Here is a 57671-nt window from a genome sequence, read left to right as displayed (position 1 = left end):
AATGGCTATGGCTTTAGTATTTACTACTGTTATTGGTGTAGGTTTCTTTATTCACTGGATCTGGCCTGATTTACCAATGCCAGCTGCCTTTGCTATTGCAGCAATTCTATGCCCAACAGATGCTGTTGCAGTATCTGCAATCACAAAAGGGAAGATTTTACCTAAAGGATCCATGTCCATTCTTGAAGGTGAATCCCTTTTAAATGATGCTGCCGGTATTATTTCATTTAAAATTGCCGTTACAGCTTTAGTTACAGGTGCATTTTCAGCTGTAAATGCGATAGAGCAATTTATCGTATCTACGATTATTGGTATTTTAATTGGAATTATTGTAGGCTCAGTTGTTGTCAGATTACGTATTTATCTGACTGCTAATAAAGGTATGAAAGATAATAATACGTTAACTTTCATTCAATTACTCACTCCATTTGCTGTTTACTTTATTGCAGAGTTGTTCCATGCATCTGGCATTATCGCAGTAGTTGTTGCAGGTCTTATTCATGGTTGGGAGCGCGACCGACTCATTCGTGCACAGACTGAACTTCAAATGAGCTTCTCACAAATTTGGAATACGTTGAGTTATGCCTTAAACGGATTCGTATTCGTAGTATTAGGGTTCATCGTTCCTGAAGTGGTCATCCAAATCATCAAAGTGGAACCAGATAATATTAAATTCTTAATATTAATTAGTTTGCTCATTGCATTAGCTATTTATGTTGTTCGATTTATCTGGGTGTTCTTATTATACAAAGATTTCTATTATCCAAATCACTTACAACGTTATTTGGAAGACACGGATATTGCAGAAGAACAGCCACCAAGTCGTATACGTTATGCATTTATTATGACTATGTGTGGTATACACGGAACGATTTCTTTATCAATGGCTTTAACATTGCCAACGATTATCAATAATCACCAAACCTTCGAGTATCGTAATGATTTATTATTTATAGCTTCATTGATGGTACTCATCAGTTTAATATTGGCACAAGTGGTATTACCTTTTATTACTGAATCTGAACAATTAACAGATGACGAAGGTATGACCTATCAATCAGCAAAAATTTTCATTATGCAAGCAGTTATAACTCGTCTTAAAGAACTATCTGAAAAGAATAAAGACATTGATTATAGACCTGTTTTGACACAATATTACGGGGAAATGTCATTCTTAATTAATGCAGAGCCAGATAATCAAAATACTAAAGAATTACATCGTTTAGCAGAAATTGCTGAAGAAGAAGAAACAGCTACATTAGAAAGACTTATCAATAAAGGTAAGATCAATTCGCAAGAGTTGAATAACTATAGAAATGTTAAAGAACTTACTAATTCGTATAAAGAAGCTTCATTTGTAAAGAAAATTTCCCGCTTCTTTAGAATGTTCTACCTTCGTTTCAAAGCAAGAAAGAATTTACGCAAACAAGAGTATGATCGATTTAAAAAGGAACATGCTTATAAAGATCATGTATCAACTAGCAAATCAAACCAAACTGAAGAAGCACAACTTGACCGTGCAGAAATGTTAAAAGTTTATCAAAATGATTTGAAAAAGGTGCAACAAATTTTACGTATCGTTAATCACCACATTATTTTACGTATGCAAAAAGAGCAGAATCCTTCAAACGTATTAGAAGTAAGTTTAGTCATTGATCAATATCACAACTTATCTCGTGCCTTACGTAACCGACGTAAAGGTAATAGAAATAAAGATAAATCAAATCAAAATGCTAAAGAATTAACAACTGAAGCGCAGCAAAATATCCACCTTCAAGCCATTTACGCTGAACGTGAATATTTAGATGCTTTAATTAAACGTAATCAACTATCGCCTAAAGTAGCAAGTCAATTACGTGAAAATATCAACTACAATGAAATTGTATTTGCAGAAAAATATTAGTTATATACCTTAAACTAAAAAGCCGTCACACTCATCTATCTTTAATGAGTGCGACGGCTTTTCAATTTATTTTTTAAGTTTAAATGGAATAGTACATAGTATCACGTTCTTTTGATAAATTAAATGCATTTTTAATCGTAAACTTGTTTGGTTGTGTAATAAATGATGCCAAGGCTTCTTAGGAATAAATTCTGGAACAACCACCGTGATTAAATAATTTTGATCTTCGGCTTTGCGATGAATTTTATCAATAAATCGTGATATCGGTCTGATAATACTTCTATATTCTGAATGTAAAATAATGAGTCTTACATCAGGAAAGTGTTGCTTCCATTTTTCTTGGAATCCTTTTTCGTCTTCATCACCAAATGATACGTGCACTGCAATCACGTCATTATTCGCTAACATCTGTGCATAATAAATTGATTTATCAACGACAGTCGTAATACTCATAATCGGTACAATAGCTAAACTACGATCTACTACTGGTACGTCATGCACGTCTAAATCAGAACGTAATTGCTCTGCAACATTACGATAATGAATTTTAATTCTTACAAATACAGATACAAAGAATGGTAAGAATAATAAAATTGGCCAAACATGACTGAATTTAGTAATCAAGAATATCATAAATACCACAAATGTAATCGTACCACCTAATGTATTTACTGCTAATTTAGCCTGCCAACCTTTTGGTCGTTCTCTATACCATTTTAATACCATACCAAATTGCGCTAAAGTAAATGGAATGAAAACACCTACTGCATATAATGGTATTAAATTTTCAGTTTTACCTTTAAACAAGATAATTAATATAATCGCAAAAATACCTAACACAAGAATTGAGTTAGAATAACCTAATCTGTCACCTCTAACCGTAAACATTCTAGGCATGTATTTATCTTTAGACATAGATGCCGCTAACATTGGAAATGCTGTAAAACCAGTATTTGCTGCTAATACTAATATCAATACTGTTGTAGCTTGTACAAAATAGAATGCAACGTTGTCACCAAAGATTTGTGTTGCTAACTGTGATAGAACCGTAGTCTCAGTCTGTGGCATAATGCCATATACATAAGCCAATCCTACAATACCTACTAATAGAAATGCTAAAATACTACCCATTGTGACTAACGTTTTTACTGCATTTTTAGGTGCCGGGTCTTTAAAGTTAGTCACCGCATTGGATATAGCCTCTACCCCTGTTAAAGAAGAAGCCCCTGAAGAAAATGCTTTTAATAGTAAAAAGAGTGTCACACCGTGTACTGCTGTCCCTACTGAAGATTGCATATGTGGTTGAATGTCACCAGTTGCAACACGCCATGTTCCCACTACAATTAATGCAACCAATCCAATGATGAATAAGTACACTGGATAAGATAACACAGTTGCCGATTCAGTTAGACCTCTTAAATTTAATATCAAAATGACTAATACTAATAAGCATGCTATGAGTACTTTGTAATCATATAAATTTGGAAATGCAGCTACAAACGCATCTGCACCGGAGGATATACTAACTGCAACGGTTAAAATATAATCGACCAATAACGAACCACCAGCAAGAAGTCCCCACTTCTCTCCTAAGTTCGTTTTCGATACCATATATGCCCCGCCTCCTTTAGGGTAAGCATATATCACTTGGCGATATGATAATATAAGTGCAGCTAATAAAATCAGAACGCCTGCAGCAATAGGTAATGTATACCAAGACGCAACTGCACCTACAACAGATAATGTAATTAATATCTGTTCTGGACCATAAGCTACTGAGGATAATGCATCTGAAGATAAAATTGCTAACGCTTTAAATTTAGTAATTTTTTCGTTTTTCAAGTCCCTATTCTTTTTGGGACGCCCAATTAAAAGTCTTTTAATTTGATTAAACATAACACTACTACCTCTTTGTATGTTGATGGATAAACTATACTCCCAACATTCAAAATTGTATATATTAACACCATATCTTTTTACTAACTAATCACTCTTTTAGAGTATTATAACACTTTTTATTCATTTCTCTTTCTAATCATTTATTATTCATAAAATAAATCCTTTAATTCGCTAAAATATTTCGAAAACTGCTATAATAAATTACACACAATTAACAACGACACATTATTAAATATTAGAGGATTAGAATCATGAAAAAGAAACCATTTATTATCACTATCATAATGGTAATTGCCATACTCATTGCTGTGATCATTACGAAACATTTTTGGGCATATAATAAAAATGAAACATTACTCACTCAATCTTCACAGAATTATATCGACACAATCGTGAAATCAGATATGAAATCTGGCGATATACCTGGCGCTTCGATATTAATCATAAAAGATAACAAAGTCTTTTTAAATAAAGGTTATGGTTATGCAAATGTCGAGAAGAAAATTAAAGCAAAGCCTACAACAAGATACGAAATTGCATCAAATACTAAAGCATTTACAGGATATGCCATTTTAGAATTAGCTAAAAATGGCAAACTAAGCCTTAATGATCATATATCTAAATACATTCCAGGCTTTTACATGAAATATGATGATAAAAAACAAGATATCACGATTAAACAATTACTTGGTCAGAAAAGTGTTATACCCGCAGATATTACAAGCGAGGATCAAACTGAAGTATACGGCGACTCTATTAAAAATTTAGTTCAAAGTATCAAAGGCAAGGAACTGAATCATAAACCTGGAGACACATTTGAATATTCCAATATGAATTACGATATATTAGGTCTCATTATCCAAAACGTATCTAAAGAATCTTATAACACGTATATCAAAGATCATATTTTAGAGCCACTAGATATGGAACACACAACATTTAAAAAGACCAACTCTAAAAATAAGCACGAAGCCGTTGGTTATGAACAATCAGGTGGCGCAATTAAAAAAAGTGCACCTTCATTTAATATTGGAGATACACCTTCAGCCTTTTTAATGTCTAATACGAGAGATTTAGAGCACTGGGTTAAAATGCAATTAGCACCATCATCTAAAACAAAAGATATTGTTAAAGCATCTCAAAAAACAATTAATGAATCACAGGGTGAAGATGATGCTAATGGTTATGCTGCTGGATGGTTTACTAATGCTCACGCAGATTATATATATCATACAGGAACACTTGATAACTATTCCTCTGTTATATTGCTCAATCCGAAGAAATCTTATGGTATCGTCGTATTAGCAAATATGAATTCTAATAAAGTGACGCAACTCGCAGACCATTTAAATGCTCAAGTCATGAACCACAAACACTATACGACAATCGAGACCAAAATTGATCAAGCTCACAATATAAACGTGATTATCTCTATCATTTCTATGATAGGCGTTGTTATCAGTCTCTACTTTATCTTACGTCGCTTATTTGCCATCAAACACGGTAAATATAAGGTACAAAGAAGCAAAGCTTCACTATATGCCTTTATTTTGGTCATGGTAGCATTTGTTTTAATTAGTGTCGCTATGTATTTATTACCATACTTCGTCTTAGGCAATAATAGTTGGTCATTTGTAATGACCTGGTTACCATCACATGCTAAATGGGCTTTATTTAGCTTTTATAGTTGTATCATCTTAATTACCATATTACTTGTAATCATCATTTTAAGTCAGAAACGCACACTTCATTCTAACTAACGGTTACGTTAAAAAAATAAACAGTTAAGAATAAGTGTCATAACTATGTACTAAGTTTGTTATATTAGATTAAAATTGTATGTGATGATTGATTTCATACCTTAAAACAAAGATATTTCATATGAAAAGGAAGTCAATAATGGCCAAACGAATTTCTCTATTACTAATCACTGTTTTATGTTTATCAGGATGTGATTATTCAAAATCTGATAATCGTACAGGATTATTTTATAATACATTTGTGCAACCTATGGATCGGTTATTACATTTATTTGGCCGATTGTTTAATGATAACTACGGATTAGCTATAATAGCTATTGTCTTAATTGTACGTTTTATTTTATTACCATTTATGCTTATTCAAGTAAAAAATATGCATATTATGCGCGAAAAAACGAAAGTCGTTCAACCACAAATTGATAAAATTAGAGAGAAGATTAAAGAAGCAGATTCTCAAGAGGAACGAAACGCAGCAAATCAACTATTGATGAATAAATATAAGCAATATGGTATCAATCCATTTAAAAATATCATCGGTTGTTTACCTGTCATCATACAAATACCTATCCTTATGGGTTTATATATGAGTTTAAAATATCCAAGTAGTGATGGTATTACAAAATATCCACGTTTTTTATGGTTTAATTTAACCGAACCGAATATTATGATGACGCTAATAGCAGCACTCATGTATTTTATTCAACCTTTAGTGAATTCAATTCATTATCCTAAAGATGAACGTAAAACGTATTATGTCATGATGATTTTATCACCTATCTTCATCACTTATGCATCTTTACATTCCGCTTCAGCTTTAGGCCTTTATTGGTCGGTTAGCGCCGCATTTCTAATCATCCAAATGCATTTTGCACATCGACACTATGCCAAAGTTGGCCGATCAGAAGCCCAACAACTAAGACAATCACTAGAGCAACATAAAGAACAACGTTAAAACTCATTCATAGTAAAAAGCACGACTTAAACCATTAGGCTAAGTCGTGCTTTTTCATATACGCTATTTAATTGGGTTCATACCATCTTTCCAAGTTGAATAAATTAATTGACCACCTTGTGCTTTGAACTTATCGTTAGTAATACCACGTTCAAATGGTTGTGCAGGTTGAATATTTATTTCTGGATCAACATTTAATTGTTGTTTATACCATTCTGCAAAATCTGAACCTTTAACAGGCTCGTCATCTGCTACATTATAAATACCATTATCAAAGTTTAAAGCTTGAATTGACGTTTCGACTGCATCATCTAGATGTATAAATGATGTAACGCCATCTGATAATGTAACCTTACCGTCTACAAATTGATTGTAAATCATACCATCTTTGCCGTACCAAGTACCAGGTCCGTATAACCAACCAAATCTTAATACAACATATTCATCCATACGAGATGTTTCTTCTTCAAGTCCAATAACACCATCAACCGTTACTTTACGGTCACCACTTGAATCTAAATCTAATGGTGTTTCTTCTGTAGCAAGGCCTTCCCCTGCTTCGTACATAAAGCCAATACTTTGTGCGATGACTTTTTTAACATTGTATTTTTGAGCTGCATCGATTAAGTTTTTAGAACCTTCGACACGTACTTTAGTATTTGCTGCCATATCTACATTTTTTAAATCTGTAATTTGATTAATAATGATTTCTGGTTGGAAATCTGCAATAGCTGCTTCAATCGTATCGTATTTTAAAATATCTCCGATATATGCTTTTACATTAGCTGATTCTAATTTATTTTTACCATTTTCAGATGTTGTAAAGCCAGCTACATCGTGACCTTCTTCTAATAATCTTTTTGTTAATTTGGTGCCGATTAAACCAGTTGCACCAGTTACAAATATTTTACTCATTATCTCACCTTTTCTCTATTTATATATGGGGAATTATTTACTTGCTAGACGAGTGTACAAAATCTATCGTATTCATCCAAATAATATGCCCAAGTAATTCTGAAAATCTTTCTTCTTTAGGTAAATCTTCTACTTTAGGTGTTAATGCTAAATGAGGAAGTAAGTATTCATGAAAGGCAATATTTACTAAGACACCAAAAGCACTTCCTCTTAATACTTTTACTTGCGGAAATTTTTCTGCAAGTAGTGCATAACCGAATGCATTTGCTATAGAAAATCCATAATGAACACCCATAATTGTGAGTGGAATCTTATTACCATTATAATGATAACGCGCATGTTTAACATTTTCAGGTAAACCTAATTGATTAAGCATCGTCATTGGTGGTGGTTCTTCATCACATTCTGGCGTTCTAGGTGGCAATAATGCTTCCCACCCCATTTTAACGGCGCCACCTAAGAAGCCACCAACCAAACCAGTCATAATCACTTTCTTGTATGATACAGACATACAAACATCTCCTTAAACTTATCTTTCCTTTTATCATTACCCTTTCAAATTAGCATAAGACACATTTTATAAATCCTTTTTGAGTATTTTCATATCTATGAGTAATTTTCCGTTATCATAAATAGGCTGTTCATATTGGCTAATAAAGAAGTTTTGTCTAATATCATAGTTTTTAAATCCTAATCGATAATAAAATTTGAGCGTGCTTTCAGTGTCACTAGTACCAACATACATCGTCATGTTTTGATACTTAGCAAAAAGCCATGTCATTAGGTAAGTACCCAGTCCTTTTCTGCGATATAAAGGATGAACGGCTATGTTCTTCAACTCTACCTCCGTATCAGATAATGTTTCTACTGCTGCTATAGCTAGGGATTGGGATTGATGTTCATCACTTAGTAAATAGACATGACATTGATTAATATATTGTTCTATTGCCTGTTTTTCTGGATCTGCTAATAATAGCAAATTCATATATTGTTTGACGACTGCTTTTTCTAGTTCATTAACAATCATATACTCACCTCAAATATTAGAATGTCGCACGTCATTTTTCAGTTTAAAAAAGCTTATAAGCAATTCGTGGGTTTTGCTTATAAGCTTAATAAAAGGTTTCTTATATTTATTGTGCATCTAATTGTTGTTCTTTAGCATGAATCATATTAGCTACGAAATGATTGACTGGTGCGTCAATATGATGTTCCGCGCCTAAGCGAGCAACCGCACCATTGATATAGTCAATTTCAGTTTTACGATGATTATTAATTAAATCTTGGTACATCGAAGGATAATGTGGACCTACTTTATCATTTAAGTCGATGAGGTACTCAAACACTTCATCTAAATTCAGATGCACATCATCAATCGTTGCTACATGCACAATTTCCTGGGTTATTTTATAAATAAGATTTTTAGCATCATCGCTTTGATTTAATGTTGCTAAATTACACTCTAAAATCGTACATAATGCATTGGCTGTCCCATTCACACAAATTTTCTTCCATATAGATTGATGTAAATCATTACTCAATACACCATTTAGCTCTGCTCGATTCAAAATGTCTACGACTGTTTTTACATTAGCAGTACCATCTGTGACCAATGCACCTACCTCAACCGGTCCACTACCCATTAGATGCGTACAACCAGGACTTTCAATTCCTGCAGTCCATGTTGTCACACCTCTCACAATTTGTGGTAATTCGACATATTGCTCAATCAAACGCTCATGTTTTAGACCATTCATCGTACATACTACGATAGTTGATTGAGTTATATGTGGTTGTATATAATCTAACACCTCTTTAAGTTGCATTGATTTAGGAAATAAAAATACAACATCATATAATACATCTTCAGGTATTTCTCTAGAATCATACATTGGTATTTCTAAATGACAATGTTCACCATTAATATCTATGTGTAATCCATTCGTTTGAATTGCCTTAACATGCGATTCCCAACTGTCTATTAGCGTTACATCATATCCATTTTGGAATAATTTAGCACCAAATCCACTTCCTAATGCACCTGAACCTGCAATAGCTATCTTCATTCCAATCCCTCATTCCTCGGTAAAGTTACCTTTAAAATACTATTTAAGACTAACATCGTCAATGAACATAACTTAATTTTCGTAATTTTCTAACATTTAAAATTAATGCTATAAAAAAGGCCGAAACTTTTTCGTTTCGACCTTTCACTAGTAATTATAAATTTCTTGCTTTCTTTGGAACTAATAATAAAATGGCGAAGAATGCAATGATGGCAATGACCGCGTTTAAGATTACACCCATAAAACCACCCAACTCCATATTCATTTGTGATGCAAACACACCATATATCGTTCCAGAAATAGCGACACCAAATGCATTACCTAAAGATGATGCCATTTTATAAACACCTGAAGCAACACCCACTTTTTCGTCAGGTGCTTGTGCTACAGCTGTATCCGTAGATGGTGTAGCATAGATACCTAAACCAGTACCAAACAATAAATAACCAATAACACTAGATGTAATGTACCAAGGTTCTGGTAAAAACGTTAAAGACAATAATATTAAACCAAGTGCAGTAATACCGCTACCCATTAATAGCGGACGTTTCGGACCAAGTGCTTGTAGTATCTTTTCACCTACACGAATCATAATTAATACTGCTATCAAATAAGTTAATGAAATCATACCTGTTTGTGATTCATTAAAATCTAATTGTTGTTGGTAGTAGGTATTAACAACAATGAGTGTCCCACCTGCAACACCGTTCAACATAAAGTTTGAAACCGTTGCACCACTATATCCTTTATTTGAAAACAAACTAAAATCTACTAAAGGATATTTAATTTTATTTTCATACATAATAAAGCCGATAAGTGAAACAATGAATACCACGATGAGACTTAAAATAATGGGTGAGAATAATCCTAGTTTAGATGTTTGCGTAATAATCACGTTGATACTTAACATACAAATAATCAAGATCATTAAGCCAACAATATCGAATTTCTTTTTCTCACCATTTTCAGTAATAATTGGTTCAGCTTTTGTTTCAGGTGTATGTTTAATTAAATACATTGATAATAATGTTAATACAATAGAAACGATGAAGATGGTTCTCCAACCAAAGTGCGTTGACATTAAGCCACCAAAGAGTGTACAAATACCACTACCACCCCATGATCCAATTGACCAATAACTTAGCGCTCTTTGTCTCGCTGTACCTATATAATATTGATTAATAATGGCTAATGTTGCTGGCATAATACACGCAGCAGACAATCCTTGAAATATTCTTCCAGCAATTAAAAACGGTGTTAATGGTGTGATAATGATTAACAAAGAACCAATAATATTTAATACCAGTCCTATGTATGTGACTTTCACACGACCAAATTTATCTGCAAAGTCACCGGCACCTACAATAAATAATCCTGACATTAAAGCGGTAAGACTGACTGCGATGTTAATCGTCCCGATATCACTTTGATATGTAGATTGCAAAGGTACAACTAAATTCACAAGTGATTGTGCAAATAACCAAAAGGTGATCACACCTAAAATGATACCTAGAAGGAGCCTATTATCTCCTTCAAATTCTCTTGAAGCTTTGTTCATAAAATATCAATTCCTCCTACAAAAACACTTTCCAACTTTTACTTACTTGGTTTTAAATCGACTGAAAACTACAACCTTTGATTTACTAACAATTGCTATCCTTCTATTTGTCTAAATTTTAATCTGTACTTTTAAATCGATTTAATACTTCTTTACCTTTACCCTTTAATTTCTTTTAATATTTAGAATATTTGTATATATAAATCTATATTTTACACCAATTACTTTTATTTTTCCATAACGTCTTGAACTATACAAATGATAGTATTATCGTTAAAAATAGGTAAGCGTTTTCGATTTGATAATACGAGGATTTGTTAAATTGATAACGATGATCCCTATTAATTATTTTGAAAATTGTCACTGAAATGACGAATTCAATATGCAAAATAATATGAAATATATTGTATAATCACTTGTGAATTACTTCACAAAAGATTCGTTTGAAATTTGCAATTTAAGCATTATTTATTTTTTTAAAACCTAATAACAAGTCAGTCGCTTTTTTTGTTTTAAATGAGTAAGTGAGTCGTATTTTTGAAAAATCCAAACGTTCTTACCAAATCATTTTACACAAATAGAACAGGAGGAATGTATGTTATGGCTAACTCACCTTCTCAAAGTGAACGAGTTCAACATACATCTGGAAGAGTGTATCATTTCTTCCAACAGGCTTTAACACTTGCAGTTATTTTATTTATTTCCAAAATCATTGAAGCAATCATGCCTATCCCAATGCCCGCTTCAGTAATCGGTTTAGTTTTATTATTTATAGCTTTATGTACTGGCATTGTTAAATTGGAACAAGTTGAATCCGTAGGAACTGCTTTAACGAATAACATCAGTTTCTTATTCGTACCAGCTGGGATTTCAGTTATCAATTCATTACCGATTTTAAGTAAAAGTCCAATACTGATTATCTTACTTATTATTATTTCAACTATTTTCTTATTAGTTTGTACTGGTTATGCATCTCAATTACTTGTGACTAAATCACTATTCCCAAGTAAAGAGAAAAATGAAGAAACTAGTCGTATAGGAGGTTAATCATGGCGGACTATTTAGGTATTAATACACCCTATTTCGGTATTTTACTATCATTAATCCCATTTGTTATAGCTACATATTTCTATAAAAAAACAAATGGCTTTTTCTTACTTGCACCTTTATTTGTAAGTATGGTTGTAGGTATTGTTTTCTTAAAATTAACAGGTATTAGCTATCAAAGTTATAAAATCGGTGGCGACATCATATACTTCTTCTTAGAGCCAGCGACAATCAGTTTTGCTATACCTTTATATAAAAAACGTGATGTATTAAAAAAATATTGGTTACAAATATTCGGTGGTATCGCATTAGGTACAGTTGTAGCCTTAATATTAATTTACTTAGTTGCTTCATTATTCCAATTTGGTAATCAAATTGTTGCATCTATGTTACCTCAAGCTGCTACAACAGCGATTGCCTTACCAGTTTCTGAAGGTATCGGTGGTGTCAAAGAGTTAACATCATTAGCTGTTATACTTAATGCTGTAGTTATCTCTGCACTTGGTACTAAAATCGTACAATGGTTTAAAATTACCAATCCAATTGCACGTGGTTTAGCGTTAGGTTCTAGTGGTCATACACTAGGTGTTGCAGCCGCAAAAGATTTAGGTGAAACTGAGGAATCAATGGGTAGTATTGCCGTTGTTATCGTCGGTGTCATCGTCGTCGCAATTGTCCCAATATTAGCACCTATTTTATTAGGTTAAATCATTTAATATAAGATAAGAGGCCTGAACAAAAATCATAGTTCAGACCTCTTTTTTATATTTTATTTGATTTGTTGTGGTTGATGTTCAAATTTCTTTTTATTTTTACGTGTAGGATCTAATCGTTTTTCTAAAAATCTTAAACCTAAATCAATTAAAATGGCTATTAATGCAATAGGGATTGCCCCTGCAAGTATAAAAGTTGTACCGTCTGTTGAATTGGTACCTCGGATGATAATATCACCAAGCGTTGGCGCACCGATAAATGAACCAATTGCCACAATTCCAATTGCTACAACGAGCGCAATACGTATACCACCAATGATGACTGAAAGAGATAGTGGTAATTCAATCATACGTAAAACTTGGTTTCTCGTCATACCCATGCCTTTACCAGCATCTTTAATATTCTCATCTACATCTACAATGCCCGTGTACGTATTCTTAATAATTGGTAATAATGAATATAAGAATACAGTAACAACTACTGTCGTTGGGCCAAGTCCCATCGCTAACATTAAAATGGCTAACATGGCAATAGCTGGAACAGTTTGAATGATATTAGCAATCGTGATGATTGGCCATGCTAATTTTTTATATCGTGCAATGACAATGCCAATCGGTATCCCAATGATACATGCAAAGAGCACACCATATACTGACATAAGTAAATGTTTAAAAAATAATTCCATTAGGTAGCCAAAGTTTAATGAGTAATATTCAATAATAGATTGGAATAAATTACCTTTCATGATTATTGACCACCTTTCTTACTATTTTTGTCGTTTTCGAAATAGTTATGTTTTTTCAAGTATTCTTCAGCAATGATAGCTGGTTCTTTACCTTTACCATCTGCTTCGTAATTTAATTTCTGCATTTCTTTAGTTGACACTTTACCTTCTAACTTTTTCAAGGCTGTATCTATTTTCGGATTATCTTTAATCACTTTTTCAGTCGCTAGTGGACTACCATCATACGGTGGGAAGAATTTACGATCGTCTTTTAAGATTTTTAAATCATATGCTGCAATACGACCATCAGTAGAATATCCTACAGCAACATCTAATTTTTTATTTTTCAGTGCATCATATACTAGTCCAATTTGCATTGGTCGTGCACTGGCAAATTTGAATCCATAATCTTTAACGAATGCTGGATAGCCATCGCCTGCTCTATTCATCCATTGTGTATCCATACCTAATCGTAATTCATCTTTATGTTTTTCTAAGTCTGATACTTTTTCTAAGTGATATTTCTTAGCTGTTTCTTTTGTCACCATAAACGCATACGTATTCGCAAAACCTAATGAATCATAATACTTTTGATCATATTTTTTCTTAAATAGTCTTTGTGATTCTGCCATGGCTTTTTTAGGATCTTTCGTCGGTTTGGCATTCAATACACTTGTTAATTCGGTACCTGTGTATCTAACCGCAGACATATTAACGTCACCGCGCTGTAATGCGTTATGTTGAATAATACTAGAACCTAAGTTACCTATAATTGTAGGTTTAATTTTGCCTTTAGTTTCATGTTCAATCATTAATTTTTCCATATTAGCAATGATTTTAGTTTCACTCGTCTCAGTTGTTGTAATTTTTACATCATTCTTTGAATTGCCGTCCCCTAAACCTGGCAAACTACACCCAGATAATACTAAGAGGGACAACGCAATAAGAATCACTGTATATTTGATATGTTTCTTCATATTGATAAATCCTCCCTTTTCTTATCTAGATACTTTTAAACCTTTAGGTACTGCCCATTTTTCAACTAATGATAGTAAAAAGTCGACAATTAGCGCTAGTAACGTAACTAATATTGCTGCACTAATAATCATTGGTGGTTGATATAAATTCAATCCGTTAAATACTAAATCACCAAGACCACCTGCGCCGACATAACTCGCTAATGTAGCCCAACTAATAACGTATACACTTGAAAGGCGTATACCACTAATAATCATAGGTAACGCTAATGGCATTTGAACATCTTTCATTAATTGAAATTGTGTCATTCCCATACTTTGTCCAGCTTGTATTACGTTTTTATCGATGTTTTTCACGCCGAGTACCGTATTATTTAATATTGGTAATAACACATAGATAAATAACGCTACGATCGCTGGTGTCTTTCCTACGCCAAAGATAGGTATCATAATGGCTAATACTGCTAATGTTGGAATAGTTTGTAAAACACCCGCAATGGTTAGAACCACATTGGCCGTTTTCGTTGTTCTAGACAATAAGATACCTAGCGGAACGGCTACGACGATTGCAATCAGTAAAGCAATGATAGAAATATAGAAATGTTCAATCGTCTTAGATACGAGCTGACTTCCATATTCATTCAAGAATGCTTTCATTATCGCTCATCTCCCGTTTCATGCTTATTCGCCTCTTCTGTAACACTAGCATCATCTTGTTGATGAGCTTGATGTTCTGAATTCGCTATATCACTTTCAACAGATTTGTCAGAAGGTTGCGCTAACTGTGTGTCACTTGATTCACCCCAAATAGAGTCATAAACGATATCAACTAAGTTAGCACGTGTAATTAAACCTATAAGGATATTGTCATCATCAACAACTGGAATATTTCTAACATTACGTTTTAAAATCGTACGCACTGAGTCTTGTAATTTCGAATCGATATGTACTTTATAAATATCACGCTGCATTGTATCAATCAGTTCTTTTCTTGCACGGAGTCCTTGATTGATATCCTCTATGTCTAAAAATCCTAATAATTTGTGATGATTATTTACAACAAATATTGTATCTACACGTTTCTCTCTCATGATATTGACCGCATCGTTAAGTGAATCATCTGCGTGTACTGTGATCGGTTTAATCATTGCGCCTTCAACCGTTTTCATATTTGGTCTATCTTGAATCAATCGATTCTGACCAATAAAGTCTTTTACAAAGTCATTGGCAGGATTTCTTAAAATATTGTCAGGTGTATCGAATTGTACAACTTTACCTTTCGACATAATACAGATTTTATCCGCCAATTTAATGGCTTCGTCCATATCATGTGTCACAAAAATAAATGTTTTACCTAATTTTTGTTGAAGTTCTTTCACTAAATCTTGCAGTGTATCTCGTGTAATTGGATCAAGTGCACCAAATGGTTCATCCATTAAGATAATATCTTGTTCAGCAGCAAGGGCTCTTACTACACCAATACGTTGCTGTTGACCACCAGATAGTTCTGCCGGATAACGGTCTAAATATTCTACTGGTAGGTCTACAAGTTTAATGAGTTCTTCCGCCTTTTGATCTTTCTTTTCTTTCGACCATTTTAGTAATTTTGGTACAAGTACAATATTTTCTCTAATAGTCATATGAGGCATCAAACCGATTTGTTGAATGACGTAACCAATACTTCTTCTTAATTCAACTGGGTTCATATTACGTACATCTTTGCCATTCATTTGAATTTGGCCATCTGTGGCTTCAATCATTCGGTTAATCATTCTTAAAGCAGTGGTTTTACCACTACCACTCGTCCCAATAAAGGCGATAAATTCACCTGATTCAATATCAAGCGTTAAATTATCTACTGCCTTTTTATTCCCAGAGTAAATCTTGGTTAAATTTTTAATGCTTAACATGATTGTTTTCCCCTTCCATATTGTAAAAATGACGAATTAATGCAATGACAATTAAAAAGGCCCACAGAGCAGTTGTTAACAAAATAAAAATATTAGTTGAACAAGAGCACGAAGGCCTTTGCTTTTAAAAATTATAAACTCAAATAATGCGAATCACGCTTCATAAATGTTGTGCTCCCACCACATCATGATTTTTAATTGCTCGCATATTCGACAACGATATAAATATATACCCTATATAATTTTAGTAAACCTATTGCATTTTTACAAAATTAAACTATTCACCCTTAACATTTTTATATAGTTCTTTTTACATTTGATTAATTATATAAAAGGATAAATATGCTTAGTATTTTATAACCTTATGAATTATGAAAATTATTTTAAGAAATATTGACAATACATTGAATTATACTTTTATGTTACACATTTATAATTTTTTATTTCTTTTTTGTGCTATGTTGACCTTGTAATCAAAATATATACAAAGAAGGGTTTTATATGAGTCAAGAAAGCAAAGTAGCAGTTGTAACAGGTGGTGCACAAGGCATTGGGTATCAAATCGTTAAACGTTTATTTGATGATGGATTCAAAGTAGCCATTGTGGATTTCAACGGAGAAGGCGCAATTCAAGCGGCACAATCTTTAACACAAGATGACTCAAAAGTTTTAGCAATTAAAGCTGACGTAGCCAATCGTGATGATGTATTTAATGCTTTAAATCAAACAGTTGAACATTTTGGTGATTTTCACGTTTTAGTGAGCAATGCTGGTTTAGGACCAATGACACCCATTGATTCTATTACACCAGAAGACTTCGACAAAGTATATGGCGTCAATGTCAAAGGTGTTTTATGGGGCATTCAAGCCGCACATGCACAATTCAAACAATTAGGTCATGGCGGAAAAATTATTAATGCTACGTCTCAAGCTGGCGTAGAAGGTAATGCAGGCTTATCACTTTATAGTAGTAGTAAATTTGCTGTGCGAGGTTTAACTCAAGTTGCTGCACGTGATCTAGCACATGAATCTATTACAGTAAATGCATTTGCGCCTGGTATTGTTCAAACACCAATGATGGAAGGTATTGCTAAGAAAACTGCTGAAGAAGCTGGACAACCTGAATCTTGGGGTTGGAAACAATTTACTGATCAAATTGCCTTAGGTAAACTTTCACAACCTGAAGATGTATCAAATGTTGTTAGTTTCTTAGCTGGCAAAGATTCAGATTATATTACTGGCCAAACGATTATTGTTGATGGTGGAATGAGATTCCATTAATCCTCTTTATTAAATGCTTAAACACTCATAAAAATAAGAAGAGGGACAGAAATATATATTTCAAGTTACATTCATATTTAGGCAGTAGTCGACTGTAAAGTCATTCTATTTCTTTAGAAATTAGTATTTCTTATGCATGAGTTTCACTCATGCATTCCTAGTTTAAAGTACACATTAGCTGTGGCTAATGCGTAAGAACCACTACATCATAAATGATTAGTGGTTCTTTATTATTTCTGTCCACTCCCTCTTGCTATTTATCATGCATACCTTTTCCTTCTAAGATGTGATTAATATATTTGTCCACTCTTTTTTGTCTGGTATCTGCACGTTTGGCATCACCAATATGATGCAAGTATTGACGTTGTCTTCCAGGTGTTAATTGATCGAACGCTTTTTTTAATTCTGGCATCGCATCGAATTGTTGTTGTAATTCCTCTGGCACCTCAAAATCTTCTGTTTTCTTTAATTCAACTTGTTTACCAGACTTTTCAATGTCAATAGCTTGTGTCACATAATCAACAATTTCTGCTTTACGTGATTGAATTTCCTCTAAAGTTGTAAATCGTAGCTGTCTTGCAGCTTGTACATTTTTAGTTTGTCTAATTAAAGTATTTTTAGAATCTTCAATAAGTGCACCTTTAAAGAATAAAAGTGCTACATACGTTTTAAAACCATGAATAAGAACCACATTTTTATTATTAATCGTGTAACAAGGGTGCATCCATTTATAATCTTCGTCCAACTCGTCAAAATCCACTATAAGTTCTCTTAAATAATTATATTCTTCTTTCCATTGGCTATCTTTTTTCAAAAATTTTTCTACTTCCAAATTGTTATTTTTCTCTACCATGTCATTGCCCTACTTTCTACTGATTCTGCCATTTATCCACTATTATAAACTAAAATATTAAAAAAACTAATTTTATACATTTAAATAAAAATTACAATATACACATTTGACTAATATTTTAACTAGCGTATAATAATGGCGTAGTATTTTCAGAATATAAAAGAATGAGGAGTCAATATGGCAAATAAAAATGAAACAGAATCGAATAACAGTAAGATTAATCTGCCCCAGTTAGTGTTACTCGGATTAGGGTCATTAATTGGTTCAGGCTGGTTATTTGGTGCTTGGGAAGCATCGTCAATTGCAGGACCAGCAGCTATCATTTCTTGGATTATTGGATTCGTCGTTATAGGAACCATCGCCTATAACTACATTGAAATTGGAACTATGTTCCCACAATCTGGTGGTATGAGTAACTATGCTCAATATACACATGGTTCATTACTCGGATTCATAGCCGCTTGGGCAAACTGGGTATCACTCGTAACAATTATACCTATTGAAGCAGTTTCAGCTGTTCAATATATGAGTTCTTGGCCTTGGGATTGGGCTAAACCGATGGGTAGTTTAATGAAAGATGGTTCAATCAGTACAACAGGTTTAATCGCCGTTTATGCTATTATTATTATCTTCTCTTTATTAAATTACTGGTCAGTTAAATTATTAACTTCATTTACTAGTTTAATTTCTTTCTTCAAACTTGGTGTTCCATTATTAACAATTATTATGTTAATGGTTTCAGGATTTGATACAGGAAATTATGGTCACTCAACTGGCACATTCATGCCGTACGGTAGTGCACCAATCTTCGCAGCAACAACAATGTCAGGTATTATTTTCTCATTTAATGCATTCCAAACAATCATTAATATGGGATCAGAAATTAAAAGCCCTGAAAAGAACATTGCGCGTGGTATTGCTATTTCACTTACAATTAGTGCTGTACTTTATATCGTGTTACAAAGTACATTCATCACTTCTATGCCACAGTCAATGATTCATGAACATGGTTGGAGCGGTATTAACTTCAACTCACCATTTGCTGACATGGCCATTTTATTAGGTTTAAATTGGTTAGCTATTTTACTTTATATTGAAGCCGTAGTGTCACCATTTGGTACTGGTGTATCATTTGTTGCTGTAACTGGTCGTGTATTACGCGCCATGGAAAAAAATGGGCACATTCCTAAATTCTTAGGTAAAATGAATGAAAAATATAAAATTCCTCGTGTTGCAATTGTGTTTAACGCAATCATCAGTATGGTAATGGTTACACTATTCCGTGACTGGGGTACGTTAGCAGCAGTTATTTCAACTGCAACATTAGTTGCTTATCTAACTGGTCCAACTACAGTTATTGCATTACGTAAAATGGGTCCTAAGATGACACGTCCATTTAGAGCTAAAATTTTAAAATTCATGGCCCCATTATCATTCGTTCTTGCGTCACTAGCTATTTATTGGGCAATGTGGCCAACAACAGCAGAAGTTATATTAATCATCATTTTAGGTTTACCAATTTACTTCTTCTATGAATATAAAATGAATTGGAAAAACACTAAAAAACAAATCGGCGGAAGCTTATGGATTATTGTTTATCTCGTCGTACTTTCATTCCTATCATTTATTGGTAGTAAAGAATTCAAAGGTTTAAACTGGATACATTATCCATGGGATTTCTTAGTTATCATCATTGTTGCCCTTATTTTCTATCAATTAGGTGCAATTAGTTCATTCGAAAGTGTCTACTTCAGACGTGCTAAGAAAATGAATAGCAATATGGGTGATAAACTTAAGAAACGTAAACGTCGTGAGAAGCGCGAAAAAATTGCTGAAAAACGACAAGAACAACAAGATAAAGAAGAAAAACGCCAAAACAAAGAACACTAAACTCATAAATCAAATTAAAACTGCTAACGATTATAAACATCGTTAGCAGTTTTTTTATACATATAGCTGACTTTAATCATTTATTATATAGTGTTATTAAAGATGACTTTGAAAGGACGAATGACTATGGTGGTTAACATAACTTTAAATAACCGTATCGTTAAAGGTATTTATAGTAATGAAAATGATATTGACGCATTCCTTGGTATTCGCTATGCCCATCTCATGCATGGTCGATTTAAACATTCTGAATTGATTACTTCATTGCCTAAATCAATTGACGCAACCTTTATCAATCATATCCCCCCACAACCGTATAACCAACTTGAAGATTTTTTCTCAAGTGATGTTTCCTTTCATTTCAATCAATTTACACAAGATGAAGACTGTCTATATTTAAATATATGGCGACGTCATCACTCTCAGAATAAACACCGACCTGTCATCATCTATTTTTATGGTGGCGGATTTGTCAATGGTCATGGTAGCGCTGAACTATATCAACCTCAATCTGTAGTTAAACAGGAAGATGTGATTGTTGTCACATTTAACTATCGATTAGGCGCTTGGGGATTTTTAGATTGGTCCTTTTTTAAATCAAATTATGATTGTAATAATGGGCTCTCCGATCAAATCAATGCTATCAAATGGGTACACCAACATATTAAAGATTTCGGTGGCGATCCTAATAACATTACACTAATGGGTCAATCTGCAGGGAGTATGAGTATCATGGCTTTGATGCAATTACCAGAGACAGAACCCTATTTCCATAAAGTGATGTTACTAAGTGGTACATTGCGCTTAGACAATCAGAAAATAGGTCATGAAAAAGCGCAAAGATTTAGTGAAATCATAGCGGAACAATATCCTAACTCAACCATAACATCGTTAACTACAGAAAATATCAAGGATATCATGAATTTAGACCAATCCTCTCGTGGTAAGTCCAAAGGTTTAGAATTAATTTATGCACCTATTCAAACATCATCAATGACTATGGATAATCCCAATTTCTCAAAGTCAATCTTTGTTTCTTATACGCAACATGAAGGTGACATTTATATAAAAAATGAATCTCGAAAATTATCACCTGAGCGCTTTGTTAAAGCTATGGCTTTTAATGGTGTAGAAATAGAAGTCAGTGATGCCATTAGTGCGCAACAACAATCTAAATGTATCACTGACTATATATTTCAACAACCCGCACATAATTTTTTGAAAAGCATCAGTCATAATCCCAACAGATGGCTAGCTTCCTTTCAATGGCACCAACCAAACAGTACCAATTATCACTCTGCTTATCACATTTTAGATATGATCTTTTGGTTCGGTCATTTGTACATTTTAAAAGCTAATGGTTTAGATGTCACGACTCACGAACGTGAATTAAGTATGGAAATGATTCACGACCTTGCATACTTTGCAAGATTTAGTAGGATGCCATGGCTGCCATATCAAGTGGGTCATACAACACCACATATTTATGAATAAAAAAGGGAGTGGGACAACGAAATCAATTTTAAGAAAATGTTATTTCTGTCCCACTCCCTTTCATTATGCTTCTTTTTTAGCAAAGTGAATATTCTTTAATGTAAGGGTAACGACTAATCCTAGAAAGCCAATCAATGCACTTGTGTAAGTCACTGCATGTACTGATAGGTGTGATACAACTAAACCACCGATTATGCCACCCATTCCGATCCCTGCGTTTAAGCTAGACATATTCCAACTCATCACCTGGCTTGTATCTCCTTCAACATGTTCAATGAGACCACTCTGTACTGCTGGATTCGTACTCCATTGCATAATATTCCAAACAAATAATCCAATTAATAGCATGATAGTACCGGATAATATGAAATTTAAAACAAGCATCATAACAATAAATATCGTAATAGAGATAATTAACCAACGCTTACTTGTCCATTTATCTGCAAAGATACCTCCCAATGATGTACCTATCACACCTGCAACACCATTAATTAATAGCGCTAGTGATACAAATGACATTTCATGTCCGTTTGATAGTATCAGTGGATTAATATATACAAATGTGACTGAGTTCGCTACTAAAATTAAAAATGTAATTATAATAAATTTAGCTACTTCAGCTGGACGTAACACTTTAGATGTAACCTGATTAGAATGGTCAGCATCTGCATGATTTGCATGACTCAATTCATGTTCTTTAGGTAAATACATTATCATTAGTATACCTACAATGACACTGACAGCGACAATAAATATAAAAGTAAAACGCCAACCTACCCAATCGCCTATTAATGTTCCAATAGGTACACCAAACACGTTGGCACCACTAAATCCTGAATAGACAACACCAATCATCTTACCTCGATTCTTAGGTGAAGTTAACATGGCAGTCAACGCAAGTACCTTAACAATAATGAGTGATGCTGCTGCAGATGACAAAATACGTCCTATCACTAAAATAGTGAAATTAGGCGCTATTGCTATAATTAAATTCCCTATAATAAAAGTTACTAATGTCCAAAGTAATACCGATTTAGCTTTAAAACGTTGCGTCACTTTAACCAGAATCGGTCCACAAATGGCAAATGTTAAAGCATATAACGTAACAAGTTGGCCAATGACGGCTTCAGATACATGTAAATCTTGGCTCATTAAATTCATAATACCTGCTACCATCATCTCGACCATACCAACGATAAACACATTAAAAATGAAAGTAACGATACGCATCATCGACATTTTTCATATCCCCCTTTCATAAATTTTTCAATGTTTATAGCATAAAAAAACAGCTACAAACCCATTTAACTAAGATAAGTAACTGTTTCATTATATAATATTTTTTCATTATTTTGTTTGTCAGGAAATCAAAAGTTTAAAACTTTTCTTCATTAATCACATGGTTAATAAACTCAAGTGCAATGATAATAATAATTGCTCCAAAGACACCCCCATTTACAAAATATGAATTATGTAAGAGTGTCTCCATCCCAAAATCAACATTTAATGTATTTTCTATTAATACCATAATAAATCTAAATATGTTGTATATAAATAATATTAACAATATAAAGGATAGTATATATCCTATAACTTTCATTTCTGACACCCTCTACTATAATTTATTTTGGTATCCTTCTTTTTCTTTCTTTCTTCTACAAAATATAATAATGTAGCACACGTCGAACCACCTAAGATTGTGCTAGGATATTCTAAAATCATACTTAAGAAAGCTATTTGATTGTATATTGCTATACTACGCACAGTATATAAAAATAATGTAGCGATGATAAAAAAGCATGACATTTTAAATACTAATTTCATCAAACCATCTCCTTAACTTATATCTAACTTTATTTTATTTAGTCATCATAAATCAGTATTTATTTATAGTTTAAATTTTCCTTAAATCTTAAAAAGATAATAGTTTAACTATTTAAAAAGGATTAAAATGAATCCAAGAGGTGTAAAAAATGAGTAGCCAAATTTTGATTATTGAAGATGATAAAGATATACAAGAATTAATTAAATTATCTTTAACAACTAAAGGACTATCATCTATAGACACTGCAGATGATATAAATGAAGGACAGCGTCTTATTAACCAAAATCATTACCATGTCATACTATTAGATTTAAACTTAAAATCGGAAGATGGTTACGAATTAATGAAATTTGTGGACCTATCACAAACATCCGTTATTGTGGTGACTGCTAAAGAAGAAAATTTAGAGTTATACAGAGGTTTTGAAAAAGGCGTTGTAGATTATATCAAAAAACCTTTCGATCCCATGGAACTATACTATAGAGTATCTCTTCATTTAAAAGACGACTCAAATGATTTTTATCAACTTGGAAATCTAAAGGTCAATTTTAAAAGCGGAGACGTTTTTGTTAATCATAAACCAGTTTCACTTACGGCTAGAGAACTAGATTTACTATATTTTTTTATTAGTAACAAAAATCAAATTCTATCTAAAGAACAAATTTATTCAAAAGTATGGGGCTATGAAACATTCGTAGATGATAATACATTAATGGTTCACATTAGAACATTACGACGTAAAATTGAAGAAAATCCTAATCAACCAAAGTTTATCAAAACAATGCGTGGCAAAGGTTACATATTTAAGGGTGAGAATCATGAATAGACGATTTTTACTAAAATTCTTCAAATATTTAGCTGTATACTTATCTTTGACAATCATCATTGCAATGATAACAGTTACAGCAATAATAAATGTAACGATTAAAGACATTTATAATGATCTAAATAGTATTGAACCAGATTTTTTTATTTTTAACGAACCCATAGATAAACCATCACAACATATCAAAGACTTAGCTAAAAAAGACCATGCCAATATATATTACACGGATAAATATGGTCATATTTTATATCCAAATAAGCTAAAACATAAAAATATTAAACCTATTATCTTAGACAATATTAACTATGCTAATGCTGTCCCAACATATAAAGATGAAAGAACCTATTTCGTTTTTATTTATAAAAATCACAGTAGTATAAATATAGCAAATAAGAATCAAATCCAATCACGCAAACTACTACAAAGTGTGACCACCCATGATTATAATAAGTATGATTACAATTATCATAATAATAAATTAAGTTTTCGACTAAACCATAATAAGCGTCCTATTTTAAATAAAGATCAAATCAATGATGATCCAACAGATAATTTAAAAGAAGTTCCCTTAATACTATTAATCACTATAATTATAGATGTCTTTTTAGCACTGATTACATCTTATTTAGTATCAAAGCGTTTAACAAAACCATTAAGTTATTATATTGACTGGATTAGTAATTTGTCTCACGAAAAATTGCACCAACCAACAACTAAAGGTAATATCAAAAAATATAGTAAGACTTTCCCAGAATTACACACATCTCTATCTACGTTAAATCAACAATTGTTGCAAGATAAAATCTATCAAAATCAGATTCATTATTATAAATCAAAATGGATTTCTCAAATATCTCATGATTTAAAATCTCCACTGACATCTATTTATGGTTATTCTAAAATTATTGAGGTCAATCAATCAAATCAGAAATATGTAGCGCTTATATCTGAAAAAGCTAAGTATATGGAAGAATTAATACAATCATTAAACAAAGACTTTGATAATGAAACAAATCAAATGAAAAATGATAAAGAGAGTTTTCCAATTCAAAGTACTGTTGAAAAATTTGTACAAACACTTGGTTATGAAAACATTGATTTAACCTTCCTATTTGATTATGACGAATTATTTTATGGTAATAAATTATACTTTGAAAGAACTTTGATTAATCTTATTGAAAATAGTATTGAACATAATAATCGTAATCCAAAAATAGATATATTATTCGATAAAATTGAAAATACCCTTTTAATCGACTATAAAGATGATGGTAAAGGCATTTCAAATATTAATGATGATATATTCAAATCAGGTTATAGTACAAAAGAAACTCAAACAGAAAATCATGGTTTAGGATTAACTATAGTTAAAGAAGCTGTTGAATATCATAATGGAACAATTCATATTATTCCTTCTCAAAACGGTGTACACTTTAAAATCAAATTTATTTCCACGATATAAAAATAGCCAATCAATGAAAAGTCGTCTTATCATTGATTGGCTATTTATTTTGTATGTTTCATTAACTTGTCTTGATGTCTGTATTTCTTGCGATTAATTGGTGTCTCGCATTGAAGAATTGGCCGTAACTCATGTATGTGGCAATGAGTGCTGACATAATCGTAGCTGTTGTATGGATGAATACCACTAACAATTGGAATTTAATAGCTTGTAATGGCAGCACCCCACCAATAATCAATCCTGTCATCATACCTGGTATAGAGACAAGCCCATATGTTTTAACGGAATCAATTGTTGGCACGATAGCTAATCTAATACTTTCTCTAATTGATGATTTAGACGCAAGTTTGGGTGTTGCAGCTAACGTTAATTTAGATTCTATTTCGGAAACATCTTGTACAAATGCACGATCTAAATTTTGATAGGCTAAATTAATCGCAATTAAACCATTATTGGCTAACATCCCACCTATTGGTATCACTTCATTAGCTGTAAAATCAATGGCCCCTGTTGCAATCGTACCTGCTAATGGTAATGCCGTACCTACAAATATTGCAACAAATGAAATCCAAAACACATGATGCATTACTGGGGATGCACGTTGAATGGTATTCCAAGATGCATTGATGATAATCACTAACACGCATAAGATGAGTAACCATTTATCATTTATTTTAAAAATATAATGCAGTAAGAAGCCAAGAATGAGCAATTGAATGGTCGCTCTTATCGTTGCTACCACTAAATCTTTAATAATATGTAAGCCTTCCTTATAAGAGATGAGGATAGGGATAAACAATAACAACGCTGTTAAACATAATGCTATATTACTCATGTTGATTCAACTCCTCAATCTTATCAATTTCACCATCAATAATCGTCATTCTCTTTTGAAAATGTCTCATACTTTGGTCATCACTATGTGTAATCCATAAAATGGCAATGCCTTCTTTTGCCATTTTAAAAATAATATCTTCTACGCGTTCTTTATTATGTGTATCTAAAGCACTTGTCGATTCATCTAGTAATAAGACTTCGGGGTCAAACATTAATTGTCGTGCAATCGTGATGCGTTGTTTTTCTCCTCCTGACATATGTTCAGTTTCTGCAGATAAATCATAGTCACCTAGCCCTACTTTTTTTAAAAGGTTAAGGGCTTTATCTTTATCAAATACTTGGTCTCTCGCTTCTGAAGGAAACTTCATATTATCTTCAATCGTTGTACCTATCATCTCACTTTGTTGCATTAAGTAACTTACTTTCATACGAATACTTTCAGGTGCGTAATCATGATAAGGTTTACCGTTTAAATACAATGTGCCCGATGTAGGTTCAATCAAATGATTAAGTTGCTTTAAAAGTGTGCTCTTTCCACTTCCGGAAGGTCCAATAATCGCTATAGTGTCACCTTTATCCACCTTGAAATTAATATCCTTTAAAATTGTTCGGTGATCCGCTTCATAAGTTAAATGTTCAATTTCTAATAACATGTTACACGCTCCTTTAAATCCCATTACACTACTCATTCCCATTTTACTACGTTAAATAACAATATAATTAATTTTTATGATAATTTAAATTACAAAAAAAGAGAATGTGCTTTTATACACATCCTCTCACTATTTATTTTTAACAATTTATAGAGTAAATAAAATCACTATAAAAGAAATCGCGTTGTTAATCATATGAAGGGCAATCGAAGCTGCTAAATTACGTTTCGTAAGGTGATAAGCAGCCACAAAACCACTTGCCATAATTACATAAGGTCCTAATTCAAATGAAGATTGTGCTTCTGTCACATGTACCCCTGCAAACAATAGAATTGAAACCACATACATCAGGCCATATGTTAGTTTCTTACCTAACTCGTGAATCAATAAATGCCTGAACAATAGTTCCTCTACTATAGGTGTCACAATGACAATATCTAGAAACAGTACCGGCCACATCCATGCAGAAGTAAACATTTTTTCTAACATTTTATTATTTTCTGTATCACTAAACTGATATTTCTCTGGTAAAAATTCAACCATTATACCATACAACATATTCAATAAGTACATGATAACGATAATAATAATTAAAGTTACAATGTATTTTTTAAGGTCCTTCACTCTTTGGATAGCTAGTGGAATGAGTGTCTTTTGATGCATTAAATAAAATAATAATAGGACTAAGCACATACCAACGAAACCAAATACAGTAGCAAAATTAATACCAATCTCATTAACCCTACTATCAGATTTGATTTCCAGTGATATCGCAACGATGGCACCAATCATCATACCAATCATTGGAAATACGAATTGTCCCACAATAAGGTAAGCCACTATCAGCCAAAAATCTCTTTTAACTATCTTCTTAGATGCAAATTCATTTTGTTGTTGATGCGAATCTATGGGTTGTTGTGTAGATTGGTTTTCCATAAATGACTCCTTTTCACTCTAAAATTAGTTTTACATGATTAACATTTTGAATACCATGATGATAAATAACACGCATTGTATACCTGCTTGATAAAGATATGCCGCAGCTAAATTCATACCTGATTTAATATAAATCACTGTTGAACCTAATGCCATTATTAAAAATGGCAACATTTCCCACACACTCATCATATCGTACACATGAACCATAGTCTCAATCATAATAGAAAGTATGATTGTTACAGCGGTAGGCCATTTCTTACTTAATTCATGTATGATGATGTGTTTATAAATAATAACCTCAACCATCGGACGTAAGATAACCATTGATATCATGGTAAAACATAGTGCTGATGGATAATGAAATAATCCCTCAACTCTTCTTTCATATTGTGTTGGCCCTATACCAAACATGTTAAAAAGCCATCTCAATAGGCACATTACTATAACGACGCCGATAATGGTTAACAATATATGTAAGGTCTTGTTTCGAGCATAGTGTAACTGCCTTTTCATGACTTGAGCAATATCAAATTTATGCATCGCGAAAAAGATAAATAATACTAAAAATTGGTCTAATACAAATCCAATACTTAAAGATAAGTTATATAAAAACTGGGCTGGTGGTTTTTGAGTGATCATGGCTGTTAATCCTAGTGTTCCAAACACAATTATGATAGGTACCACCATTTGAAATAATATGTATATCGGTATGATTAAAAAATCTTTTTTCATGATTTGTGGTTGGTTCCATATGTCACGTTGTCTTTGCTGTTGACTCATGTGTCACCTCCTCAATCGTATTCTATCATAATTACTTTATCATTTTATGATTCATATTAATACATTATTTAACTTAACTTTCCTAATATAAATATTTCATAAATTTATACAATTAAAATTCTACAATATAAATTTAACCGGTTTCATTGTAAAACATAAAGAAAAGTGTATCATAGTGTTGGAGTAATGATTAAGGGGGGGGCATTTTAATGAGTGTACTGACTACAATGCAGTTTATCGTCAACATCATTATTATGATTTTTTTATTGGGGGCATTATTGCTAGGTATCATCTGGCTAATCAAAGATAAAAGACAAACACAACATAGTGTATTAAGAAACTATCCACTATTAGCTCGTATTAGATACCTTTCTGAAAAAATGGGACCAGAACTTAGACAATATTTATTCTCTGGTGATAATGAAGGTAAACCATTCTCTCGTACAGATTATAAAAATATTGTACTAGCAGGAAAATACAATTCAAGAATGACAAGTTTTGGGACAATGTCAGATTATGAAGATGGTTTTTACATACAAAATACTATGTTTCCACTACAAGCGAGTGAATTAAAAGTTGATAATACGACACTACTTTCAACTTTTATTTACCAAATCGAGAATGAACGCTTATTTAGTCGTGATGAACATCGTAAAAGTAAGCAAGTGGATCCATTCTTTTTAACTGATGACAATGCGGTAGTTCTTGGTGAACATCTAGAACATCCTTATAAGATTAAACGTTTAGTTGGCCAATCAGGTATGAGTTACGGTGCTTTAGGTAAAAATGCTATTTCAGCTTTATCTAAAGGTTTATCTAAAGCCGGTACATGGATGAATACAGGTGAAGGTGGTCTATCAGAATATCATCTTAAAGGTGATGGCGATATCATTTTCCAAATTGGGCCAGGGCTATTCGGTGTCAGAGACAAAGCGGGTAATTTCAGTAAAGAACAATTTAAAACAGTGGCTGAACGTAAGAATGTACGTGCTTTCGAGTTAAAATTAGCGCAAGGTGCCAAAACACGTGGTGGACATATGGAAGGAAATAAAGTGAATGAAGAAATAGCTAAAATCCGTAATGTAGAACCATTTAAAACGATTAACTCACCGAACCGCTTCGAATTTATTCATAATGCTACAGACTTGCTCAATTGGGTAGACGAAATACAACAACTAGGCCAAAAGCCAGTTGGATTTAAAATTGTTGTCAGTCGTGTTGAAGACATCGAGACACTAGTCAAAACCATGGTGAAACTAAATAAATATCCAAGTTTCATCACTGTGGATGGTGGCGAAGGTGGTACTGGTGCAACATTCCAAGAGCTTCAAGATGGTGTTGGATTACCTTTACTAACTGCCCTACCTATCGTGTCTGGCATGTTAGAGAAATATGGTGTACGAGATCGTGTGAAAATTTTCGCATCAGGTAAACTGATCACACCAGACAAAATTGCTATTGCTCTTGGTTTAGGTGCCGATTTAGTTAATATCGCGCGTGGCATGATGATTAGTGTAGGTTGTATCATGAGTCAACAATGTCATATGAATACATGTCCTGTTGGTGTTGCTACAACAGACCCAAAGAAAGAAAAAGGATTAATTGTTGATGAAAAGCAATACCGAGTAACCAACTATGTCACAAGTTTACATGAAGGTTTATTTAATATTGCTGCAGCTGTAGGCGTATCAAGTCCAACAGAAATCACTGCAGACCATATCATTTACCGAAAATTAGACGGCGGTACACAAACCATCCACGATTACAAATTAAAATTACTATCATAATAAGGTGTACATACAAGGCGATTACTTTACAAGTGGTCGCCTTTTTCTGTGCTTTTATCATAGACACTCATCTATATAGATGATAATCTATATATGTTTTGGAGGTAATTATGTCATATCAACAATTAGCATCTATATTAAAAGTATTATCCGATGAAAATCGATTGGAAATTTTAGATATTTTATCATGTGGTGAACTATGTGCGTATGATTTACTACAACATTTTGAAATTTCCCAACCTACATTAAGTCACCACATGAAAGTTTTAGTTACATATCAATTTGTCACAACTAGAAAGGTAGGCAATAAACGCTTTTATCAATTAAATCATGAATTTTACACACAAATCATTGATAATTTAAACCTTATTAATACAACACATGATCAGTGTGTATGTCAGTCAGTGAAACGAGGTGATCATTCATGTTGACAACCCTTGCTATCGTCATATTCCTTATCACACTCGTCTTTGTAATTTGGCAACCGAAAGGATTAGATATTGGTATTACTGCTGTCATTGGTGCCATCATCGCAATCATTACAGGTGTTGTTAGCCTTTCAGATGTAGTTGAAGTGACTCAAATTGTTTGGAATGCCACACTCACCTTTGTCGCAATTATATTGATATCGTTAATTCTAGACCAAATCGGCTTTTTCGAGTGGGCAGCATTACACATGGTCCGAGCATCTAAAGGTAATGGTCTCATCATGTTTGTTTTAATCATGATTCTTGGTGCGATTGTCGCTGCTTTCTTTGCCAACGACGGTGCTGCATTAATCTTAACCCCTATTGTTTTAGCTATGGTCCGTCATTTAGGATTCAATGAGAAAATGGTCTTTCCATTTATTATTGCAAGCGGGTTTATCGCAGATACGACGTCGCTACCAATGATTATTAGTAATTTGGTTAATATTGTCTCAGCCGATTACTTCGGCATAGGTTTTGGTGAATATATGAGTCGTATGATAATACCTAATCTATTCTCATTAATCGCTAGTATCGTTGTTTTATGGATTTATTTCAGAAAATCAATTCCGAAACGTGTCGATACCACTCATATCAATCATCCATCATCTGCCTTAAAAGATTTACGTCTATTCCGAATCTCATGGATTGTCCTTGTAGTATTGATGATTGGCTATTTCGTAAGTGAATGGCTTCAAATACCTGTTTCATTGATTGCAGGTGCCATTGCCATCATTTTTATTTTACTCGCACGACAATCCAAAGCCGTTCATACGAAACAAGTCATTAAAGGGGCACCATGGAATATTGTTATCTTTTCAATTGGTATGTATCTAGTCGTTTTTGGCTTGAAAAATGCCGGTATCACAACTATATTAGCTGATACACTATCACATATTTCCGTTCATGGTTTATTCGCAAGTATTATGAGTATGGGCTTTATCTCAGCTATTCTCTCTTCAATGATGAACAATATGCCAACTGTCTTAATTGATGCGATTGCGATTGGTCAGTCAGGCGTATCTCATTCACTTAAAGAAGGTATGATCTATAGTAATGTGATTGGTTCAGATCTAGGTCCTAAAATCACACCGATTGGTTCACTAGCGACATTATTATGGTTACATGTATTAGCACAAAAAGGTGTCAAAATTTCATGGGGAACATATTTTAAAACAGGTATTGTGATTACTATTCCAGTCCTATTCTTCACATTACTAGGCTTATATTTAACGTTAATTATTTTTTAATAAGGAGTTCTAAACATGACAAAGAAAATCATTTATTTCATTTGTACTGGCAATTCATGTCGTAGTCAAATGGCTCAAGGCTTTGCTGAAAATATTTTAGATTCAAGTTGGGAGGTATATTCAGGCGGTATTGAAACACATGGTGTAAATCCAAAGGCTATCGAAGCTATGAAAGAAGTTAATATCGATATTTCACAACATACATCAGATTTAATACAACAAGATATTCTAAATCGTGCTGACTTAGTCGTTACATTGTGTAGTCATGCTGATCAACACTGTCCTACTATACCACCATCAGTAAAGAAAGAACATTGGGGCTTCGACGACCCAGCCGGTAAAGATTGGTCAGAATTCCAACGTGTTAGAGATGAAATTAAAGTAGCTATCGAAAACTTTAATCAACAACAATAAAACACATAAAATAAAAAGCCAGTACATGCGATAGCAATTGCATGTACTGGCTTTTATTATTAATCGTCATGGTCGGTCATATTACTTTTTTCTTTTAAACCATTACGTTTCATTTGGCTAACTGTTTTATCTAAACTTACTTTATTATTTTTACCTTTGACTGATACAAAGCCTAATTTTTTCTTCAATTGATCGATATCAGCTTTTTCGTAATCGATGTCTATATGTTCCACAGCTTTATCATCTTTGTAATCAATTTTGAATGATACACCTTTGTCACCTTTAAATGCCTTCTCATCTTTCTTTAACATATCTTTGGCTTGTGCTTTATCAATACCTAAATCATCATATTTCAAAGTACCTATTGTAGATTGTTTCAATACTTCGTCACCTTTATATGTAAGCGACGTAATAATCTGTTTACCATTAACGTCACCCTCGAACGTTTTCGTTTGCTCTTTACTACAAGCAGCTAGTGTAATCGCACTTAATGCGATAACTACTAGAAGTGAAACTAGTTTTTTCATATGATCGCCTTCTCTCACTTGTTTGTTGGGGCAATGGTACCATTACCTGATTTATTATTGATATTAATATACCCTTATTCCTTAAACATTTCCATCAATACATACCATTAAATGTCCTATGTTAAACTATATGTAACTAATGATTGGGAGGATGATGGTATGACTGAGTCTATACAATTACTTAAAGAACTGACTGCTGCCAATGGTATTGCAGGTCGAGAAATGCAAGTGAAGTCTATAATGAAACATTATTTATCACCAATAAGTGATGCAATCGTAGAAGATAATTTGGGTGGCATATTCGGTAAAAAGACCGCCACAAATGGTTCTAAATCTATTTTAATATCAGGACATATGGATGAAGTGGGTTTCTTAGTAACTAAAATTGATAAAGATGGTTATTTATCATTTAATCCAATTGGTGGTTGGTGGAACCAAGTCATGCTTTCACAAAAAGTGACTGTCACAACAGATGATGGTAAAGCATTAAGAGGTATTATCGGTTCTAAACCACCACATGTACTATCTCCTGAAGAACGTAAGAAAACCGTAGACATTAAAAATATGTATATCGATATTGGTGTGAATAGTAAGGAAGAAGCTGAGCAAGCCGGCGTGTCAGTTGGCAATATGGTCACACCATACAGTGAATTCGAAACACTAGCGAATGATAAATATATGACTGCTAAGGCATTTGATAATCGTTATGGTTGTGCATTAGCTATCGACGTTCTCAATGAACTAAAAGATGAAACGATAGATATTAACTTATATTCAGGTGCCACAGTACAAGAAGAAGTTGGATTACGTGGTGCGAAAGTGGCTGCACAAACCATTCAACCTGACTTAGCCATTGCAGTAGACGTGGCAGTCGCATTTGATACGCCAGGAATGTCTGGTCAAACAAGTGACAGTTATTTAGGTGGGGGCCCTGTTGTCATTATGATGGATGCTTCAAGTATCGCACACGAAGGATTACGTCAACATGTCAAAGAAGTCGCAAAACAACATCATATTGATGTTCAATGGGATACTACACCTGGTGGCGGTACAGATGCAGGTAGTATTCATGTTGCGAATGAAGGTATTCCTACAATTACATTGGGTGTCGCCCTTCGTTATATGCACTCTAATGTATCGGTCATTCATAAAGATGATTATGATCGTTCAGTACGTCTTGTTGCTGAAATTGTGCGCTCATTAAATGATCATACGTATAACAATATCAAATGGTAAGCTAATCCTTTGGGAGGTGACTTTATGATACTATTTGGCCCATTAAAATGTTCTCATTGTCAACGTGAACTTAAAGAAGATGAGCCTATCTATATTAAAGTTAAAGGAAAAGATCTTCATGGATATACTCACTTAGGCGGTTGGGCCGACCAACAATATAAGTTATGTGAAGCATGTGCAAAGCAACTCAAATAGATTTAAAGCCAAGATGTCACTTATTTCCTGGGACATCTTGGCTTTATTACTTATATATGATTATTTGATTGATTTCTTCCAACTATCATCACTTAACATTTCACCTGGCCATGTATATGCCATCACGCCACCATCAATACGAATCGTTTCACCTGTAATAAATGAACTATCGTCAGACGCTAAGAATGTTACTAATTTACCTACTTCATCTGGTGTACCTAAGCGTCCTAATGGCGTCACCCATTTTTGATTTTCACGGAATGTTTGCCCCGCTTCATCTTGAGCCGTACCAGCTAAATTATCTACTAATGGTGTTTCTATCGTGCCCGGTGCAATGGCATTAGCACGGATATTGTCACGACCATATTCAATAGCAATGGATTTCGTAAAGTTAATCACTGCACCTTTAGCAGCATTATAACCAGAACGATAAAGATCTGCTGCTTGCCCAGAGAATGAAGCCGTATTAATGATTGAACCACCATTATCCATCATTAACGGTAAAAGGAATTTCGTTACTAAGAATGTACCTCTCATATCTACACCCATAATTTTATCAAATACTTCAACTGGGTATTCATGAATACGTCCTGCACCATTATCAACACCCGCATTGTTAAATAATATATCTACATGCCCAAATTCCGATTTAATTTGGTTTGCTGCAAAGGTTTGAACTTGTTGCTCATCAGAAATATCTACTTGAAATGCTGTCGCTTGTCCACCTTGTTGTTTAATATCTTCAACTGTTTGATTTAATTGATCAGAAATGTCTAAAGCCAAGACGTGTGCACCTTCTTGGGCTAATACATTGGCAGAAGCTTGACCAATACCTGTACTTGCACCTGTCACAACTGCTACTTTATTCTCTAAACGTTTCATATAACGTCACTCTCCTCAATATTTTCCTAAAATGAAATCTTAGTATTGTTGTTCCACTTTCATAATAGGACTAAACGCCGTAATGACAATGATAACGCTTTAATTCAAAATAAATACTTCAGATCTTGATCACACATATTGAATTTACATTTACTAACGAATCATATATACTTCTTTTTAAATTTCAGAAAATTCTTATCATTATATGTAATATTTGCTATACTTTTAGATAATTTAACTAAGGAGTGGTTCATGAATGGCAACAAACTCAAAGCAAAAACCATCAATCGTTAGTAAATTTTAAATGGGGTCGAATGGGTAGGTAATAAATTACCTGATCCAACGGTACTCTTCTTCTTAATGTGTGTCGGACTTGCCATTATTACTTGGTTTGTTTCTCTATTCAATGTTTCCGTCAAACATCCAGGTAACGGCGAAACTATTCATATCAAAAGTATTCTAAGCCATGATGGCTTTGCCATGATTATGAATGATGCTATTAAGAACTTTTCTGAATTCCCTGCCCTTGGGCTTGTACTAGGCGTCATGATTGGTATTGGTGCCGCTGAAAAATCAGGTTATTTCGATAAACTCATGATTTCAGTGGTCAATCGAGCACCAAAGAAGTTAATCGTCCCTACCATCATTTTGATTGGTATCGTTGGTAGTACAGCTGGTGATGCAGCAACGATTATCTTACCACCTTTAGCAGCAATGCTATTTATCAAGATTGGTTATCACCCTATCGCAGGTCTAGCAATGGCGTATGCATCTGCTGTTGGTGGATTTGCTGCCAATTTAGTCGTAGGTATGCAAGATGCGTTAGTCTATTCATTTACAGAACCAGCTACAAGAATTGTATCTGAAAAGATTAAAACCAATGTAGCTATGAACTGGTATTTCATTGCAGCCAGTGTAGTTGTGTTATTACCTACCATTCACTTAGTGACAACAAAGTTAATTATTCCTAGACTTGGTAAGTATGACGATTCAGATGCACACGATGATATGGAAGAGACGTCTTCTCATATCACACCTGTTGAGAAAAAGGCATTATTTTGGGCTAATATGAGTTTCATCGTCTTACTTGTGTTACTCATCATTTGTGCCATTCCAGAGCATAGCTTTTTAAGAAATGCTAAAACAGGCAGTCTACTTGATGATGCACCTTTAATTAATGGTGTCGGTCTCATTATCTTAGTCATCTTCTTAGTATCGGGTGTGATATACGGTGTCTTAAGTCATGAAATTAAAAACACTAAAGATTTAGGACAAATGATTACTGATTCAATGTCATCTATGGGCTCGTTCATTGTCATTGTATTCTTTGCAGCACAACTCCTCGCCTTCCTAGAATGGAGTAACCTTGGTGTAATTACAGCAGTTAAAGGTGCCAAATTACTACAACATCAAAATGGTATTGTACTGATTATTGGTGTCATCTTCCTAAGTGCACTCGTCAATATGCTAGTGGGTAGTGCCTCTGCTAAATGGGGTATTTTAGCACCAATCTTTGTGCCAATGCTTATTTTAGTCGGCTTTCACCCTGCCTTTACTCAGGCTATATATCGAGTAGGCGATTCCATTACTAATCCAATCACACCAATGATGCCTTACCTACCGTTGTTGTTATCTTATGCTCAAAAGTATGATAAAAACATGAAACTCGGCACCCTACTTTCAAGTCTAATGCCATATTCAATCGCCTTAACGATTGTATGGACACTATTCACACTCATTTGGTTCTTACTAGGTATTCCAGTCGGACCCGGTGGACCACTACATGTAAAATAAATAGATTGCATCATCTTTAAGCCACTTCCAACAGACATGGAAGTGGCTTATTTTCAAGTACAATTAAGAAAGAAAACATGTTGAACTTAGACAATCTTTTTTGATTTACAAAAAGATGAAATTTTCTTAGAAAAATACCTTAAAATTCTTTTCATTTTATATAACTCATGTAAAATGAAATTAAATAGGGGTATGACAATTGTTCCCATAAAACATAGGAGGCAGTGATGGAAGAACGTATTGGTTTAATAGATATTGGTTCAAATACCATTCGTCTTGTTATTTTTGGATTTGATAAAGACACAGGTCTAAACGAAATCCTTAATATTAAGACGCCCGCACGTCTAAGTCAGTATTTAACTAAAGATAACGATATGAATGACGAAGGGATTCAAGTACTTACAGACGCGTTAAGTAGCTTTAATAAAGTAGCAACGACATTTAAAGTAGACGAATTACATCCAATTGCAACTGCAGCAATTCGTCAATCAAATAATCAACAAGATATTATCAAAAAAGTAAAAAAAGACACAGGTGTAGAGATTAAAATCGTTCCTGAAGAGGATGAAGCATTTTACGGCTATTATGCCATTTCACATACAACTGATATTGAAGATGGTGTCTCAGTTGATATTGGTGGCGGATCTACAGAGGTCACTTTATTTAAAGATAAAAAATTAAAGGCTGCACACAGTTTTCCATTTGGTGTTGTATCGCTCAAACGTCAATTCTTTGGTGACAAAGATCATAATGATAAATCAGCGATTAAAAGTATGGAGAAATTCTTATCAGAGCAATTCGGTCAACTTGACTGGCTTAATGATCAAGATGTCGCACTTGTTGGTGTAGGTGGCTCAGCACGAAATGTAGCTCGAATACACCAGTCAGAGCATTCTTATCCTATTGGTGGTGTTCATAACTACACGATGTCAGATAGAGATATCGAAGAAGTATATGACTTAATTCGTAAAAGTTCAAGAGACGACTTAACTAACCTAGACGGATTAAGTCGCGACCGTGTAGACATTATCTTACCTGCCGTTTCAGTCTTTAAAACACTATATAAGAAAGTGGATGCGACTCAGTTTACTTTCTCAAGAAAAGGTATTCGTGAAGGTTATGTAATGAATCTCATTCGTCAACGTTATCCAGAAGAATTTTCAAAAGATAATGTAAGACAAGATGCTTTACGCCATTTAGCAAACGAATATCACATTGAAGCAAGCAGTGCTAATCGTCGTCTTAAACTAGCAGAATCACTATTATCGCAACTATTAAAACGTTCAGATTTGAAATTAAGCGACAAAGATAAAGAGCTCTTCGTTGAAGGTGCCTATCTTTATTATTTAGGTAGTTTTATCGATTCTGATTCAAGTTCACCACATACCTACTATCTAATTGCTAACTCAATGATCAACGGCTTTTCACATAAAGATCGTGTTAAGTTAGCATTACTTGCAAGTTTTAAAAATAAATCACTACTTAAGTTCTACTGCAAAGAAACACATTGGTTCGGTAGTAAAGAGACCGAAACGATTCAAGCCTTAGGTGGTATTATCAAATTTGTGAATGCACTCAATATTTCTCATACAAGCTTTGTTGAAGAAGTTGAACTCAAAGCGAAGAAAGACGATAAATATGAGCTTCACGTGTTCTACAAAGGGGAACCCATCGCCGAAGAATATCAAGCAAATCGTCAAAAAAAACATATTGAAAAGATATTAAAAGGTAAAGTCACGATCGTCTTTACAAAATCTTAATAATTGTATGGTACTTTTAAACTACATGAGTATATAAAAAACGATGAGGTGTTTTAAGCGTATGCAAACTCAATTGGGAGAAAAGGATATTAATTTACCGCAATACTATAACAACCGGGAGTTAAGTTGGTTAGACTTTAACTATAGAGTTTTAGAAGAAGCCTATGATTTTAGTAATCCACTACTCGAGAAATTAAATTTCGTATCAATTTTTAGTTCGAATTTAGACGAATTTTTCATGGTGCGTGTTGCAGGACTTAAAGATCAGGTCAAAATGGGCTATGATAAACCTGAAAACAAAGCACAAATGACACCTCAAGAGCAATTAGAAGCTATAAAAAAGAAAAATACAGAGTACGTTAACATTCAATACAATCGCTACAATGAATTAATTGAAGAGTTACGTAACTATGAAATTGAAATGGCTCAACCTGAGGACTTATCAGAATCACTATTAAATAGACTAGATCATGAATTTAAAACGAAAATTTTACCTACATTAACGCCATTAGGTATAGATGCCTATCATCCATTTCCAAAATTGAATAATAAAAGTTTAAATATCTTTGTAGATATCGATACAGAAGATGCAATTAATTCAGCAATTGTTCAGATTCCATCATTAATACCTAGATTTTTAACTTTAAACGAGGGGTATAAGCAATATGTGTTAATGGTAGAAGATGTTGTTACATTCTTTATTAATCAACTGTTCGTTGGTTACGAAGTATTAAATACATTTGCTTTCCGAATCACAAGAAATGCAGATTTAACCATTCACGAAGACGGTGCAGAAGACTTATTAATTGAAATCGAACGCTTCTTAAAAGAACGTAAAAGTGGCTCAGCCGTACGTTTAGAAGTGGATGGTCGTACTGCTGTACGTGAAGATATTGGTTGGATTATGGATCAACTTGAAGTTAAAGATGACGACGTCTATTTTGTAGACGGTCCTTTAGATTTAACTTTCTTATTTGGTTTAGTTGATCACTTATCTCATAAGTTAAGTTATTTAACTTACGATAAATACACACCACAAGTGCCTCGTTCACTTGGCTATAACAACATTTATCAATTAGCTTTGGAACGTGACATTTTCTTCCACCATCCATATGAATCATTCGAACCTATTGTCGATTTTATTAGAGAAGCTGCCGAAGATCCAAATACCATTGCAATCAAACAAACGTTATATCGTGTAAGTAAAGATTCCCCTATTATCAAGAGCTTGAAAGAAGCTGCCGAAAAAGGTAAACAAGTAACGGTCCTTGTCGAATTAAAAGCACGTTTCGACGAAGAAAATAACGTTCATTGGGCACGTATGTTAGAAGATGCGGGTTGTCACGTCATTTACGGTATGACACACCTGAAAACACATAGTAAAATCGCACTAGTCGTGAAGAAAATAGCTGGTGAATTAACATCATTTGTACATCTTGGTACAGGAAACTATAACGACAAAACTGCTAAATTGTATACAGATATGGGTATTATTACGACAAATAACGAAATTGCTGAAGATGCGATTAACTTCTTTAATTATTTAAGTGGCTATTCAGTTAAACCACAATATAACAAGTTGATTGTGGCACCGTTTGATATACGAGATGTCTTTATTGATCGCATTGATAAAGAGATTAGTAGTCACTTAGAACATGGTAATGGGAAAATCATGATGAAGATGAACTCATTAACAGATAAAGCAATTATTGAAAAATTATTTGAAGCATCACAAGCTGGTGTAAAAATCCAATTAATTATTCGTGGTATTTGTTGTTTAAAACCAGGCATCCCTGGTATCAGTGAAAATATTGAAGTTGTAAGTATTGTTGGTAGATTACTTGAACATTCTCGAATTTATTACTTCCATAATAATGGAGACGAACGTATCTACCTATCATCAGCCGATGTAATGACACGTAATATGATCAAACGTGTAGAAATCTTATTCCCTGTAGAAGATAAAAACATTGCCGCACGTTTATTAGACTTTATGAACTTACAACTATCTGATAACCAAAAAGGTCGTTATCAAGATCAATATGGTAATTATCATTATATCGAAAACAATTCGTCACCTTTAAATTCTCAAGCCTACTTGATGCAAGTTGCACTTAAATATGGTCAAGAATTAAAACGACAAAGCGCGCAACCATCCGGACGTGCCGTGCGTTCTAAACGAGGTGGCAGTTGGGTTAGTCGCTTACGCGATACGCTCAAACGTTAATTTAATCAATCAAGGGCTGGAACGTTGTCGTTCCAGCCCTTTTACTTATTTTTCAGGATATTGATACCAATGTTTTAAAAATTGATATAGCACATCGCTATATTTTTTAAGTTCTTCTTTTTGTATTTTTTCATTAACGCTATGCGCCTCTTCTAGGCTGCCCGGTCCATATAAGATGGTTGGAATATCAAAATGGGCAATCCAACCACCATCAGTCACTGTCGTACTCATACCATATTTTAATGGAGTTTGATGTACCGTTTGATGTGCTTGTTGTAATTGATGAAAACCAGGGTGGTCTACAGGCACTGTAAAACTTGGGAATATTTCTCCCTTATCTTCAATCATAGATGTACCGCCCCACTCAAATTCAAGTGGATTGTCCTTTAGCCACACATCAGCTTGTGCCACACGATTTAAATAATCTTCGATCTCTGTTACTACATCTTCGTATGACTCATTTGGTAAATAATGTACTGTAATCCATAATCGACATTCATCAGCAATAAATGCTGGGTGTCTGCCACCTTCAATTACTGCAGGATTAATGGTATTGGCCCCTGCTGGCATATCTGGATAATGCTTCATTACAGCCCAATGCCGTTCGAGTTCATTCAATGCTTGGATGATTTTAGTCATTTTTTCAATGGCACTCGCACCAAATAATCCACCACCTGCGTGAATCGTTTGATGACGGGCACCATCATGTATTGTGTTCTTACTTTTAACTGTAATCCAACCTGTAATGACACCGCCCTGTCCTAGCGCTTGATTTTCACTTGTATCTAATACAAGCGCTAAATCACCTTTAGGTCCTACTTCACAAGCACGTTTAGTACCTGCTTCTCCAACTTCTTCACCAACCACTGACTGAACAATGATGTCACCTTTAGGTCGATGTCCTTCTTGATGCAATCGTTCTAATACATAAAATAATGATGACATCCCACCTTTCATATCACTGACACCTCTACCATATAACCAATCTTGGTGCTCCGTAAGTTGAAATGGTGGATATATCCAGTATTGATCATCTTCTACAGAGGCAACATCGATATGACCGTTTAAGATCAATTTAGGCGCTTGTGCATCTATACCTTTGAGTGTACCAATGACCACACTATCATTCTCATACATTGTTTCACGCTGTATGCTAAAGCCAAGTTGTTTTAACAACTGTACGATATCATCTTGTAATGGATCGGTGTTCCGACCTGGTGGACTTTCCGTTTGATAACTGACTAACCATTCTAATAACTCAAATTGACGTTGATTCAATTTACATCCCGTCCTTCATGTAAAATGATTTTATTAAAACGTTTACAATTTAAGTCTATCATGGTTATGATTTGAATTAAATATTATACAGGTCTTACTGTTACTTCATTAACATTCACATGACTAGGTTGTGTTAATGCATAAATGGCAGCATCAGCAATATTTTGTGCTTCTAGCTTTTTACGACCATTAAAGTCGTAATGCTCTGTTAATGGTGTTTCAACCATACCTGGTGAAATGCTAGTGACTTTGACACTTGTTTTGGCTAATTCTTTTTCTAATCCTTGAGTAATCGTATGCACTGCTGCTTTCGTGGCACTGTAGATCGCACTACCTTTCGTTACTTCAAATCCTGAAATAGATGCGATATTAATAATATGACCACTTGATTGTTCTAATAACTTTGGTAATGCAGCTTGCACTGTATACAATGTTCCTTTAACGTTCACATCAATCATTGAATCCCAATCTTCTACTTTATAGTCTGTGATTTTAGATGATTTCATTTGACCTGCACTATTAACAACGATGTCTAATCCACCAAAACTTGTTTTAGCAGTATCAATTAATGATTCTACCTCACGTTGTTTCGTTACATCTGTAGCTACCACTTTAACTTGATCGCTATCAAATTTTGTAGCAACTGCATTGAGTTTATCTGTATTTCTTCCAGCTAAAACAACTTTAACACCTTGTTCTCCTAGAGTAGTTGCGATTGCTTCACCAATACCGCTTCCTGCACCTGTTACGACTGCGACTTTATCTTTTAATTGATTCATCTTCAAAACTCCTTTTTATTTATCATTATTTTATAATTACCAATGACACTACTAAGTTAAACGTTTGTGAATACAATCTATTTAATAGTAAATTTCAAACATTTGAAATTCATGATTGTAAAATTCATTTATAAGTTATAAAGTTAATGTGTAACTATCATACATGTTTTGGAATTATAGGGGGCAAATAATGACTTTTCATGATCGTATATTAAAATTAAGAGAACACAATCACCGCACGGCATTTGAATTTCGTTTCGAAGACTTATTTACTAAAGAGGAATGGTTAGAGATGTCTATCGCTGATCAAAAAGCTGCAGAAAAGCAATTCCAACGTGACATTAATCAAATGAGTGATGTCAGAATGCCATTCGCTAGTGTAGATAAAGCAAAAAACAAAATGTTCAATCTTATCTATGCCTATAACGGTATTAAAAAGAACTTTAAAGTCGTAGAAGACCAACAACATTCAAGATAATTCAAAAAAGACCGTACCTCATTTGAGATACGGTCTTTATAAACATTTCCAGAATTATACGGGGGGTATAATAATGATGCCTTCAATTGCTCACCAATGAAGGCAAGTTGTTAATTTACGATTAGGAGTCAAAATGAATTAGTTTGTCACTAATGTTTTTCGTTCTAAGCCATAGTAGTATAGTCTTTCAGCATCGATATAGGGGATTGAATCGATAGTTAAATAGCCATCTTTAATGTCGCCAATAATACCTTGGTTCACACCGGTATTGACATAGATTTCATAGCTACTTACATCAGAGAAAACAAGCTCTTCAATTACTTTTCTCACTTTTATCACTCCAACATGTCTTATTCCTTACAATTCATATACTACACTATTTTTCAGAAAATAAAAGGTGTTTGTGATTGTTTTCACAAAAATATCACTTTTTAAAGATTGTAAAAATAATGTTAACTTTCATATATAGAACTACATGATAATCTGAATTAATATTTTAATTAAGATATTAAAGCGCACATCTACTTAAAATAAAGCAACTTTAAGCTAGATGTGCGATATATTTTATATTGATTCCTTTGGTTTAATCTATAAAATCAACAGATATGGATTTTCGATATATTTGGCTAATACTTTTAGGAATTCTGCTGCGCCTGCACCGTCTAATATTTGATGGTCGAATGTTAAACTTAGTGGAATTCGAGACACTTGTTTAACATTGCCGTTATCCATAACAACCTCTTGTGATAATGCGCCTATACCTAAAATACCTGTTTCACCAACATTTAATATTGGTGTGAAGTATTCAATTTCACTTGCCCCCATATTCGTAATCGTAAACGTAGCCCCTTGTAATTGTACATCATTTGTTCTACCTTCACGCACCGCTTCAGAAGACTGTTTAATTTCATTGGCAAGTGCACCAACACTTTTAGTATCTGCTTGTGTTATAACTGGTACCATTAAGCCATCTTCAAGTGATGTTGCTACACCTAAATGCACGTCATCATATTCCGTTAATGTGCCATTTTCATAACGTGCATTCATAGCACCATAATCTTTAAGAGCTAAGACTACTGCTTTAGCAAGTAATGTTGTGACAGTTAACTTAACATCTTGCCCTGCGTTTTGTAGCTCACCTTTTAATTTATCTTTAAATTCTAATAGGTGATCAGCATCTACTTTACGATGTAACGTCAACTGAGCAGTATTTTGAAGACTTTGTCTCATATTTTGAGCAATATTTTTACGCATTGGGCTTAAACCCTCACCGACATTTCCTACTGCAAAGTTTGCAATTTCGGATGTATCTTGTTGCGGTTCGCTAGACGTATAATCTGCTTGATCATAACCATTTTCAAGTACACGTTGGATATCTAATTTAGTAATCCGTTGATTACCACCTGTACCATTAATACGTGTAATATCTAGGTCTTCTTTGTCAGCCATTTTACGTGCTAATGGAGAAATAAATAGACGTTGTTCTTGAGATGCGTCTTCTTGACTAGGCTGCTGAACCTTGTCTTCTTGATTTGTGTTTCCGTTATCTGCATCACTTTCTTTTGCTTTTTCATTAGTTTCATCTTTAGAATTATTTTCTTTAGATTGTTGCTGCGTTGATTCGCCTTCTTCTCCAATAACACCAAGCACTGCTTTAACTTTTGCTTCTTCTCCTGCTTGTACATTGATTTTTAATAATGTACCTGATGCTGGTGCTTCTACGTCTTGTATTAACTTTTCAGAACTAATTGTGACAATACTGTCTCCTTCATTGACTGTGTCACCTTCTGATTTAAACCATTCTTCAACAGTTCCTTCTTTCATTGTCATTCCTAATTTCGGCATTATAATATTTTCACTCATGTTTCACACCCCCCATACTTATGATTTAGCTTGTTTCAAATCATCGATTAATTCTGATGCGACATCTAAAACTTTATCTGTATTTGGTATATAAGCTTCCTCTAAGTTAGCTGCAAATGGTACTGGTGTGTCTGGTGCAGTGACCTTTTTAATTGGACCATCTAAATAATCAAATCCTATATCACCAATCACTGATGCCACATCACCAGCTACATTACATTGTGGGTTAGATTCATCGATAACAATGAGTCGTCCTGTTTTCTTAACTGAATCTAATACGGTATCTTTATCCCAAGGTGATACTGAGCGTAAATCAATCACTTCAACAGATACATTGCTTTCAGCTAATTGGTCTGCCGTATCTAAAGCGACAGCTACCATTTTACCTATAGCTACAATGGATAAATCGCTACCTTCTCGAACAACATTGGCTTTACCAATTTCTACCGTATAATGTTCTTCTGGCACCTCGCCTTTTTGACCTAATAGTGTTTTATCTTCAGAGAATACGACTAAATTGTCATCTTCAATCGCAGCATTTAATAATCCTTTAGCATCATACGGATTAGATGGTACAACGACCTTAACACCTGGAATCGCAGCAAACATATTATATAGTGATTGTGAATGTTGTGCCGCTGCACCTGCGCCTGCACCATGTACAGTTCTAACAACTAATGGAATTTTAGCTTTCCCACCAAACATATAGCGCATTTTTGCCCCTTGGTTCAAAATAGGATCCAGACCAAATCCAATAAAGTCATTGAACATTAACTCTGCGATTGGTCGTAAACCAGTAGCTGCCGCACCAACTGCTGTACTTAAGGTAATATGTTCTGCTATCGGTGTGTCAATAACACGATCACGACTATACTTTTTAGCCAAACCTTTGGTTACACCAAATACACCACCAAATGTATCATCATCTTTGATATGTTCCACATTGGCACCACCAGAGACATCTGTACCAATTAAAATGACATTGTCATCCTTTTCCATTGATTGATCGATTGCTTCGTTGATTGCACCCATAAATGTTAACTTACGATTTTCACTCATAATGATATCCCCCTTTGCTTATGCAAATACATCTTTATATAGTGATTCGACATCTGGTAACTCACTTTGTTCTGCGTATGCAACTGAATCTTCAACTGCTTGTTCTGCAGCTTGTTCAATTTCCGTTGCTTCTTCTTCCGTTAACCAACCTTCGTTGATTGCTACTTTTCTAAATTCTTCTGTAGCATTTTTATCTGCATTACGATCATTAGGTGATTTAACCTTTTGTTCATCACCTTCAAAGTGACCATATTTTCGATACGTATCACATTCGATAAGTGTTGGTCCTTCTCCATTTTTAGCTCGTTCAACCGCTTCTTTAGCAGCATTTCTCACTTCAATCACATCCATGCCGTCCACTCTAACACCAGGCATGTTATACGCTTTAGCACGTTCTGCAATGGTTTCAGACGCACTAGCGTAATCATGTGTTGTACCTTCAGCGAATTGGTTATTTTCACAAACAAATATCACTGGTAAATTTAAAATAGATGCAAAGTTTAATCCCTCATGGAAATTCCCTTCATTGGCTGCACCATCACCAAAGAAACATACGGCAACATTTTCTTTTTTCTGATTTCTAATGGATATACCTGCACCCGTCGCAAGGCCAAAGCCACCACTTACAATTCCATTGGCACCTAACATACCTTTATCGATTTCAGCTACGTGCATTGAGCCACCTTTACCATGGCCAAGTCCATCTTTCTTACCCATAATTTCAGTCATCATGCCGTTTAAATCACAACCTTTAGCAATCGCATGACCATGTCCACGGTGTGTACTTGTAATATAATCATCATCTTCTAACAATGACATGACACCCGTAGCAACTGCTTCTTCCCCCACATACAAGTGAACGAATCCTGGAATTTGACCATCACTAAAAATTTTATGCACTTTTTCTTCAAAGTATCGAATTTCATTCATTGTTTTATAAATCCAACGTGCTTGTTCCTTTTCCATAGTCATTTCCTCCCCTTTAACCGATTCAAAACATCACATTTTTGTCACAAAATTCAGAAATTTAAATGTAAATTACATGTGTATAGCTTTTTTAAATAATGCATCTGCACCTTCACCTATTGCTTCTAATAAAGATGGATGAGGTTGGATAATTTGAGATAGTTCATTTATTGTGCCTTCTGAAGATTTGACACCTAAAACTTCACCAATGAGATCTGTCGCATGTGGTCCCACTATAAATGCGCCTAAGATTTCATTATATTGCTTATCAGACACTATTTTAATGAATCCTTGAGGCTCACCTTTGATCATCGCTTTCGCATTACCTTGGAAACTTGATTGAGTAACTACTACATCATAACCTGCATCTTTCGCCTGTTGTTCTGAAAGCCCAACGGATGCCGCTTCAATTCTTGTATAAATACATCTTGTAATTTCATTAGGATTAACAGGTTTTGGATTTAATCCAGCCAACTTTTCGGCTACTACAACGCCTTGAGCACTTGCAGTATGCGCTAATTGATAACCTTTGACTAAGTCTCCAATAGCATAGATATGGTTATTACTTGTCTGATTAAATGCATTCACTTGAATGAACGAACCATCCATTTCGATATTGAGCGCGTTTACGACTTGTGTATTTGGCTTTCTACCTGTCGCAATTAATAATTGATTGAATTCAACTGTGTCACCGGTTTCAAGTTGAATAGTATAAGGTGTTACTTGCTTAATTTGTGCTTGTGTAATGATATGAACACCTTGTTCTTCCAGATGTGCTTTCAAATATTCACGTACTTCTTCAATTTCAGTCAATAAGATATCATCAGCTACTTCAATGATTGTCACGTCTACGCCTAAATCAGCCATAGATGATGCTAATTCAGTAGCAATTACACCACCACCAATAACGGCTAAACGTTTCGGTAATGACTGTAGATTAAAGAAGGTATCAGTTGTTAGATAATCTACATCTTCGATACCTTTAATAGGTGGAACAAATGGTTGACTACCTGTTGCTAATATGATGTCTCTCGCCTTCAGTGATTGTTGATTCATTTCAATTGTTAGTCCATCTTTAACCACAGCTTCTCCTTGAATCAGTTCAACGTTATTCTTCTTAAGCAATTGTGTTACACCATTTGTTAACGTGTGAACAATGTTGTTCTTATGTTCAAATAAACGTGGATAATCAATATTCAAATGACCCGTTGTGATACCTAAATCATTAGCAGCATGGATTTGATGTACTTGAGACCCAAACTCAAGTAACGTTTTAGAAGGAATACACCCCACATTCAAACACGTTCCCCCAACATGTTGCTTTTCAATGATTGCGACTGATTTACCAAGTTGTGCCGCTCTAATTGCAGCCACATAACCACCAGGTCCCGCACCAATCACTACAAGATCATAGTTACTTGCCATATCACATCCCCCTTCCATATCATATTCATAAAAGCCATTTAATAATGAAAAGAAAACCCAAAAGAAACAAGAAAATAAAAAGCGAAGTAATTATTATAAATTGTGTAAGCGTTTTCTTATTCCTTTAATTACATATTACAACTAAAAAGATATTTGAGCAAATGAGAATAATAAAATAAATATTATTTAGGAAAACAAAAAAAGTAAGATGAACATTGCGTTCATCTTACTCGAAATAAAAAAACTATTAATCCTCAGTTATATATCTAAAAATATCATCTCTAACTGCTTGATGCATAGAAATTTTCATGGTTACCACGGAATTACCATTTGGCATTATATCTTCTTCTTCTGTACCTTTAATATAATTTGCTGTACCTAAATAATAGAAATACTTGCCATCATCATCTTTTTTCTTAACAAAAATATACATCGTTACATTATCTTCCGCATGTTTCAGTATATTTTGTACTTCAGGAGAGGTAATCTTTCTTGGAGAACGCGTATACCATTTCAATTCATCCTGACTCAAAAATTCATCTTCATATTTTGTATTATCACTTATATCTTCGTGTTTGTCATAAGTTATAAATATAGGTAAAGTTTGATGTTTCATTTTATATCCATTAATTGTTGCTGACTCATCACTATCCCAATTTAATAATTTTACGAAATCTTCTCTAGAATATTTGTTGTAAATAATCATTTTATTTCCACTATCTTGATATCGCATATTATTGTATTTAGATAGATCGATCAAATCTAAAAAGTAATTCTCAAATAATGGTTTCTTTAAGGCGCTAGAAAAATCACTTGTTAGCTCCACGTTTTTATCATTAATAGTTATAAGTGGGCTTCCATAAATATCTCCAATTGTTGCTTTAAATAATGTAAAATCTAAGACTTTTAATGATGTCATCACATCTTTTTCAGTTATATCATCATTTTGATATCTCATACTTTCAATTAAATTATCAATTGAAGTTTCGCCTTCGACTAAAGTTTCTAATACATCAATATCCACCTTTTTTAATCCTGGTGTTAACTGTCTAGATAAAAATGTTAAGTTCTTAAATTCATTAATACTTAACGTATCTTCAATATATTTATTTTTAGTTAAAAATTCATGATAATTTTTGCATTTAGAAAAAATAACACTAGGGTCCACTGAATTTTGTCTTATGAAATCCATTAACATAGGTTGTTTTCCTATTCTTTTCTTAACCGTTTCATATGCTTCCCTTAATAATTTTGGTTGATTAAGTTTAACAGCATCTAATGAATCATAAATTCGTTTTTTAGCTATTTCTTCAAAGTTAATAGTAGAAACGCCATTCAGTTCACTATTAGTTGTTAAGAATCTTTTATAATTGTCCTTATTTTGAGATTGATCACCTGATAAAGCAACTGGTATTAAGTAATTAGTTTTATAGTTTCCTATAAAATCAATTACTGTCACATAGTCCTTATTATCACTCTTTCTTAACCCTCTACCTAGTTGTTGAATAAAAATGATGCTTGATTCTGTAGGTCGTAACATTACAACTTGATTCACTTCCGGTATATCAATACCTTCATTAAATAGGTCGACCGTTATAATATAATTGATTTCCCCATTTTTCAAGCGGTCAATTGTCGTACTTCGCACATTGATATTATCTTTACCAGTCAATCCAACAGAAGGGATTCCACAATTGGTTAGTTTTTCTGCTAACTCATATGCTTCATCTCTCCGACTAACAAAAATCAGACCCTTTAATTCTTCTCCAGAATAACCATAGTAATCTGTTTTTTCTAAAATGTTCTTTAATCTTTCATCAGATGTTAAGTTCTTTAAATCAGTAACATCCTCATTTATTTCTCCGTTAAGTGAATAATCCGTAACACCAAAATAATGGAAGGGACATAAAATTTCACTTTCTAAGGCCTCTTGTAATCTAATTTCAAAAGCCACATTATAATCAAATAATTCAAATATATTTAGATCATCTGTTCTTTCTGGAGTTGCTGTCATACCTAACATAAACTTAGGTGTGAAGTAATTAAATACTTTCTGATAACTAGCTGCAGCTGATCTATGTGCCTCATCAAAAACAATATAATCAAAATGATCCTTTGCAAATTCTTTAAAATTCTCATTATTAGATAATGTTTGAATAGTAGCAAATAAATACCTCGCATTGATATCTTTATGTTTTCCAGTTAAAAGTCCAAATTCTTTTTCATCAATATGAGGCATTACTTTTCTAAATTCTTCTTTAGCTCTGTTTAAAATACCTTCATTATGTACTATAAACAAGAACCTATTTGGATTAAATGACCTAACATCTAAGGCACATAATATTGTTTTACCAGTTCCTGTAGCCGAAATAATTAAGCTTTTTTCTCTCCCTTCGTTTCTAAGAGCCTCTAAACATTTTAATGCTTCTTTTTGCATTTTATTAGGCTGAATATCTATAGCATTATTAAATTTTTCTGTAGATTTCAATTGTTCTTTTTGTATTTCAAATACTTTCTTTATTGACTTATACTCAAAAGTTTCTTGATATTCTTCAACCCAACTCGATGTCAGCGGTATACTTTTATCCCACAGATCATTAAATTGTGATTTCACATTATGAACTAATTCACCATTTCTATGCGTTGATAACAGAATATTGTGCTCATAGTTAATTTTCAATGCATTGGAAGTTAAATTTGAACTACCAATGATCATCGAAGAATAATTGTCATGATCAAAGATATAACCTTTAGCGTGAAATCCTTCTACATCTGTCAATCTTACCTCAACATTTTCTAATTTAAGTAGCTCATAATACATTTTAGGACTATTAAATCCTAAATAATTTGAAGTAAGTATTCTTCCTTTTACTCCTTTTTGGTTTAAATCATATAAATAAGATTTTAAACTAGCTAATCCACTTTCAGTAATAAAAGCCACTGATATACTAAAAGATGAACACTTTTGCAATTCTTGTACAACAGTTGATAAAACATTTTCTTTTTTATTATTAATTAATAGCTTAGGCGTAAAATTACCCTGATGTGATACATCTTTATCAATAAATCCTTTATATAGCGATTGTGTAAAATCTTCGATTAGCCTATTCATAGCTATTCTCCTTCTATTAATAATTTAACTGCTGGAACATCTGCTGGAGCCCATTCTATTGAATCAAGTTGATTAATTGGTAACCACTTTATCTCTTTATGTTCTGTTAAAGTAGGTAATTGTTGATTTAAATGACATTTAAAAGTTGTTAAATTAACAATACCAAAATCATATTCATGTTCTGTAGTTGTCAGTTTTTCTTTAACTGAGATATCACATTTCATTTCTTCTTTAATTTCTCTAATTAATGCTGCTTCTTCTGATTCTCCTTTTTCAATTTTCCCACCAGGAAATTCCCATAATAGCGGGAGACTCATATTTTCACTTCTTTGTGCACATAAAATTTTGTTATCTGAATATATTACTGCGCCAACTACATTTATTACTTTTTTCATAACTATCACCTTTTAAATTTGTTTATATATATTCATTCTATCAAATAAATTGAATATAGTAATTTATCTAATGAAAATTTAAGATCAATACTATATTTAATCATAAAAAACTGGACAGAATGTCTTATCTGTCCAGTTTATTTTGCTATTTTACTTTATCAAATAATTTTTGGAAGTTGCCTGCAGCATTTTCTTGTTTAAGTTCTGCTTTTGTCGCAACATTTTGTAATGGTGTTTTTACTATTTTATCCATGTATTCTGCAAATTGTTGGATATTATCTGGTTCAACTAAATAGCCATTAACACCATGTTCAATGATTTCACTTGGGCCATATCGTACATCATATGAAATGACCGGACAACCTACTTCAATACTTTCCATTACAGTTAATCCGAAACCTTCATATTTACTAGTTAATAATGAAGCTCTAGATTTCCTAAATTCATCTAATGGATTATTAGTATAGTCGTAAATCTTAACTTTGTCTTCTAAGCCATATTCATCTATTAAATCTAACATCAGTTGTTTTTGATTTGCTTCGTCAGGGCCAAATACAGTTAAATTTGTTTCATGACCAATTGTTAAAAATTGTTGATATGCTTTAATTAAATGATCCACTTGCTTTTGAGTGCCTAATCTACCAATAAATACAAATCGGTCTAATTTTTCAACGTTGCCATTTTCTGGATAAGGCTCAATAAAGTGAGGAATAACAGAAATTTTACTATCATCAATATTAAATAAGCTTTGAATGTCATTCTTTTGTTTCTGAGTAAGCAATAAATATTGCGCTACTTTATTAGAATTCTCTAATGCTGTTTTATATGAACCTTTGATTTTGTCACCATCTAAATGACTATTATGGAAAACAAGGACATTTTTAGTTTGGTGACTCTGATTTAACATAGGTTTGTCTAATACTCTAGCATCGTTAAAAACGATATCCCCATCATTAAAACGATGTTCAAAATAATATTCAAACAATTCTTTTTCAGTTTTAAATGCACATAAGAATTTATCGTCTTTAAATACTTGTATAAAATCGATGCGTTTATCTACACTTGAATCAAAAAATTTCTTGCAGTAGATATGTCCCTCAGTATCATAGTATTCTTCTAAAATTTTGAAGAATGTTTTTGATGAAAAGTATACTTTTCTATGAAGTTGACCGTAAGTGTTATATTCTCTACGTTCAATTCTTTTTTTCGACGCTGGTGTCATCACATCTTCAAATTGTAGCATATTTATGCCTTCATAATATTTTCTATAAAGGACATATGTTTCCCCATCATAATAACGAATTACATTACCGTTATTAAATTCCTTCTTTTCTAAACCTTCGATTTCTTTATTCATTTCCTTATAAACTGGCTTTTTCTTAAATTTAGTCATTGGGATAGACAATAATTTAAATCCAGACAACCAATCATATAAATTTTCAAATTCAGTATTTTTCGTTACAACGTCATCTTGTAAAAATTTTTCATAAACTTCATTATAATTTGCGTTATAGTTGGTAGTGTATATTTTATTAACTATATTCATCTCTTCATCTAAAAACTTAATACGCTTTAATAATGCCTTGGTTCTCCCACCGTGTACTGGTGGTAGTGTGCTCGTAATTGTATATATCATAAATAATCCCCACTTTTATTAGTTAAGCTAATTATATGAAACAATCTAAAAAATGTATATCAATTTAGTAAATCAAAATTATTTATTTACCATTTTATTACTAATAACTATTAATTTTATTTATTTAATCGTCTAAAATTTTCTAGTAAGGTTTTATATCTTTTTAATGTAACTTGCAATAAATGTACTATATAATAAGGATAACTTACATGCGTACATTACTACCTTTATACCCGTTACATGGTATAGTTAATTTTAAATTAAGCATTCAATTTTATATGTCGCATCATTATTTTTTAAAGGGGAATTTATATTTATGAAAGATAATTGGATTAATGTCATTGACGACAGTTTAGTTAAAGACTTTTATAATCAACAATCTTCAGAGGAACAACAAGAAGGATTTGAAACAACGCTTGCTTTTGGTACAGCAGGTATCAGAGGTAAATTAGGTCTTGGTGAAGGCCGTTTAAATCGATTCACAGTTTCTAAAGTTGCGCTTGGTTTAGCGCAATTTTTACAATCAAAACATGACTTACCTGTAGCTGTGATTCACTATGATACAAGACATTTATCACCTGAGTTTGCTCAAATCATTGCGACGATTTTAGCGAGTCACGATATCAAAGTTTATTTATCAGATACGTATCGTACAACACCTGACTTATCATATGCAGTGAGATTTTTAGAAGCACATGCTGGTGTCATGATTACCGCAAGTCACAATCCTAAATACTATAATGGTATTAAAGTTTATGGCGAAGATGGTGCACAACTATCTACAGAGCCTTCTAATGTGTTAAGTGATTACATCAATGCTTTAGGTGATCCACTAACTATTGAATTACCTCAATTATCAAATGAACAACAATCATTGATTTTATCTGTGCCAGATGAAGTAAGAGAAGCTTATTTCAAAGATGTTCAATCATTAGTTGGTGATATACCACAATCTGATTTACAAGTGGTATTCACAAGTTTACACGGTACAAGTGTACCTGTGGTCCCTGAAATATTATCTCAATTAAACTTTAATCAATTTAATTTAGTTGAAGCACAATGTAAACCAGATCCTAATTTCAGTTCTGTCGCTAGTGCTAACCCAGAGGATCACAAAGCATTTGACCAATCTATCGAGCTTGCAAATCAAGTCAATGCAGATTTATTAATTAGTACGGATCCTGATGCAGACCGATTAGGCATTGCTGAACGCGATCAAGAAGGCAATATCTATTATTATAATGGTAACCAAATTGGCGCCCTTTTATTAAATTATCAAATCAAAGCAACATCACATTTAAACAATAGATTAATGATTCAATCCATTGTTAGTAGTGAATTAGCTAAATCTGTGGCACGTCATCATGGTGTTGCATATAAAGAAGTGCTCACAGGATTTAAATATATTGCTGAAGCAATCAGAAATATGTCTGAAGATCAAAATTATTTATTAGGCTATGAAGAAAGTTATGGTTTCTTAGCAGGACCTTTCGTTAGAGATAAAGATGCCATTCAAATTGTTCCACTTATCATCAAGTATGCATCTGAACTTAAAAATGAAGGCCGAATGTTAAAAGATGATTTAGAAGATATTTATCAACAAGTTGGACGTCATAATGACCAATTGTTCTCACATACTTTCGAAGGTGCTAAAGGTAAAGCTATTATTGATGATATTATGAAATCCTATAGAAACAACCCACCTCGTACAATTAATGGATTAGACGTTCTTGCTATTGAAGATTATGAAACTGGAGAAAAAGTTGATTTCCAAACAAATGAAACAACACCAATCACGCTCCCTAAAGCAAACGTGCTTAAAATATATTTCAAAGAAGGTTTTATTGCTCTAAGACCATCTGGTACTGAACCTAAAATTAAATTATATGTGTCATTAACGATTGATCATTTCGACGATGTAGCACAACAAATTAATGAAGAAATATTTAATTAAACATACCACAACTTCCCTTCCAATTAGGGAAGTTGTTTTTAGTATTATTACAATAATGAGTTAACTCATTATTGTACATATCCTCAATTGATAATGACTTTATACCTTTCTTCACGTATAATAATATTAAGTTATTTCGAAAGCGCTTTACTCAAATAGAATAACTTACCAACGCAACTTATATTTTCATGAGATTTTTATTCTTATTAAAAACGGAGATGACTAGACAAACATGAAACAATATCTTACAGAAACACCTCAACATATTGTCGTATTAAAAAAGATTAAAAAGTATGAAGATGCCAATTTCACTAAAGACATAGCTGTCATCAGTAAGGGACAATGTATAGAAATAACTAGTATGGACAAGAGTGATAAAGGAACGCCTAGATTGGTAGCTAAAGAGGGGTACTATATTACCGCTAATGAAGATTTCGTTGCACCTATTAATCTTGATAGTATCCAAGGCTATATTACTCATGCACCTAAAGCGATTGAAATTGTTAAAAAGTGTAAGTTATATGAGGATGTTGGATTTAAGAAAGATCCTATTAAATCATTAGAATTAGGTACAAAATTAGATATTATAGATATTGAATTTACGAGTAAGTTAACACCTAGATTAAAAACATCGGATGGACTTTACGTCACTGCTAATCAGAGTTTCGTTAAAGTTTTAAAATAACGCAAAAGCACCAACCATAAGATTGCTATGGTTGGTGCTTTTTGATTTTATAAGTCTAATTGCTTAATAAATGCTTTTAAGTCGTCTTTCATATCTTCGTCTTTTAATGCATATTCAATCGTTGTTTTAACGAAGCCTAGTTTTTCGCCGACATCGTAACGATCACCTTCGAAATCGTATGCGTATACTTGGCTTTCGGCATTCATACGTTCAATTGCATCTGTTAATTGAATTTCG

The 57671-nt window shown here is 33.3% G+C and carries 49 protein-coding genes and 4 pseudogenes (1 of these 53 running past the window's edge); 22 read left to right on the top strand and 31 right to left on the bottom strand.

The features are described from left to right. Positions 1–1903, top strand: partial view of a cation:proton antiporter gene (locus AC2D8K_RS07635; RefSeq protein ID WP_207023702.1) — the 3' portion only. Its footprint begins 257 nt before the window's first position; only the last 1903 of its 2160 coding nucleotides appear in the window; its start codon lies beyond the left edge, outside the window; its stop codon occupies positions 1901–1903. A 66-nt stretch (positions 1904–1969) separates the two neighbouring features. Here AC2D8K_RS07635 and AC2D8K_RS07630 read toward each other — a convergent pair whose 3' ends face one another. After that, complete coding sequence (locus AC2D8K_RS07630) at positions 1970–3799, bottom strand: APC family permease (RefSeq protein ID WP_002450368.1); 1830 nt, start codon at positions 3797–3799, stop codon at positions 1970–1972. 254 nt (positions 3800–4053) lie between these two features. On the opposite strand from AC2D8K_RS07630, the gene AC2D8K_RS07625 reads away from it, so the two are divergent. Continuing rightward, a complete protein-coding gene (locus tag AC2D8K_RS07625) occupies positions 4054–5562 on the top strand; it encodes a serine hydrolase FLP (RefSeq protein ID WP_002450369.1) in 1509 nt (502 codons plus the stop codon). 139 nt (positions 5563–5701) lie between these two features. Next, complete coding sequence (yidC, locus tag AC2D8K_RS07620; RefSeq protein WP_002450370.1) at positions 5702–6514, top strand: membrane protein insertase YidC; 813 nt, start codon at positions 5702–5704, stop codon at positions 6512–6514. A 63-nt stretch (positions 6515–6577) separates the two neighbouring features. On the opposite strand, the gene AC2D8K_RS07615 is transcribed toward yidC, so the two are convergent. From AC2D8K_RS07615 to AC2D8K_RS07595, 5 genes are all read right to left on the bottom strand, one after another. Then, complete coding sequence (locus AC2D8K_RS07615; RefSeq protein ID WP_002450371.1) at positions 6578–7429, bottom strand: NAD-dependent epimerase/dehydratase family protein; 852 nt, start codon at positions 7427–7429, stop codon at positions 6578–6580. Between the two features lie 37 nt (positions 7430–7466). Further along, the gene (locus AC2D8K_RS07610) at positions 7467–7940 is read right to left on the bottom strand and encodes a DUF1440 domain-containing protein (RefSeq protein WP_484698379.1); all 474 of its coding nucleotides are present in this window, start codon (positions 7938–7940) and stop codon (positions 7467–7469) included. Between the two features lie 66 nt (positions 7941–8006). Next, positions 8007–8456: a GNAT family N-acetyltransferase gene (locus AC2D8K_RS07605; protein ID WP_484698377.1), complete on the bottom strand. Its 450-nt coding sequence runs from the start codon at positions 8454–8456 to the stop codon at positions 8007–8009. Between the two features lie 106 nt (positions 8457–8562). Beyond that, positions 8563–9495, bottom strand: coding sequence for a 2-dehydropantoate 2-reductase (locus AC2D8K_RS07600; protein ID WP_002450374.1), 933 nt, complete (start codon positions 9493–9495; stop codon positions 8563–8565). 154 nt (positions 9496–9649) lie between these two features. Then, positions 9650–11053 carry an MFS transporter gene (locus AC2D8K_RS07595; protein ID WP_484698375.1) on the bottom strand — a complete coding sequence of 468 codons (1404 nt, stop codon included), beginning with the start codon at positions 11051–11053 and terminating at the stop codon, positions 9650–9652. A gap of 600 nt (positions 11054–11653) precedes the next feature. Here AC2D8K_RS07595 and lrgA point away from each other — a divergent pair. Both lrgA and lrgB read left to right on the top strand, forming a co-directional pair. Then, the gene (lrgA, locus tag AC2D8K_RS07590; protein ID WP_002450376.1) at positions 11654–12100 is read left to right on the top strand and encodes an antiholin-like murein hydrolase modulator LrgA; all 447 of its coding nucleotides are present in this window, start codon (positions 11654–11656) and stop codon (positions 12098–12100) included. Between the two features lie 2 nt (positions 12101–12102). Next, positions 12103–12807 carry an antiholin-like protein LrgB gene (gene lrgB, locus AC2D8K_RS07585; protein WP_002450377.1) on the top strand — a complete coding sequence of 235 codons (705 nt, stop codon included), beginning with the start codon at positions 12103–12105 and terminating at the stop codon, positions 12805–12807. 62 nt (positions 12808–12869) lie between these two features. Here lrgB and AC2D8K_RS07580 read toward each other — a convergent pair whose 3' ends face one another. From AC2D8K_RS07580 to AC2D8K_RS07565, 4 genes are read right to left on the bottom strand one after another with little or no spacing between them, the layout of a single operon-like run. Next, positions 12870–13559 carry an ABC transporter permease gene (locus tag AC2D8K_RS07580; RefSeq protein WP_002450378.1) on the bottom strand — a complete coding sequence of 230 codons (690 nt, stop codon included), beginning with the start codon at positions 13557–13559 and terminating at the stop codon, positions 12870–12872. 2 nt (positions 13560–13561) lie between these two features. Continuing rightward, the gene (locus AC2D8K_RS07575) at positions 13562–14515 is read right to left on the bottom strand and encodes an osmoprotectant ABC transporter substrate-binding protein (protein ID WP_002450379.1); all 954 of its coding nucleotides are present in this window, start codon (positions 14513–14515) and stop codon (positions 13562–13564) included. Between the two features lie 21 nt (positions 14516–14536). Beyond that, positions 14537–15172 (bottom strand): ABC transporter permease, encoded by a 636-nt coding sequence (locus AC2D8K_RS07570; RefSeq protein ID WP_002450380.1) that lies wholly within the window; start codon positions 15170–15172, stop codon positions 14537–14539. Further along, positions 15172–16425, bottom strand: a complete 1254-nt coding sequence (locus tag AC2D8K_RS07565) for a betaine/proline/choline family ABC transporter ATP-binding protein (protein WP_002450381.1) — start codon at positions 16423–16425, stop codon at positions 15172–15174. The genes AC2D8K_RS07570 and AC2D8K_RS07565 overlap by 1 nt, the downstream gene beginning before the upstream one ends. Positions 16426–16926: 501 nt before the next feature. On the opposite strand from AC2D8K_RS07565, the gene AC2D8K_RS07560 reads away from it, so the two are divergent. Continuing rightward, the gene (locus AC2D8K_RS07560) at positions 16927–17706 is read left to right on the top strand and encodes a (S)-acetoin forming diacetyl reductase (RefSeq protein ID WP_002450382.1); all 780 of its coding nucleotides are present in this window, start codon (positions 16927–16929) and stop codon (positions 17704–17706) included. 253 nt (positions 17707–17959) lie between these two features. Here the strand turns inward: AC2D8K_RS07560 and AC2D8K_RS07555 are convergent, their stop codons facing one another. Next, positions 17960–18559 carry a YdeI/OmpD-associated family protein gene (locus tag AC2D8K_RS07555; RefSeq protein ID WP_002450383.1) on the bottom strand — a complete coding sequence of 200 codons (600 nt, stop codon included), beginning with the start codon at positions 18557–18559 and terminating at the stop codon, positions 17960–17962. A gap of 177 nt (positions 18560–18736) precedes the next feature. Between AC2D8K_RS07555 and AC2D8K_RS07550 the strand changes: the two genes are divergently transcribed. Continuing rightward, entirely contained in the window at positions 18737–20449 is a 1713-nt protein-coding gene (locus AC2D8K_RS07550; protein ID WP_002450384.1) for an APC family permease, read from the top strand. A gap of 129 nt (positions 20450–20578) precedes the next feature. Next, on the top strand, positions 20579–21943 hold the full coding sequence (locus tag AC2D8K_RS07545; RefSeq protein ID WP_172852455.1) for a carboxylesterase family protein: 1365 nt from the start codon (positions 20579–20581) through the stop codon (positions 21941–21943). Between the two features lie 63 nt (positions 21944–22006). On the opposite strand, the gene AC2D8K_RS07540 is transcribed toward AC2D8K_RS07545, so the two are convergent. Together AC2D8K_RS07540 and AC2D8K_RS07535 are read right to left on the bottom strand one after the other, a co-directional pair. After that, the gene (locus AC2D8K_RS07540) at positions 22007–23182 is read right to left on the bottom strand and encodes an MFS transporter (protein ID WP_002450386.1); all 1176 of its coding nucleotides are present in this window, start codon (positions 23180–23182) and stop codon (positions 22007–22009) included. A 357-nt stretch (positions 23183–23539) separates the two neighbouring features. Beyond that, a complete protein-coding gene (locus AC2D8K_RS07535; RefSeq protein ID WP_037551773.1) occupies positions 23540–23767 on the bottom strand; it encodes a hypothetical protein in 228 nt (75 codons plus the stop codon). Between the two features lie 149 nt (positions 23768–23916). On the opposite strand from AC2D8K_RS07535, the gene AC2D8K_RS07530 reads away from it, so the two are divergent. Together AC2D8K_RS07530 and AC2D8K_RS07525 are read left to right on the top strand one after the other, a co-directional pair. Beyond that, positions 23917–24594, top strand: coding sequence for a response regulator transcription factor (locus tag AC2D8K_RS07530; RefSeq protein WP_002450388.1), 678 nt, complete (start codon positions 23917–23919; stop codon positions 24592–24594). Beyond that, positions 24587–26056, top strand: coding sequence for a HAMP domain-containing sensor histidine kinase (locus AC2D8K_RS07525; RefSeq protein ID WP_002450389.1), 1470 nt, complete (start codon positions 24587–24589; stop codon positions 26054–26056). Before AC2D8K_RS07530 ends, AC2D8K_RS07525 begins: the two co-directional genes overlap by 8 nt. Positions 26057–26117: 61 nt before the next feature. Here the strand turns inward: AC2D8K_RS07525 and AC2D8K_RS07520 are convergent, their stop codons facing one another. The 4 genes from AC2D8K_RS07520 to lnsB all read right to left on the bottom strand — a co-directional run bounded on the left by AC2D8K_RS07520 (position 26118) and on the right by lnsB (position 29265). After that, positions 26118–26891 (bottom strand): ABC transporter permease, encoded by a 774-nt coding sequence (locus AC2D8K_RS07520; protein WP_002450390.1) that lies wholly within the window; start codon positions 26889–26891, stop codon positions 26118–26120. Continuing rightward, the gene (locus tag AC2D8K_RS07515) at positions 26884–27546 is read right to left on the bottom strand and encodes an ABC transporter ATP-binding protein (protein ID WP_002450391.1); all 663 of its coding nucleotides are present in this window, start codon (positions 27544–27546) and stop codon (positions 26884–26886) included. Before AC2D8K_RS07515 ends, AC2D8K_RS07520 begins: the two co-directional genes overlap by 8 nt. A 147-nt stretch (positions 27547–27693) precedes the next feature. Further along, the gene (locus AC2D8K_RS07510; RefSeq protein WP_484698369.1) at positions 27694–28482 is read right to left on the bottom strand and encodes a CPBP family intramembrane glutamic endopeptidase; all 789 of its coding nucleotides are present in this window, start codon (positions 28480–28482) and stop codon (positions 27694–27696) included. A 30-nt stretch (positions 28483–28512) separates the two neighbouring features. Next, positions 28513–29265: a CPBP family lipoprotein N-acylation protein LnsB gene (gene lnsB, locus AC2D8K_RS07505; protein WP_484698367.1), complete on the bottom strand. Its 753-nt coding sequence runs from the start codon at positions 29263–29265 to the stop codon at positions 28513–28515. A gap of 209 nt (positions 29266–29474) precedes the next feature. Between lnsB and AC2D8K_RS07500 the strand changes: the two genes are divergently transcribed. From AC2D8K_RS07500 to arsC, 4 genes are all read left to right on the top strand, one after another. Further along, complete coding sequence (locus AC2D8K_RS07500; RefSeq protein WP_002450394.1) at positions 29475–31052, top strand: FMN-binding glutamate synthase family protein; 1578 nt, start codon at positions 29475–29477, stop codon at positions 31050–31052. A 110-nt stretch (positions 31053–31162) separates the two neighbouring features. After that, positions 31163–31483 carry an ArsR/SmtB family transcription factor gene (locus tag AC2D8K_RS07495; RefSeq protein ID WP_002450395.1) on the top strand — a complete coding sequence of 107 codons (321 nt, stop codon included), beginning with the start codon at positions 31163–31165 and terminating at the stop codon, positions 31481–31483. Continuing rightward, a complete protein-coding gene (gene arsB / locus AC2D8K_RS07490; RefSeq protein WP_002450396.1) occupies positions 31477–32769 on the top strand; it encodes an arsenite efflux transporter membrane subunit ArsB in 1293 nt (430 codons plus the stop codon). The genes AC2D8K_RS07495 and arsB overlap by 7 nt, the downstream gene beginning before the upstream one ends. A gap of 15 nt (positions 32770–32784) precedes the next feature. Further along, positions 32785–33183 carry an arsenate reductase (thioredoxin) gene (arsC, locus tag AC2D8K_RS07485; RefSeq protein WP_002450397.1) on the top strand — a complete coding sequence of 133 codons (399 nt, stop codon included), beginning with the start codon at positions 32785–32787 and terminating at the stop codon, positions 33181–33183. 59 nt (positions 33184–33242) lie between these two features. Here the strand turns inward: arsC and AC2D8K_RS07480 are convergent, their stop codons facing one another. After that, positions 33243–33710 (bottom strand): YehR family lipoprotein, encoded by a 468-nt coding sequence (locus tag AC2D8K_RS07480; RefSeq protein ID WP_002450398.1) that lies wholly within the window; start codon positions 33708–33710, stop codon positions 33243–33245. Between the two features lie 159 nt (positions 33711–33869). Between AC2D8K_RS07480 and AC2D8K_RS07475 the strand changes: the two genes are divergently transcribed. Further along, positions 33870–34946: a M42 family metallopeptidase gene (locus tag AC2D8K_RS07475; protein WP_002450399.1), complete on the top strand. Its 1077-nt coding sequence runs from the start codon at positions 33870–33872 to the stop codon at positions 34944–34946. A 24-nt stretch (positions 34947–34970) separates the two neighbouring features. After that, complete coding sequence (locus AC2D8K_RS07470; protein WP_002450400.1) at positions 34971–35141, top strand: hypothetical protein; 171 nt, start codon at positions 34971–34973, stop codon at positions 35139–35141. Between the two features lie 60 nt (positions 35142–35201). On the opposite strand, the gene AC2D8K_RS07465 is transcribed toward AC2D8K_RS07470, so the two are convergent. After that, the gene (locus AC2D8K_RS07465) at positions 35202–36023 is read right to left on the bottom strand and encodes an SDR family oxidoreductase (protein WP_002450401.1); all 822 of its coding nucleotides are present in this window, start codon (positions 36021–36023) and stop codon (positions 35202–35204) included. A gap of 256 nt (positions 36024–36279) precedes the next feature. Here AC2D8K_RS07465 and AC2D8K_RS07460 point away from each other — a divergent pair. The 3 genes and pseudogenes from AC2D8K_RS07460 (at position 36280) to AC2D8K_RS07450 (ending at position 41804) form a co-directional block, all read left to right on the top strand. After that, positions 36280–37817 (top strand): annotated as a pseudogene (locus AC2D8K_RS07460) (AbgT family transporter). A gap of 227 nt (positions 37818–38044) precedes the next feature. Next, complete coding sequence (gene ppx, locus AC2D8K_RS07455) at positions 38045–39577, top strand: exopolyphosphatase (RefSeq protein ID WP_002450403.1); 1533 nt, start codon at positions 38045–38047, stop codon at positions 39575–39577. A gap of 61 nt (positions 39578–39638) precedes the next feature. Then, entirely contained in the window at positions 39639–41804 is a 2166-nt protein-coding gene (locus AC2D8K_RS07450) for an RNA degradosome polyphosphate kinase (protein WP_002450404.1), read from the top strand. 45 nt (positions 41805–41849) lie between these two features. On the opposite strand, the gene AC2D8K_RS07445 is transcribed toward AC2D8K_RS07450, so the two are convergent. After that, complete coding sequence (locus AC2D8K_RS07445) at positions 41850–43082, bottom strand: acetylornithine deacetylase (protein WP_002450405.1); 1233 nt, start codon at positions 43080–43082, stop codon at positions 41850–41852. 83 nt (positions 43083–43165) lie between these two features. Further along, positions 43166–43861, bottom strand: a complete 696-nt coding sequence (locus AC2D8K_RS07440) for an SDR family oxidoreductase (RefSeq protein ID WP_484698360.1) — start codon at positions 43859–43861, stop codon at positions 43166–43168. A 190-nt stretch (positions 43862–44051) separates the two neighbouring features. Between AC2D8K_RS07440 and AC2D8K_RS07435 the strand changes: the two genes are divergently transcribed. After that, the gene (locus tag AC2D8K_RS07435; RefSeq protein WP_002450407.1) at positions 44052–44339 is read left to right on the top strand and encodes a DUF1413 domain-containing protein; all 288 of its coding nucleotides are present in this window, start codon (positions 44052–44054) and stop codon (positions 44337–44339) included. Between the two features lie 138 nt (positions 44340–44477). On the opposite strand, the gene AC2D8K_RS07430 is transcribed toward AC2D8K_RS07435, so the two are convergent. The 9 genes and pseudogenes from AC2D8K_RS07430 to AC2D8K_RS07390 all read right to left on the bottom strand — a co-directional run bounded on the left by AC2D8K_RS07430 (position 44478) and on the right by AC2D8K_RS07390 (position 54795). After that, positions 44478–44669 (bottom strand): hypothetical protein, encoded by a 192-nt coding sequence (locus tag AC2D8K_RS07430; protein WP_002450408.1) that lies wholly within the window; start codon positions 44667–44669, stop codon positions 44478–44480. Positions 44670–44927: 258 nt separating this feature from the next. Continuing rightward, positions 44928–45590, bottom strand: a pseudogene (locus tag AC2D8K_RS07425) (dihydrolipoamide acetyltransferase family protein); the annotation flags it as partial. A 92-nt stretch (positions 45591–45682) separates the two neighbouring features. Continuing rightward, positions 45683–46202 (bottom strand): annotated as a pseudogene (locus AC2D8K_RS07420) (biotin/lipoyl-containing protein); the annotation flags it as partial. Positions 46203–46220: 18 nt separating this feature from the next. Then, the gene (locus AC2D8K_RS07415; protein ID WP_002450410.1) at positions 46221–47261 is read right to left on the bottom strand and encodes an alpha-ketoacid dehydrogenase subunit beta; all 1041 of its coding nucleotides are present in this window, start codon (positions 47259–47261) and stop codon (positions 46221–46223) included. Positions 47262–47279: 18 nt separating this feature from the next. Further along, positions 47280–48233 carry a thiamine pyrophosphate-dependent dehydrogenase E1 component subunit alpha gene (locus AC2D8K_RS07410; RefSeq protein WP_002450411.1) on the bottom strand — a complete coding sequence of 318 codons (954 nt, stop codon included), beginning with the start codon at positions 48231–48233 and terminating at the stop codon, positions 47280–47282. A 66-nt stretch (positions 48234–48299) separates the two neighbouring features. Next, positions 48300–49652, bottom strand: a complete 1353-nt coding sequence (gene lpdA / locus AC2D8K_RS07405) for a dihydrolipoyl dehydrogenase (protein ID WP_002450412.1) — start codon at positions 49650–49652, stop codon at positions 48300–48302. Positions 49653–49899: 247 nt separating this feature from the next. Next, positions 49900–52764 carry a DEAD/DEAH box helicase gene (locus AC2D8K_RS07400; RefSeq protein WP_124227982.1) on the bottom strand — a complete coding sequence of 955 codons (2865 nt, stop codon included), beginning with the start codon at positions 52762–52764 and terminating at the stop codon, positions 49900–49902. Between the two features lie 2 nt (positions 52765–52766). Next, positions 52767–53159 (bottom strand): (deoxy)nucleoside triphosphate pyrophosphohydrolase, encoded by a 393-nt coding sequence (locus tag AC2D8K_RS07395; protein ID WP_002450416.1) that lies wholly within the window; start codon positions 53157–53159, stop codon positions 52767–52769. 145 nt (positions 53160–53304) lie between these two features. Next, the gene (locus tag AC2D8K_RS07390) at positions 53305–54795 is read right to left on the bottom strand and encodes a glycosyltransferase (protein WP_484698356.1); all 1491 of its coding nucleotides are present in this window, start codon (positions 54793–54795) and stop codon (positions 53305–53307) included. 316 nt (positions 54796–55111) lie between these two features. On the opposite strand from AC2D8K_RS07390, the gene AC2D8K_RS07385 reads away from it, so the two are divergent. Together AC2D8K_RS07385 and AC2D8K_RS07380 are read left to right on the top strand one after the other, a co-directional pair. Next, positions 55112–56749 carry a phospho-sugar mutase gene (locus tag AC2D8K_RS07385; protein WP_484698355.1) on the top strand — a complete coding sequence of 546 codons (1638 nt, stop codon included), beginning with the start codon at positions 55112–55114 and terminating at the stop codon, positions 56747–56749. A 232-nt stretch (positions 56750–56981) separates the two neighbouring features. Beyond that, positions 56982–57434 carry a DUF5776 domain-containing protein gene (locus AC2D8K_RS07380; RefSeq protein WP_002450419.1) on the top strand — a complete coding sequence of 151 codons (453 nt, stop codon included), beginning with the start codon at positions 56982–56984 and terminating at the stop codon, positions 57432–57434. 47 nt (positions 57435–57481) lie between these two features. Here AC2D8K_RS07380 and AC2D8K_RS07375 read toward each other — a convergent pair. Further along, positions 57482–57671 (bottom strand): annotated as a pseudogene (locus tag AC2D8K_RS07375) (UTP--glucose-1-phosphate uridylyltransferase); the annotation flags it as partial.

It is taken from the genome of Staphylococcus sp. 510, assembly GCF_057219715.1.
Note: the sequence above shows the minus strand (reverse complement) of the source record. Positions and strands in the feature narration are given on the sequence as shown.

Coding starts and splice junctions, on each gene's coding strand:
- AC2D8K_RS07630 (WP_002450368.1), bottom strand. CDS start 3,799: ATGTTTAATCAAATTAAAAGACTTTTAATTGGGCGTCCCAAAAAGAAT.
- AC2D8K_RS07595 (WP_484698375.1), bottom strand. CDS start 11,053: ATGAACAAAGCTTCAAGAGAATTTGAAGGAGATAATAGGCTCCTTCTA.
- AC2D8K_RS07535 (WP_037551773.1), bottom strand. CDS start 23,767: ATGAAATTAGTATTTAAAATGTCATGCTTTTTTATCATCGCTACATTA.
- AC2D8K_RS07575 (WP_002450379.1), bottom strand. CDS start 14,515: ATGAAGAAACATATCAAATATACAGTGATTCTTATTGCGTTGTCCCTC.
- AC2D8K_RS07450 (WP_002450404.1), top strand. CDS start 39,639: ATGCAAACTCAATTGGGAGAAAAGGATATTAATTTACCGCAATACTAT.
- AC2D8K_RS07530 (WP_002450388.1), top strand. CDS start 23,917: ATGAGTAGCCAAATTTTGATTATTGAAGATGATAAAGATATACAAGAA.
- lrgB (WP_002450377.1), top strand. CDS start 12,103: ATGGCGGACTATTTAGGTATTAATACACCCTATTTCGGTATTTTACTA.
- AC2D8K_RS07440 (WP_484698360.1), bottom strand. CDS start 43,861: ATGAATCAATTAAAAGATAAAGTCGCAGTCGTAACAGGTGCAGGAAGC.
- AC2D8K_RS07615 (WP_002450371.1), bottom strand. CDS start 7,429: ATGAGTAAAATATTTGTAACTGGTGCAACTGGTTTAATCGGCACCAAA.
- arsC (WP_002450397.1), top strand. CDS start 32,785: ATGACAAAGAAAATCATTTATTTCATTTGTACTGGCAATTCATGTCGT.
- AC2D8K_RS07475 (WP_002450399.1), top strand. CDS start 33,870: ATGACTGAGTCTATACAATTACTTAAAGAACTGACTGCTGCCAATGGT.
- AC2D8K_RS07525 (WP_002450389.1), top strand. CDS start 24,587: ATGAATAGACGATTTTTACTAAAATTCTTCAAATATTTAGCTGTATAC.
- AC2D8K_RS07565 (WP_002450381.1), bottom strand. CDS start 16,425: ATGTTAAGCATTAAAAATTTAACCAAGATTTACTCTGGGAATAAAAAG.
- AC2D8K_RS07540 (WP_002450386.1), bottom strand. CDS start 23,182: ATGTCGATGATGCGTATCGTTACTTTCATTTTTAATGTGTTTATCGTT.
- AC2D8K_RS07415 (WP_002450410.1), bottom strand. CDS start 47,261: ATGAGTGAAAATCGTAAGTTAACATTTATGGGTGCAATCAACGAAGCA.
- AC2D8K_RS07495 (WP_002450395.1), top strand. CDS start 31,163: ATGTCATATCAACAATTAGCATCTATATTAAAAGTATTATCCGATGAA.
- ppx (WP_002450403.1), top strand. CDS start 38,045: ATGGAAGAACGTATTGGTTTAATAGATATTGGTTCAAATACCATTCGT.
- AC2D8K_RS07520 (WP_002450390.1), bottom strand. CDS start 26,891: ATGAGTAATATAGCATTATGTTTAACAGCGTTGTTATTGTTTATCCCT.
- AC2D8K_RS07555 (WP_002450383.1), bottom strand. CDS start 18,559: ATGGTAGAGAAAAATAACAATTTGGAAGTAGAAAAATTTTTGAAAAAA.
- AC2D8K_RS07515 (WP_002450391.1), bottom strand. CDS start 27,546: ATGTTATTAGAAATTGAACATTTAACTTATGAAGCGGATCACCGAACA.
- yidC (WP_002450370.1), top strand. CDS start 5,702: ATGGCCAAACGAATTTCTCTATTACTAATCACTGTTTTATGTTTATCA.
- AC2D8K_RS07465 (WP_002450401.1), bottom strand. CDS start 36,023: ATGAAACGTTTAGAGAATAAAGTAGCAGTTGTGACAGGTGCAAGTACA.
- AC2D8K_RS07395 (WP_002450416.1), bottom strand. CDS start 53,159: ATGAAAAAAGTAATAAATGTAGTTGGCGCAGTAATATATTCAGATAAC.
- AC2D8K_RS07610 (WP_484698379.1), bottom strand. CDS start 7,940: ATGTCTGTATCATACAAGAAAGTGATTATGACTGGTTTGGTTGGTGGC.
- AC2D8K_RS07510 (WP_484698369.1), bottom strand. CDS start 28,482: ATGGAAAACCAATCTACACAACAACCCATAGATTCGCATCAACAACAA.
- AC2D8K_RS07390 (WP_484698356.1), bottom strand. CDS start 54,795: ATGATATATACAATTACGAGCACACTACCACCAGTACACGGTGGGAGA.
- AC2D8K_RS07380 (WP_002450419.1), top strand. CDS start 56,982: ATGAAACAATATCTTACAGAAACACCTCAACATATTGTCGTATTAAAA.
- AC2D8K_RS07580 (WP_002450378.1), bottom strand. CDS start 13,559: ATGAAAGGTAATTTATTCCAATCTATTATTGAATATTACTCATTAAAC.
- AC2D8K_RS07550 (WP_002450384.1), top strand. CDS start 18,737: ATGGCAAATAAAAATGAAACAGAATCGAATAACAGTAAGATTAATCTG.
- AC2D8K_RS07470 (WP_002450400.1), top strand. CDS start 34,971: ATGATACTATTTGGCCCATTAAAATGTTCTCATTGTCAACGTGAACTT.
- AC2D8K_RS07625 (WP_002450369.1), top strand. CDS start 4,054: ATGAAAAAGAAACCATTTATTATCACTATCATAATGGTAATTGCCATA.
- AC2D8K_RS07435 (WP_002450407.1), top strand. CDS start 44,052: ATGACTTTTCATGATCGTATATTAAAATTAAGAGAACACAATCACCGC.
- AC2D8K_RS07385 (WP_484698355.1), top strand. CDS start 55,112: ATGAAAGATAATTGGATTAATGTCATTGACGACAGTTTAGTTAAAGAC.
- AC2D8K_RS07605 (WP_484698377.1), bottom strand. CDS start 8,456: ATGATTGTTAATGAACTAGAAAAAGCAGTCGTCAAACAATATATGAAT.
- lpdA (WP_002450412.1), bottom strand. CDS start 49,652: ATGGCAAGTAACTATGATCTTGTAGTGATTGGTGCGGGACCTGGTGGT.
- AC2D8K_RS07400 (WP_124227982.1), bottom strand. CDS start 52,764: ATGAATAGGCTAATCGAAGATTTTACACAATCGCTATATAAAGGATTT.
- AC2D8K_RS07570 (WP_002450380.1), bottom strand. CDS start 15,172: ATGAAAGCATTCTTGAATGAATATGGAAGTCAGCTCGTATCTAAGACG.
- lnsB (WP_484698367.1), bottom strand. CDS start 29,265: ATGAGTCAACAGCAAAGACAACGTGACATATGGAACCAACCACAAATC.
- AC2D8K_RS07500 (WP_002450394.1), top strand. CDS start 29,475: ATGAGTGTACTGACTACAATGCAGTTTATCGTCAACATCATTATTATG.
- AC2D8K_RS07410 (WP_002450411.1), bottom strand. CDS start 48,233: ATGACTATGGAAAAGGAACAAGCACGTTGGATTTATAAAACAATGAAT.
- arsB (WP_002450396.1), top strand. CDS start 31,477: ATGTTGACAACCCTTGCTATCGTCATATTCCTTATCACACTCGTCTTT.
- lrgA (WP_002450376.1), top strand. CDS start 11,654: ATGGCTAACTCACCTTCTCAAAGTGAACGAGTTCAACATACATCTGGA.
- AC2D8K_RS07560 (WP_002450382.1), top strand. CDS start 16,927: ATGAGTCAAGAAAGCAAAGTAGCAGTTGTAACAGGTGGTGCACAAGGC.
- AC2D8K_RS07600 (WP_002450374.1), bottom strand. CDS start 9,495: ATGAAGATAGCTATTGCAGGTTCAGGTGCATTAGGAAGTGGATTTGGT.
- AC2D8K_RS07480 (WP_002450398.1), bottom strand. CDS start 33,710: ATGAAAAAACTAGTTTCACTTCTAGTAGTTATCGCATTAAGTGCGATT.